Here is a 54,361-nt window from a genome sequence, read left to right as displayed (position 1 = left end):
GACCAATGGATTAAAAGTCCACTGCTCTACCAACTGAGCTAATGACCCGCTCTGCTGCTGCAACAAAATGCAACAAAACATTAATACGTAAATCCGCCGATAAAGACCATTCTATTATTAAATAATGAATGGTGGGTCATGATGGACTTGAACCATCGACCAATGGATTAAAAGTCCACTGCTCTACCAACTGAGCTAATGACCCGCTCTTTTTGTCGCAATTCGAGTGGTTGAACCATTCGTTTGCTGCGGGCGCTTATAATACTTATTTAAAAAATGAGTGCAACAGAAAATGTCTCTTTTTTTAAGTTTTTATGTCTAGTTGACCAATTTTAGACCGCTTATGACAAAAAGCAGTCTAATCAAACTGATTCTACATTTTTGAAAGGCGATCAGTGGCCAATTTTGCAGCAGTTGTACTTGGGTATTGGTTAAGTAAATCATTAAAGGTTTTTGACGCTTGTTCGGCTAAACCTTGCTCTTGTAATAAAGTACCAAGCTTTAACATGGCATCTGGACGCTTATTTGAATTTGGAAATTCATTTACAACAACTTTAAAATGTTCCGATGCCTTTACTGGATCATTTTTAATTGTTAATAATTGTCCTAACCAATAATGAGCGTTAGACGCATACACAGAATTTGGATATGTTGTTAAAAACGTTTGAAACTCTGGAATTGCCTGATCATAGCGCTTATCCTTCATGATTAATGCCACTGCACGCTCGTATGCCTCATTCTCAGACAGATCAGAACTTATAGCTTGCGATGCAACAGGCTCTGCGTGTTGCTCTGCACTAGGTTGCGAGTAAGCTTGGCTAACGCGATTTTCTATTTCTTGATACAGCTCACGTTGACGTTGCAGTACTTTTTCAAGCTTATAGGTCTGCTCTTCAGTGATCCCGCGAACCTGGCTCACTTCATCTTGCAGCCTATTTAACTGTTGCTGTAACTCAACTTGTAATAAATTTCTCGACTGCATCATACTTTCAAGGGCAGCAAGGCGTTTTTCTATACTCGATTGTGAACTCGCAGCTTCTGAAACAGGAGCGGGAGCAGCCCAAACATGGGTGCTCCCGCTCAATATCATGGCTGCCAAAATAATTTTCGGCTTCATAATGTCTCTAATTTAGTAAACTAGTACCGCACGGCGGTTTTTAGCGAAAGCAGATTCAGTACGTGATTTAACCATCGGCTTTTCTTCACCGTAGCTCACTACTGACATTTGGCTTGCAGAAACACCTAAACTTTGTAGGTATTTTTCAACTGCTTGGCCACGGTGCTCACCCAGTGCAATATTGTACTCAGGAGTGCCACGCTCATCAGCATGACCTTCAATTAATACTTTAACAGATGGGTTTTTAACTAAAAACTCAGCATGTGCACGAAGTAATTCGCCATACTGACCTTGAATAGTCGCAGTATCAAAACCAAAGTAAATCACTTGTTCTTGACGCAATTCGTCATACTTCTGACGAAGTTCTTCTTGAGCCTGCTGCTCTGGCGTTAATGTCGCAACTTCGACAGTGTCATTATCAGTTGTTTGCTCAACAGTCGCTTGATTTGATTGATTTGCTGCACCTTCATCGATATCCGAAGATGAGCTACAAGCTGCTAGTGTCATAACTGGCACAGCAATTAGCAGGCCTTTAAGTATTTTATTAAGTTGCATTGAGTAGATTCCTATATTGAGTAAACCAGCAAAAATTACTGTAAATAAGGCGACCACGCGGGTGCCTTTACTTGTCCATTTAGCACAGGTAACCGTGCTTTAAAGCGACCGTCCATTGATACTAGCGCTAGTACCTGCTTATTATTATGTAGCGTGCTATAGATGATCATCGAACCATTTGGTGCTACGCTCGGTGACTCATCTAGGCGCGTTCGTGTTAACACTTGAAATGCGCCTGTAGCCAGCTCTTTCTTAGCAAGATGGTACTGCCCGTTGGTACGGTTAACCATCACTAATTCTTTGCCGTCAGGGGTAATAGAACCAGCTAGATTCATATCACCATCAAAGGTCATTCGTTGTGACCTACCTGTTTGTAAATTTAACTTATAAATCTGAGCATTACCACCCCTTTCAGAAGTAAACACTATATCTTGACCATTCGGATGCCAAGACGGTTCAGTATCTATACTACGGTGGTTAGTCAATCGGGTTTCTTTACGCGTTGCTAAGTCTAGCATATACACTTCAGTAGCGCCGTTTCTGTCTTTTGATAGCACCAATAGTAGTTTTTTACCATCGGGTGAGAATTGTGGCGCACCATTAATACCTTGGTGACTTGTTATGAGTTCACGCTTACCAGTGTATAAATCTTGGATATAAATTTGGCTTTGACGATTTTCAAAGGTTACATACGCTAGTTTAGTGCCATCTGGTGACCATGCTGGTGACATAAGCGGCTCTTGCGAGCGTAATAAAACCTGCTCATTAAAACCATCATAATCTGCAACTACTAACTGGTAAGGCTTTGGTTCATCATCACGTACAATCACATAAGCAATTTTAGTTAAAAATGCGCCGCGCTCACCGGTGAGTTTTTCATAAATAACATCACTGATACGGTGTGCATAACGTCTAAAACCGGTATCACTGATCACACTTTCGCGTGCTTCTTGAATATGATCTTGGTTTTTAATGAGTTTTCCGTTACTCATCATTTGCGTTTCACCGCCAGTGATTTGGCCTCGGATAACATCAATAAGCTCATAGCGTACTAAGTAACGGCCATCAGTTTGTTGTTCAACTTCACCAACTAAAATCGCTTCAACGCCTTTATTTACCCAAGCGCCATAATCTACGTCTGCGTCTTTACTAGGTAACTGTGGCATGGCATTAACGTCAATGGGTTTAAATTTACCACTACGCATTAAATCCGCAGCAATCACATCACTGAGCTTTTGTGGAATTGGCCCCATACCTTTATATTTAAATGGCACGATCGCAATAGGTCGCGCGCCATCAATGCCTTCGGTTATGACTATTTCAAGTGCCGCATTTGCAACACTGGTAAAGCCTAAAACGAAAATTAAACAAACTGTTTTCAACTTGTTGAACATACCATTCCTTTAAAATTGTGGCTTAATTGTTAAGTTAATATTTTTTAATTGCTCAAACACATCTTTATCTTTAGAAACTGGCAGTGTATCAGCCATACGAACCGCTCTAAGCGCCGCTTCACATACTAACTTATCACCACCTAAAGATGTAACTTGTGTGACCAGACCATTAAAACCTAAGCGAATATTCACACGGCATTGTTGGTTTTTCATCTTTTCATCAATTAATAAATTTTGCTGAATACGTGCCATAATTAATGCTTTATATTTATCAACCTCAGTGCCTACCTGTTGCTGACGTATTTTATTACGTGCAGCTTGCTCTGTAGCCAGTTGCTCTTGCAGCATTTGCTCTTGTAACGCTTTTTGACGTGCCTCTTCAGCAGCTTCTGCACGTTTTTTAGCGGCTAACTCTTCGCGTTTACGGTCGTCTTCAGCTTTCTTTAAAGCCTCTTCTTCTGCTTTACGTTTTTCAGCAGCCGCTTTAGCAGCAAGTTCAGCTTGTTCTTTTTGCTTTTCAGCCTGCTGCGCTTTTTCACGTTCTTTTTGCTCTATTTCACGCGCTTTTTTAGCTTGAGCTTGGGCTTGTGCGGTTTCTTTCTCTTTCGCGCGACGCTCTTGCTCTAGCTTTTTGATCCGGCGGTCTTCAGATTCACGCTGTTTACGTGCATCAGATGCTCGACGTTCTAAATCACGAATGCGTTTATCTTCAGCACGTTTTTTATCATCTTCTTTGCGTTTCAACTCAGCAATTTTTTGTTCAACCATTTTCTGATCAACAGTCACCGCTGAAACAGCATTTTCAGCATCAGGCATAGCCTTGTTCAAGGTAACTTCCATTACTGTAGGCGGTGAAGTATGAAAACTCGCGGTTCCAATCAAAACGCCAACTATAGCGAGGTGCAATAACACTGATTTTAATACTGAAGGACCCATATTAGCTTTTATTCCCTTCAAACGATTCAGTCATTAATCCAACTGAAGGTACACCGGCATTTTTTAAGAAATCCATCAATAATAATACTTCTTGATACGATACTTTACCTGAGCCTTTGATCATCACTGGGGTTTCTGGGTTTTTCATCAGTTGCAACTTGATAACAGCGGCAACATCTAATGCTTCCATCGGTTCTTCTGGATCAGTACCGATACTGACATAGTACTTACCTTGTGCATCAATTGAAGCAATGATCGGGGGCGTATCTTTAGTATCAACTAAATCTGATTCTTCCATTTTTGGCAAATCAACTTTAACGCCATGAGTGATCAAAGGCGCAGTGGCCATAAAAATAATCAGTAGCACCAGCATTACATCAATGTAAGGAACTACGTTTATCTCTGCAACAGGACGACGCTTCTTACGCTGATACATTCGCTTTTGCCTCTATTTGGGTAGCTGCTTGACGGTGTAAAATATTTGCAAACTCTTCCATAAAGTTAATGTAGTTAGATTCTAGCTTTTCAACTCTATTAGCAAAACGGTTGTATGCAATAACCGCTGGAATAGCAGCGAATAAACCCATAGCTGTTGCAATAAGCGCTTCAGCTATACCTGGGGCAACCATTTGTAAGGTTGCTTGCTTAACTTCGCCTAACGCGATAAAAGCATTCATAATGCCCCATACAGTACCAAACAAACCAATGTAAGGACTGATAGACCCCACTGTTGCTAAAAACGATAAACTTGATTCTAATTTTTCGATTTCGCGAGATAACGCAACTCGCATTGAACGATGCGTCCCTTCCATTACAATGCTAGCACTTTGAAAAGAGTTTTTCTTATGACGAGCAAACTCTTTAAAGCCTGCTATAAATAATGCTTCAACGCCGGTTGAGCTACCGCTACGCGATGAGATCTCATTGTAGAGTTTACTTAAATCAATGCCTGACCAAAATTTTTGCTCAAATCGCTTAGTATTGGATAATGCATCCGAAATTGCTTTTTTACGCTGAAAAATAATTGCCCATGACATCACTGACATAGCTAATAATGCCAGCATAACTAATTGCACAAGAAAACTTGCTTCTAGAATTAAATCTAAAAAATTAAGCCCTGAACCCACATTAAACTCCTAATAAGATTTCTTGTATAAATAACATTTCATTATACGCTAGGTATATGACCGAAAAAATGGCCAAAAGTTGCAACTAGTGTATCTATTCAGCTCAGTACTGACAACGCTATTGCTGTGAATTAGCAACAAAAAACGTTGAAGAGCAGGCTGACTCCAGTTTTATAGCCTTGTTCGGCAATCTTGACGCAACAATTTAAGATTGTACTGCCGAGGTAAATACATGCTGGGGTGCTTATTTATAAACAAAAACTGTGTAAAACACCCTCTTTATTCACTCTTAATGAATAAACAAGCATAATTGACTATGAGCATAGTCATTGCAACAGTTTAACTAATCTATAAAAAAATCATTCAAACAAATAAAACATCACAAATTCAATAGATTAATATACGACCGTGAATTTTATGAACAAAAATAAAGCGCTCATAAAAATCTTGCTATTAGTTTTTTTTATCTGAAAATTAAATTTTTCTAGTTTGAACAAAAACCAACTATTGCGTATTATTCTCCCATACCGAGCTAGCGCAGCAATGAATACTTCATTCAGCCCAGTTCTTTGCAATATGATTCTGATTTTTCGTATTGCTACGCTTAAAGTCTTCTTGATAAAACTTGATGAATTTAAGCAGTGTTACTTAGATTACTTCCTTCAACTTGTTGTTTGCCCGCATTTTATGCGGGCTTTTTTTTGCCTGCAAATCACGCACAGCACTACCTCGCTATGGCGCATACAATATCGTTTACAAACTTAACAGTATGTGAATTGCATTAGCCCAAATAACTAAATAATCTAAACTTTAAGTAATATGCTAATCACGCGATTAACTTAAACACAGCAAAATAGACATTTGAATAGTGGCTAAAAGAACAGTATAGAAGATGTATGAGGTGGGTTTGCAGCCATACGCACGCATACAGCTACAATAAATGTACTTTATTCTTGTTTGGGTAATAAGCCAAAGTGATGATAGGCGTTATCAGACACAATACGCCCTCTTGGCGTACGTTGGATAAATCCTTGCTGGATGAGGTAAGGCTCGATCACATCTTCAATGGTTTCTTTTTCTTCACCGATGGCGGCGGCTAAGTTGTCTAACCCTACCGGCCCCCCCATAAACTTTTCAATGATCGCGAGTAAATATTTACGGTCCATATAATCAAAGCCGCTTTTATCGACATCAATCATATTAAGTGCCAGCTCTGCCACTTCGGCATTTACAGTACCGTCTGATTTAACTTGCGTGTAATCTCGTACCCGGCGTAATAATCGATTGGCGATACGTGGCGTACCACGAGAGCGTTTAGCAATTTCAATGGCGCCTTCATCACACATGGCTAAATTTAAATAATGAGCAGAGCGCCCCACTATAGTCGATAAATCTGCCACCGAATAAAACTCTAAACGCTGCACAATACCAAAACGGTCTCTAAGTGGTGAGGTTAACGAGCCTGCGCGAGTGGTAGCACCAATTAAGGTAAAAGCGGGTAAATCGAGCTTAATGGAACGAGCTGCGGGCCCTTCACCAATCATTAAATCGAGTTGATAATCTTCCATTGCAGGATAGAGTATTTCTTCAACTTGCGGGCTTAGCCTATGTATTTCATCAATAAAAAGTACATCGCCTTCTTCTAAATTGGTCAGTAGTGCGGCTAAATCACCGGCTTTTTCAAGCACTGGGCCCGAGGTTGTTTTAATACTGACATTCAGCTCATTGGCAACAATGTTTGCTAGTGTGGTTTTACCCAAACCCGGCGGACCAAATATTAATAAATGATCAAGCGCTTCACCCCGACTACGTGCAGCTTCTATAAATATTTCCATTTGCTGTTTAACATGGGGCTGACCAGTATAATCGGCTAATAGTTTTGGTCTAATCGCGCGATCGACTACATCTTCATTACTTTGTTCAGTCGCATCTATTAAACGATCCGCTTCAATCATGGTTTACTCACAACATTGATTTTAGAGATTCTTTGATCAGAACCTCTGTAGACATACCAGGCTTGGCCACTGATTTTACTGTTTTTTGTGCTTGCGCCAATTTATAACCTAATGACACTAACGCAGAGATTGCATCATCTGCCGCATTATTAGCAATAAGTGCGTCAGATGCGGGCTCTATAACTGCATTATCACTAAATGGCGTGAATAAGTCATTACCCCAATCTTTTAATCGGTCTTTCATTTCAAGTACCAGGCGCTCTGCGGTTTTTTTACCTACACCTGGCAGTTTCACTAAACTGGTGGCATCTTCGTTATTCACACAGCTAACAAATTGCTTAGCCGACATCCCTGAAAGTATTGCTAATCCGAGCTTTGGCCCAACGCCATTGGCTTTTAATAGCTCTCTAAATAATGCTCGCTCAATTTTATTATTAAAGCCAAATAATAACTGGGCGTCTTCTCTTACTACAAAATGAGTATACACAATGGCATTTTCGCCAATGTTTGGTAAATCATAAAAACACGTCATCGGCATGTTAACTTCGTAACCAACACCGCTTACTTCAAGCAAAATTTCTGGCGGTTGTTTTTCTACTAAGATGCCATTTAAGCGACCTATCATGTTATTTCCTTAATCGTCCTCTAACGGTTTTACTGGCACTGCCCGCTAGTTTTATTAAATTTTGATCGGAATGAGCATGGCATATCGCAATGGCTAATGCATCGGCTGCATCCGCTTGCGGTGTGCCTGGCAATTTTAAAATATTTTTAACCATATGCTGCACTTGCGATTTATCGGCACCACCGTGCCCTACCACCGCTTGTTTAATTTGCCGCGCCGAGTATTCAAACACCGGTAACTCAGCCATTGCCGCACCAACAATTGCAGCCCCTCTGGCTTGGCCTAATTTAAGAGCTGAATCAGGATTATGCGCCATAAATACTTTTTCAATGGCAAAATGATCGGGAGAGAATTGTTCGATTAGTTGACTGATCCCCTGATAAATCATTTTTAATCGAATAGGAAACTCGTGATCGGCCAGTTTTATACAACCGCTACCTAAATAAGTAAATTTAGCACCTTGATGGGCAATCACCCCATAACCGGTTAATCGTGAGCCAGGATCAATCCCTAAAATAATAGCCAATACTTGCCCAATCAGTGTAAATAGTTAAGTACGCTAATAATGCCAGAGCACTGTATAAATTACCAGTGCATTATTGGCATAAAAAAGCCCGTAAAAACGGGCTTGTTTAATTGCTAACCTTTTAGGCTAAAGAGCGTAGTAACCCTTGGGTATTTTTACGCATGGTTCTAGCTATCATAAAGTAGCCCAGTGATGCTACAAACACACCACCCACTAATGGCCCTATTAACCAAATGTGCGGGTGTAACTTACCTGCTAAGTCAAACATCTCACGTTGCACTATTAATAAAGCCACATCACTGACCAACGCAGCGACAAAACCAGCAGCGCTGCCCAGCAATAAAAACTCATATAAAGTGGCATTTTTTATTAGCCGCCCTTTGGCGCCTAAGGTACGCAATATGACAATTTCCTGCATCCGTTCACCAAGGCTTGCTTGCACTTGCGAAATTAAAACTAAGCCACCACACATCACCACTATCGCCAGTACAAATCCAATTGCTAATGACACTTGCGAAATAGTAGAACGTATTTGTTTGACAAAGCTGTCAACGTCGATGGCGTTGATTGTCGGGTAGGCACGTAGTAGCTCACTAAAGTCGCGTTTTTGATCGGCTTCGATACGCACCGATGAAATATACGTCGCAGGAAAATCAGCCAGTACATCAGGACTTAATATAATAAAGAAATTAGGCTTTAAAGTAGCCCAATTAACTTTACGAACACTGGTGATTTTGGCATCAAATGACTGGGCGCCAATCAAAAATGTTAGCGTATCACCCAGTTTCACATCTAAGCGTTCTAGCATAGATTCTTCGATCGATGCTTCAGCGGTGGCATTGTCGCCAAACCACTGCCCGTCTATGATCTCGTTTTGCACAGGGACTTGCTCTAACCATGTAAGGTTTAGCTCACGGCCAATACCTGCGCGTGCTTCTTCGTCTTTCTTCTCGTTATCTTGCAATGAGACTTCGCGAGCAACTAATTCACCGTTAACAGCGTTTACGCGACCACGAATAGTCGGATAGAACTCAGATACTTGAATATTTTTTTGCTCTAAAAAGCTTGTTACGTCTGGCAATTCAGTTTCGGTTATATTGACTAAAAAAGCATTCGGCGCGTCGCTTGGAAGTTGCGATTGCCAATCTGCGATCATATCGTTTTTCAGCACCACTAAAAATAACAATAGCTTTATTGCCAACGAAAAGCTGATCAACTGTACCGCATTAGCATTGGCACGTTTTTGCAACGAAGCAATCGCTAATGACCAACTATTCCCCGGGCGCAATCCTAGTTTACGTCCGCTGCCAAAAATTAACCGCGATAATAAAAACAGTATCGCAATCAAAATTAAAGTAGAGACAAACAAAATAGCGGTAATTTTAAGGTTATTACTAAACAACCACATTAATAAAAAGACTGTTAAGCCCGACATCGCTAAATGCACTTTACTTACTAATAGCTTATCGCCTAAGTTACGGCGTAATACCCTAAGCGGTGGAATATCAAATAAATCTAATAACGGCTTGATTGAAAACATCACGGCACAGATAACGCCAGTACTAATCGCCACAAACCACGGTTTTATACCCGCAGCAGGAAGAGTATTGTTCATTGATTTAGCTAAATAACCAGTAGCTATCTCTTGTAAACCATAGCCAATGGCTAAGCCAAGTATGACCGACAAAGCACACACCAGTGATAAATGCAGTAAGTAAATTTTGCGAATTGTCGATCGGCTACCACCTAAGGTTTTCATCATCGCAACTGGGTCATATTGGCGTTCGCAATAACGCTTTGCAGACACGGCAATCGCCACCGCCGCTAAAATAATGCCCAATAATCCCGCTAATAATAAAAAGCTTTCAGCGCGGTTTAAGCTATTTGCAATCGGCGACTGTCTGTCTTTAACACCATACCATTGCTGATTTTCTTTCATTTGTGGTTTTAGCCAGCTATAAAAGTCAGTAAGGTTACTCTCATACCCTGCATACAACTGGCGGTAAAAAACACGGCTGCCCGGCTGGATCACTTCAGTTTTGTCTACATCTTGGTTATTTAACAACACACGACGACTACTTGAAAAAATATTAAATGGCGCATCAGGCTCTTCCACCAATACTTTTTCAATATTAAATTGCGCAGCGCCAAGCTCAACCGTATCACCTACTTTTACATTTAGTGCATAAAATACCGATTCACTAAACCACACATTACCAACAGTTGGCCCTTGCGTGGCCACTTCAACCTCTCCGGTTAAGCTGCTTTTAACTTTTAGTTCGCCCTTAAGTGGGTAATGCTCCGACACCGCTTTTACTGAGCTTAATTGCATTTCGTCATTAGCAAACAGCATAGTATCAAAGTAAGTTAGCTGTGCGGTTTGTAAGTTGTATTCGCTTGCTGTTGTTAAATATTCACCCGGTAATTCATGGTTGCTTGCCAGCACGCGATCAGCGGCAATAAAGGCACTGCTTTTTTGTGCGATGCTTTGCCCTATGCGATCAGTCACCATAGAAAGCGTTAGTACTGTTAATACTGCCAACGCTATGGCCGCACAAATCACCGTGAGTTCACCACGGCGAAATTCACGGCTAAATAATTTTAATGCTAATTTAACCCACATTCGCCATAGCCTCATTGGTATTTTTAACTAATTGACCCGCTTCAATTTGTAACACATGCTGGCACTTTGCTGCTAACACCTCGTCATGTGTGACTAAAATCAACGTCGTGCCATGAAGCTGATTAAGCTCGAATAGCAGTGACTCAATTAACTTACCATTTTTGCTATCAAGATTTGCTGATGGCTCATCGGCGAATAAAATCTTTGGTGTGCCAATAAATGCGCGAGCAATCGCTACACGCTGCTGCTCACCACCAGACAATTGCGACGGATAATGCTCAATACGATGACTTAAACCTACTTTTTCCAGAAGCTCGAGTGCTTGTTGCTTGGCATTTTTTTCACCAGCGAGCTCTGCCGGTAACATCACATTCTCAAGTGCTGTTAAACTCTGTACCAACATAAATGATTGAAATACAAAACCGACTTTTGCAGCTCTTAATGCCGCACGCGCTTCTTCATCAAGTTCATGCAGTGGCTCACCATCTAAATAAATTGATCCCTGAGTCGATTGATCAAGCCCTGCGAGCAAACTTAATAAAGTTGATTTACCTGAACCTGAGGTACCAACTACAGCAACTGAGTCTCCAGACTTGACATTAAAGGTGATGTCACTGAGGATGGGCAAATCCCCTTCAAGGGTATTAACCGTTTTAGAAAGACCTTTAACCTGAATGATATTTAATTGAGATAGCGCTGACATATGATGTATTCAATCCTACGTTTTATTTTCGTTTTACTATTAGTAATCAAACCACTTAGTGCGGCAGCTGACAACACAATTTTAATTTTAGGTGATAGTTTAAGCGCCGCCTACGGCTTAAAACAAGAGCAAGGCTGGGTTAAACTGTTACAAGATAAGTACGACAACGAGCAAGCACCAATCCAACTTATCAATGCCAGTATCAGTGGCGAAACCACCGGTGGCGCACTGCGTCGTTTAGACGCCCTACTTAATGAGTTTCAACCGAGCCATGTACTTATAGAGCTTGGTGGTAACGACGGCCTGCGTGGCTTTCCAATTAAACGCCTAAAAGAAAACCTAGCCAGTTTAGTAAGCAAGAGCAAGCAAGCTGATGCCAAAGTAGCGATTATGGAAGTACACATCCCGCCTAACTATGGGCCACGTTATACCGGATTATTTACCGCTAGTTTTGCTGAGGTTGCGGGTGCCACAAACAGCCATTTAATGCCATTTTTTATCTTGAATGTCGCTGCTGATAATAGCCTGATGCAAAACGACAACATACACCCTAACAAAACTGCTCAACCTATACTACGAGATGTGATGTATAAATCGATCAATGACTGGATAAATAACTAAACATCCTCATAAAATGATTTATTTCACTCAGTACGTGCAATAAATGTTCAAACAAACAAAAGCTTATTGATTTTTGAAAAAATATACGTACTATTGCTTGCAACGTCGGTATGTAGCGCAGCTTGGTAGCGCACTGTCATGGGGTGGCAGGGGTCGAGAGTTCGAATCTCTCCATACCGACCATTTAATTCAACAACTTAACCTCATTTATATATAAGTTGTTTTCTTTAAAAGCCTTTCGTGTAGCCAATCTGTAGCCACTCTACTCATTTTATAGCTGGGAAATAAAGCTTACTTCATTTAGCTGTTCGTGCGTACTGGTTACGAAACTCCCGTTTTACGATGTCTGAAAATACCCTAAATAAACTTAGCTAGTTTCGTGTATTGATCTAAGCTATTGCGTAAGCCCCACACACCAGAAAGCCGTTTCTTTGTAGATACCTAAATAAGCTTTTCCGAGTCCAATTGTTCCCCCAGCTTGTCTTAATACCTTTATTATTAAGGTGATTTACTAAAGCATAACAACTAGGATTTTTGTATCGGCTAGATTGATTGAGCAATTCCACCAGCGCTTTAAAAATTAGTTTATCGTTTTCTATTCGATGTGAATTTTGCATAACTCCCCTTTATTAAGTCATATTATACCCTTTTATATGCTAATGTTTGGTTGGCAGAGTTAAAGCATGTTTGTATAGCTATCAACATATGCTTGAAGTTCAATTCTACAATCAAGCTACTTTTTACTATTAAAGTTTCTAAGGAGAGATATGTTTTTTTCTAAAAGTGATAAATCAACACCATCAAATACTAAGCCTGACTGGAGCTTAAAAGATAAAGAGCTAATAAATAATATAACTGGTAACACATATAATACATCAGACTTAGCATACGCATTAAAGAAAGACGGGCATAATGCTATTGCAGCCATTTGGTATAAAGGCCAATTTTTATGCAACTTAACAACGCTCTACAGTCAATCTGGTATTTATAAAAATCATGGTATGAAAGAATGCGATGCTTTCATAGAAGGCTTCGACGATACAAACCTAGCTGACCTAAACAGCAATGAAATAGAAATATCTTTGCCTTACCTTAAATTCATGAACAAAGAATTTGGATTAGCGGGAATCAGAACCCAGCAAAACCAAAACCATTACGATGTGCTCTATTATGGTAAATACTTAACACAAATTTCTGAGTCTGTAGCTAACACAATAGAGAAAGCTAAAGATATCCACCTAACCAGAAAATATGGTGTTAATGGCAGTAAAGCCAAACAAGACTATGATAAACAGAAAATAGAACACGCTATTGCAAGTAAACTAAACAAAGTTGAAGCAAAAGACGTACTACTGACAACCGAAACAGCGCCAAACTTAAATATTACAAAACGTATTGATGTTATTAGTGCCGAATGCGCTTATGGCATGAACATTTTTAAAGATATTTTTGCAAGTTTTAGTGATACTTTTGGAGGTCGCAGTAACAGCATACAAAACACGCTTAGAGATGCCCGTAAAACAGCACTAAATGAACTTAGAAAAGAAGCCTATTCTCTAGGTGCTAATGCCGTAATAGGTATAGATCTAGACTACAGTGAGATATCAGGCGGTGGTAAATCAGGTATGTTATTTATCGTTGCTTCGGGCACAGCTGTAATTATCGAGAATTAAACATAGCTATATTATATGTGCTCTATACTGCCCGAAAAGCCATATCAAAATTCTATTCAAAGAAGTTAAAATGCCTCTTTAATATATTGTTATTAAAACACTTTTCCTGTAGGTGCTTTCGCAAAGCCTATATATCTTGAATGCGAAATTATAAAGCTAGACAGCCACTCTAATTGAACAAACAATGCTGTTCCACCACATTTACTTTTTAGGTTAAGAGTTAATCTTTTACTACAAGGTTACTTTCATTTTTTCTATTTAATAAGTTATTAATCCGCTTAAACCTAAATTGCGCGCACGAAAATGACTGCACAATTGCAGTTTTAACTTTTTACTGAGGGCTTTTAACTTAACTTCTATATTTGCACAAGCTGACCTTTGTGCTGAACAAATTTTAACTAGATTAAATATTCTAAAGCATGTATTTTGTTTGCCAGGATAAAGTATAGGGACATTAAAATGAATAAAAAATTAATATTATTGGCTTTATTTCTTGGGGTAACACTAACCGCGTGCGGCGGTTCAGGTAGTTCAACTAAGCCACAAGTAGAAAATAATAATCTCAGTGATAGCGATAAAGATACATCTACCGATAGTTCAACCGGCTCAGGTGCCATTACTGCTAAAATCAATCCGATCCAATCGGTATACACCGGTTCAACGGTCAGATTAGTAGGAACAAGTAGCATTGTTCCTGCCATTTCAAGCGTGGATTGGTCAATTATTGAAAAGCCTGATAATAGCTCTGCAAAAATAGCAAATAATAGCAGCCTAATGAGCGAGTTTGTTGCCGATATAGCTGGTACATATCAAATTCAGCTAATCATTAAGTCAGGTTCAACAGAGTCTATTGCTACAGCGTCAGTGAGCATTTCAGATAAACCGATTGAGCCAAAAAATCATGCCCCAACAGCTGTTATTACTCCTTTTGAGGAAAAAGCGGGTAAAAATAAGCAAGTAACACTAAGTGGAAAAAATAGCTCAGATGCTGATGGCGATAATATTTATTATAAGTGGCAAGTTACCAGTGCTAACAATGCATTAGACTTCTTTCTCACCAACCCTGAAGGACAAAGTGCTAGTTTTGAAGGAAGAGACTATGGCATATTCACGATCAGCTTAACGGTACATGATGGTAAAGCCTATTCAGAAACGGTAACTAAACAGATAGAAGTATATGATGATAGACCAGAGCTCATAGCATCATTTGACGCACCTGAAACCGCTGAAGTGAACGAGTTTATTAACCTTGATGCAAAAGACAGCATGCAATACAATTTTGCGACTCCTATGTTTAGCTTCGACAGTGTTCCTGCTACCAGCAAGGTAACATTAGCCTATACTATGTCGTATCTCTCCTTCTTTATTCCAGATGTTGCCGGTGAATACAAGGTTCGTTTTACACTCAAAGATAGAAATAGTGACCGTACGGAATCAGTCGTAAAAACGATAACGGTCTCAGAGAAACAGAGCGATGCTGGTAAAACAGCAATTTCATTTAGTTCCGACCAAAATGCACCACCAGCACTTAACGTCTTGCCAAGCCCATTGCTTAATACCTTTACCCTATCAGAGCAATTATTCTACGCTGAAGTACAAGATCCTGAGGGCGCGCAAGTAGAGTTGAGCTGGAAGTGGCTAAATAGGCCAGCGAATAGCCAAGCAGATATTATTGCTGAAACAGGTAGCCGCGCTAGAGTTCGTTTTGATGTTGCTGGCTTTTACATTTTACAAGTCGCCGCCTCTGACGGAGAAAACACCACGAACAGGTTTGTCGCAATCAAAGTAGAAGATCCCGATAACTCCGCGCCGACCATTATCGATGTTGAGATGTTCGGGAATAAAATCAAAGGCAGTAATTTAACACTCAAAGCACAAGCCTATGACAAAGAAACAGATCCCATTACCTACACATGGCTCGTATTATTGCCAAATGGCAGGGCTGCATCTATTGGTAACGAAACAAGTGATACAGCAATATTGCCTTTAGTTTCCTCAGGTAACTATCAAGTGCTTGTTTATGCAAAAGATGATATAGCTCCTTATTCGAGTCATAAACGCATTACATTTATCGTTGAGTAACAACTGATGCGGCACGCTTAGCTCGTGCCGCTGACCCGCTCACTGTCTTTTTTAGCTCCATCATAAACTCCTTTACCCTGTGAATAAACGAGTCAACACTCACCATAAGCCGATTCCTCTAAAAGATATGCTTGAGTTATGCCCAACTCAGCTAGTTTTGTCTCCGCTTCTTGGCAACTAAACTCCTACTAAAATAGATAGCCATTTTAGAGCTTGGCAGTAGCCTGTGAGCTCGATGGATTTAAGCTCAAGTTACGTTTATTGATAACTAAAATTACGCAGTCCATTTTAAAGCTAACTAATAAGCCTATTTGACTAATTACTTAACCATTGCAACTTGGATCAATTGCAAATATATTAACAAAACTACTAAGTAGAAGGATTTACTGATGCCAGGTGCCTTTGCACACATTACTGCGGCTAACTTAGCTACTGAGAATAACGCCCTGATTGGAATGAATATTCCTACCAAAGCAAAGCTGATCTTAAGTCAAAATCAAAAATACCTTGAGTTAGGCTGTGTATCGCCTGACTACCCTTATTTAGCTGTGGGTAATTCAGAGCAAAATAAATGGGCTGATTTAATGCATTATCACAATACCGGTGATGTAATTAAAGAAGCAGTAAAGTATTGCAAAAATCTAGAGGGATCAGCGCAAGAAAAATGCTTTGCTTGGCTGTGTGGTTATATGTCGCATGTTGCAGCTGATATCACCATTCATCCCGTGGTCGAGCTTAAAGTGGGCCCGTATGAGCAAAACCAAACTGACCACCGCACTTGTGAAATGAATCAAGACGCTTATATTTGGCCAAGGTTAAACTTGGGTGAAATTGGCCTTGCTGATCGCTTTCGGCTTAATATCGGCTCATGTAGCAGCCAAAATAACTGCCTTGATGAAGATATTAAACAACTGTGGCAGCATGTTTTATCGCATATCCACCCAGATTACACACAATCAGCAGCTCCTGACTTTGATGCGTGGCATTCAGGCTTTCAACTGGTTGTTGATCATGCTGAAGAAGGATATCGACTCTTCCCATGGGCAAGGCATGTTGCGGCAAACAATGGGCTACTCTACCCTCGCCAAGATGAGATTGATTACACTTACATTGAGCAGCTTAATACTCCAAATGGCCCAATGCACTACGACGACATTTTTAATTTAGCGGTTGAAAATATACAGTATTTTATATCGATTATTGCTAATGCTATTTTTAATGATGGAGAGTGCTGGCAAATTTGTAATTGGAATTTAGACAACGGTAAAGACGAAAATGGCAACTTAACCGCGTGGAATATTTAAAATGAAATACTTAACTCTAATCTTAGTAATTGTTTTATCTGTGGGCTGCTCTAGCCTAGCTAATGCACATGATCCAGAAAAGATGGCTGATCTTGCATCACAACTAAAAGATATTTCAGCCGCGGTTGATGGCACATTAAAGTTCAGCACCAAAACCTATACTGATCCGCAAGCATTACTAATGGCTGCTATCAACAGCAATAAAAACAAACTCACCCCTTTTGAGGACTATCAGTTAAAAGTTTTCATTCAAGATAAAAATGCCATTTTATTACTGTGTGAGGATGACATTTTACTTATTGAAGATGCTGGCTGTACTGCGCCATCCGATATCCAGCATTGGCAATCAACTGACACTCAAGCCTGTAAAGTTACTATCAACGCCAGCAAAATTTGTAAGCGTTAAAAAATTGCGATTTATTCTTTTTTATAAAGTTTAATTAGGCCAACTTATTTTTTAAATACAATGTTTACCTTCATTAATAAAAGGAATTTCAATGAATAACAAAATAACCAAGGTACTTATATTTTGTATCGCCCCCCTAATATGTGTATTTAACCTACACGCAGAGCCTTTGCTTTCCCCCTATCCAAGTGCCAAGCTGGAGAATTCCGTTATTTTAGCGGGTGAGGAAACTCGCCTTGTTACAAAGTTTGTTGCTACAGCTGAAAAGTCTCAACAATTTGAGTATAAAAAATTCATTGGTGATACAGGCCATTACGCTTATACGATAAAAAATGTTGCTTCGTTAAAGGTAACAAAAAATTATGAAAGTGCGTTAAGTGATGCTGGTTTTAAAGTGGTTTATACATGCTCTTTAAGTGATTGTTATTCAGGAGATAAACGTGAACAAAGAAAATTATTAGCTGAAAAGTCTAGCTACTTTAACCCTAGTAATCAATTCCAACAACCTCACTATATTTTCGCCACAAAAGGGGATGAGTCCCTCGATGCTGCTATTTCGTTATTTGTTGGTCAGTATGAAAATACGACGCGAGTATTATTAACCACAGTGGATATAAAAGACATTGAATCAGGACTTGTCACTGCCAATTTTGACGCATTTACCAAACACAATAATAAACAGATAACCAAGGCACCGCGTAAAGATAAAGGGGGCTCAGCAGATCATCCATTAATAAGTCGCTATCCTAGTAGTTATATTGAAGATTACAAACAGGTTGATTATGAAGAATTCAGCATTCCTGTTGGTATTGTTGATACAAAAACAAACACACTGCCAATGCTAGACGTTACCGGAGACTTAACCCAAATTACTTATATCGTAAACAGGGTGTCAACGCTAAAAATTTATCATAATTATCTAAGTGCTTTAGTAAAAGCAGGGTTTGAAACGGTATTCTCTTGTCAAAAAGATACATGCAGTGGTAACACCAGAGATAGATTAATCCGTGAGGATTTACAAAAGTTAGGTGATAAGCTCGCTGTAAAACAAGCTTATAATTACTGGCGCCAACCTCGATACCAAGTTATGAAAAGTACTGTTGAGGGCCAAACTACCTATGTAGCTTTTTTCATCGGTAACTATGAAGGCGATTCTCGTATTCAGCTTGTAGTGATGCGGAGCGAGCCATTATTAACTGGGTTAATAGAGACAAATAGCGATAAAGTGTTAGAGCAACTTAAGCAAAAAGGTAAAGCCTCAATCTATGGGGTGTTATTTGACTACGATAAAGCGGTCATAAAGCCTGAATCTAAACAATCATTGGATGTCATTGCGCAAGTTTTAGAAAAAAATAAGGCATTGAGTTTGTATGTGGTTGGTCACACAGATGATAAAGGCTCTGCAGAATATAATTTAGACCTTTCTAAACGTCGGGCTGATGCGGTCGTTAAAGCTTTAATTGCTGACTATGGTATCGCTAAAACAAGGTTAATACCTCAAGGTGTTGGCCCCTATGCTCCCGCAGCCACTAACAAAAACGAATTAGGTCGAGAGCTAAATCGACGTGTTGAGTTAGTCGAAAGGTTATCTGATTCAAAATAATTACGTATCGCGAAAAATGCATATTAACGCCATTGCCTTAATATGCATTTTTATCACCAATTAGGTACGAAGTTCTATTGCAAAGTGGTCACTAGGCTCGCATTGTAAACTAAGCCTTTATCTATAGTGGCTTTAAAACTGCAAAACGCGCCATTCACTAAACATAAATTGGGTGCAACATGTCCGATATCAGCGTCGATGATAACTGGGAATAAACAATTACCTAACGCAAGCTCAAGGGCTTGGTAATAATCAATGTCTTGCTCTGGAGAGCTAAGCAAAGCACTACGCCCCAGAATAATACCGTTAATATCAGCAAACACACCATTTAACCGCAACGCCATTAAAGTACGGGCCACTGCTGTAGGTGAAAGCTCTGCATTTTCTAAATAAAGTAGTAAACCTTCTGGCGCATATGTTTGCTTAAAGTTATGCAGATCAAGATATGGAGAAGCCAGTAACACGTTAAGTGAGTCTAAACAGCCACCAAATAACCGCCCCGTCAGCTCTACTTGCCTTGAGTCTTGATAGTTTAGGCAGCGCCATTGACTCGGCTGAGTATAATCAAATAATGCATCTGGCTCTTTTGCGTAATCAATCACTTTAGTCTGATAATACTTGGCAGGCACCTGTTCGAAATAGCCATTTTTCTCAAGCGCCAGAACATCAAAAACTTGCAAGCAGTAATTGTCTTTCTCGTTAGGATGTAATTGCATTAGATTTGCAGCATGAAGTGTTACCCAACCACATCGCACTGTAAGCATACAGGCAAACGTGCTCACATCTGAAAAACCTACTAACCACTTTGGCTTGGCAGACTTAACCGCATTAAAATCAATATACTGAAGTACTTCCATGGCAAGCTCACCACCCCACGGCGGCATAATTGCGGCAATGCTGTCATCTAGTAAGAACGCCATTAGCTCATCAGCGCGTTGTTTTGCTGGGCTACTTTGTTGTCTTAAGCATTTACCCTCGACTACTAGGTAGCCACGGCGTGTTAAGCCAGAAAGTACGCGTTCCAGGCGTGGGTGAAAGATACTCTCAACACCGGATGAAAATGCGCAAATGGCAATTTTATCGCCGTTTTTTAATGCGTCAGGAAAAGTAATTGCTGTCATCAACATCTGCAAATTATCAATACGTTAGCTTAACGTACCCAATTTATTAAGAAATGTCGAGATTGTTTATGGCATAAAAAAACCGATGCAAGCATCGGTTTTTAAAAACGTGAAAATGAGTAAAGTAATTAAATGTACTCAACCTCAATGATTTCGTATTCCACGTCGCCTTTCGGGGTTTTAATGATCACAGCATCATCTGCTTGTTTACCAATTAAACCACGGGCAATCGGTGAATTAACCGAAATACGGTTATCTTTAATACTTGCTTCATCATCACCAACAATTTGGTATTTAACTTCAGCATCAGTCTCAACATTAACGATTGTTACTGTGGTACCAAAAATAACTTTACCCGTATTTGGTAGTTTAGTCACATCAATGATTTGTACATTTGAAAGCTTAGCTTCAATTTCTTGAATACGGCCTTCGCAAAAACCCTGTTGCTCACGCGCTGCATGATATTCAGCGTTTTCTTTTAAGTCACCATGTTCACGTGCAACTGCAATATCAGATACAATTTTTGGACGGGTAACTGTTTTTAATTCGTTAAGTTCTTTGCGCATTAAATCTGCGCCACGAACTGTCATCGGAATTGTTTGCATACTTTTCTCACTTAATCCCAAGGCCGATAAACGGCCTTGGCACATTTCCTTAGTTCAATCGCAGGTGTAGTTCTTGAACTGACGTCACTTTGCTGCGGTCGTCTGCTTGGTTAGCAGTACAGTTAGCAAATGCCGCATTCAAGGTCGTTGTATAGTTAGTTTTGTGTTGCAATGCACCACGACGTAACACCTTCGAATCTTCGATCGCTTGGCGACCTTCGGTAGTATTAACGATATAGCTATACTCGCCATTTTTGATTCTATCAAGAATGTGCGGGCGACCTTCAAATACTTTGTTTACACGACGTACTGCAATACCAGCATCTTCAAGTGCAGCGGCTGTGCCACCTGTTGCATCTAGTTCAAAACCTAGGTCTGTCATGGTTTTAGCTAGTTCAACAATACGTGGCTTATCGCTATTACGCACAGATAGTAACGCGCGGCCACCGCGTGGTAAAGTATTGCTTGCACCTAATTGTGCTTTTGCAAAGGCTTCGGCGAATGTATCACCGACACCCATTACTTCACCAGTAGAGCGCATTTCAGGGCCACGGATAGGATCCACACCTTGGAACTTAGCAAATGGCAATACTACTTCTTTTACGCTGTAGTAAGGTGGTATCACTTCTTTAGTAATGCCTTGGCTTGCTAAAGATTGACCCGCCATACAACGTGCCGCTACTTTTGCAAGTGCCACACCGGTCGCTTTTGATACGAACGGTACCGTACGCGCTGCACGTGGGTTTACTTCGATTAAGTACACTTTGCCATCTTTAACAGCAAACTGTGTATTCATCAAACCAACCACGCCAAGCTCCAGTGCCATGTCAGTTACTTGCTTGCGCATTACGTCTTGCACTTCTTGTGATAACGAATGGGCTGGTAATGAACAGGCTGAGTCACCTGAGTGAACACCCGCTTGTTCAATGTGTTCCATGATGCCGCCGATGATCACTTGCTCGCCGTCGCAAATTGCGTCAACGTCAACTTCAATCGCGTTATCTAAGAAACGGTCAAGTAGTACTGGTGCTTCGTTTGATGCAGATACGGCTTCGGTCATGTAACGACGTAAGTCTTGCTCGTCATACACAATTTCCATTGCACGACCACCTAGTACATACGAAGGACGTACAACCAGTGGAAAACCAATTTCAGCTGATTTTAAAATCGCTTCTTCAGTTGAAGTCACAGTGGCATTTTCAGGCTGAAGCAGGTTTAAACGCTCAACAAGTTGTTGGAAACGCTCACGGTCTTCTGCACGGTCAATCGCATCTGGTGAAGTACCAATTACTGGCACGCCGTTAGCTTCAAGTTCACGGGCAAGTTTAAGTGGTGTTTGACCACCGTATTGCACGATTACACCAACAGGCTTTTCTACACGTACGATTTCAAGTACGTCTTCAAGGGTAATTGGTTCAAAGTATAAACGGTCTGACGTATCGTAGTCGGTAGAAACCGTTTCAGGGTTACAGTTAACCATGATAGTTTCGTAACCGTCTTCACGTAGTGCAAGGGCTGCGTGAACACAACAGTAATCAAATTCAATACCTTGACCGATACGGTTAGGACCGCCACCAATAACCATGATTTTATCACGATCAGATGGGTTAGCTTCACACTCTTCATCGTACGTTGAGTACATGTATGCAGTATCAGAGCTAAATTCTGCAGCGCACGTATCAACGCGCTTGTATACTGGCACGATGTTTAATAAATGACGCTTTTTACGAATTTCAGCTTCAGACACACCGGCAATTTCAGCGATACGAGGATCAGCAAAACCTTTACGTTTTAACTTACGAAGGAAATCAGCGCTTAAGCCAGCCATGCCCACTTCGGCAATTTTAGCTTCGTCTTTTAAGATATCTTCAATCTGTACTAAGTACCAACGGTCAACTTTGGTTAACTGAAACACTTCTTCAACGCTCATGCCGTGACGCATTGCATCAGCAATATACCAAATACGCTCAGCGCCTGGCTCACGTAATTCACGGATGATTTTCTCTTTCGCTTTCGGATCGTCAAGTGCCACGATTGGGTTGAAACCCGTTGCGCCAACTTCCAGACCACGTAATGCTTTTTGTAACGACTCTTGTTGGTTACGACCAATCGCCATTACTTCGCCTACAGATTTCATTTGCGTGGTTAAACGGTCGTTTGCACCAGCAAATTTTTCAAAGTTAAAGCGAGGAATTTTTGTTACTACATAGTCGATTGATGGCTCGAACGACGCAGGTGTTTTACCACCGGTGATGTCGTTTTGTAGTTCATCAAGTGTGTAGCCTACCGCTAGCTTAGCCGCGATTTTAGCAATCGGGAAACCAGTTGCTTTTGAAGCAAGTGCTGATGAACGTGATACACGTGGGTTCATCTCGATAATAACCATACGGCCGTCATCAGGATTAACACCAAACTGTACGTTTGAGCCACCTGTTTCAACACCAATTTCACGCAGTACTGCCATAGAGGCATTACGCATTAATTGGTATTCTTTGTCAGTTAATGTTTGCGCAGGAGCAACGGTGATTGAATCGCCAGTATGAACACCCATTGGGTCAAAGTTTTCAATTGCACAAACGATAATGCAGTTGTCGTTTTTGTCACGCACAACTTCCATTTCGTACTCTTTCCAACCGATCAATGATTCATCAATCAATAGCTCGCTGGTTGGAGAAAGGTCTAAACCGCGTTCACAAATTTCTTCAAACTCTTCTAAGTTATACGCCACACCGCCGCCGGTGCCGCCCATAGTGAAAGAAGGTCGAATAATACACGGTAAACCAATGCGTTTGATGATGTCTTTTGCTTCATCCATTGAATGAGCAATTTCAGCACGCGGGCATTCTAAACCGATATTTCTCATTGCGATATCGAAACGTTCGCGGTTTTCTGCTTTATCGATTGCATCAGCTGTTGCGCCAATTAGCTCAACACCATGCTTTGCCAATACACCGTGCTTGTCTAGTTCTAGCGCACAGTTCAATGCGGTTTGACCACCCATTGTAGGTAGTACTGCATCTGGCTTTTCTTTTTCAATGATTTTTTCTACCACTTCCCAATGAATTGGCTCGATGTAGGTCGCATCAGCCATATCAGGATCGGTCATAATTGTTGCAGGGTTTGAGTTAACTAAAATAACTCGATAGCCTTCTTCTCTAAGTGCTTTACACGCTTGAGCACCAGAGTAGTCAAATTCACAGGCTTGGCCGATTACAATCGGGCCTGCGCCTAGGATAAGAATGCTTTTTATGTCGGTACGTTTTGGCATTGTTACTCCGGTTTAATTAGTTGTTACGCGCTTGCATCAAATCGATGAAGTGGTCAAATAATGGGGCTGCATCGTGTGGACCTGGGCTTGCTTCAGGGTGACCTTGGAAGCTAAAAGCAGGTTTGTCGGTGCGGTGAATACCTTGCAACGTTCCGTCAAATAACGATTTATGCGTAGCACGAAGGTTATCTGGTAACGTTGTTTCATCGGCAGCAAAACCATGGTTTTGCGCAGTGATCATTACTACGTTACGGTCTAAATCTTTCACTGGGTGGTTACCACCGTGATGACCAAACTTCATTTTCACTGTTTTTGCACCCGAGGCAAGGGCTAACAATTGGTGACCTAAACAGATACCAAAAATAGGAATTTCAGTTTCTAAAAAGGCTTTAATTGCTTCAATGGCGTAAGTACACGGTTCAGGATCGCCCGGGCCATTCGATAAAAAGATACCATCTGGGTTAAGTGCTAACACGTCAGCTGCCGAGGTTTGTGCAGGTACAACGGTTAATTTACAACCACGGTCTACAAGCATACGGAGAATATTACGCTTCACACCGAAATCATAAGCAACAACGTGAAACTTTTCATCGGCTGCGTTTAGAGTTTTGAACCCTGCGCCTAATGTCCAGCTTGATTCACGCCACTCGAAATTTTCCTTGGTTGATACTACTTTCGCTAAATCCATACCTTTTAAGCCTGGGAAGGCTTGCGCAGCTGCGAGCGCTTGGTTTTCATCTAATTCGTCACCTGCAATAATACAACCGTTTTGAGCGCCTTTATCGCGCAAAATACGGGTAAGCTTACGGGTGTCGATGTCTGCAATACCTAAGATATTACGTTCTTTTAAGTAATCATCTAACGATTGCTCGTTACGGAAATTACTTGCTAGCAGTGGCAAATCACGGATCACTAGGCCTTTAGCCCAAATGTGACTCGCTTCTTCGTCTTCGCTGTTAGTACCCGTATTACCTATGTGTGGGTACGTCAAAGTTACGATTTGTTCCGCGTATGAAGGGTCAGTCAGAATTTCCTGATAACCAGTCATTGATGTATTGAATACTACTTCACCGACAGACATGCCGTCAGCGCCGATTGCAGTACCGCGAAACACTGTGCCGTCTTCTAGAACTAACAGAGCGGATTTAGTCAAGTTAACCTCCTAACAGTAAAAAACGGGAGTAAAGTCATTTGCTTTACTACCCGTTTATAGCGATTGGAAACACGCAATTATGAATTTTTGGCAAATTAGCGCTATTTTATAGTAATTTGCCTTTTAGGTCTAACCCTATTTCAATAATCAGTAAAAATAAGCCCTATAAGCCAAAAAAGCCACCAAACACCCAAAAAAGTAACTAAACTACTTCAAGTCGAGGACATCTTGCATGTCATAAAGTCCTGCAGGCTTATTTTTCAACCAGCCCGCAGCTCTTACTGCGCCTAATGCAAAGGTCATTCGAGAACTTGCTTTATGAGTTAATTCAAGCCTTTCGCCAGAAGTTGCGAAATATGCGGTATGTTCACCAACTATATCTCCGCCTCGGAGCACCGAATAACCAATTTCATTTTGCGATTTTTCTGTTTCTACTCGGCTGCGATCAAATACCGCAACCTCATCATGCACCCACCCTTTTGCATCGGCAATTGCTTCACCAATGGCAAGTGCAGTGCCTGATGGCGCATCTATTTTATGGCGATGATGCGCTTCAAAAATTTCGATATCTAAATCATCACCGAATTTAGTGGCGGCGGTTTGCACTAAATTCAACAGTAAATTTACGCCTACGCTGTAATTTCGCGCAAACACAATTGGAATCTGCTTGGCAGCCGTTTGTAACGCCAGCATATCGTCGTCATTTAAACCGGTGGTGCCAATCACCATCGGGATATTTTGTGCAACGGCTGTTTTTAAATGCTCACGCATACCCGCTGGGAGCGTAAAATCAATCAGTACGTCGGTATTGTCAACGTTGCGTTCATCACTAAAATTAATTGTCGCAGGTGCTGCGCTATTTAATTGATTAACGGCAATATTTAATAAGGGAGAACTGCTGCGTACATAGGCTGCACTAAGCTCGGTATGATTATTTTTGTGAGCGGCTTCAATTAATGCCAACCCCATTCTTCCGTTTGCGCCAAATACGCCTATTCGATTCATATTAATAACCTATGCATTTTTTGAGTTGGCTAGATTTTATCTAAAACTCGTGTAATAGTCAGGTAAGCCTTTTAAAAAATAATAATAACAGATACCCATAGACTTTAGCCATCTATACATTTAAACTTCTTTCTTTGCGCCGATTTGGTCTTTGGCTTGCGGGCGCTGTTGAGGTACTTATCATTGTGGTAGGTATGACAACTAAATTCAGCTAAAAGAGGGATGTTTTGGCTGTGTTAGTTGTGCAAGAAGTTATCTAACGAGGAATATGATGCAGCCATCATTTAATAAAACAACAGCAAAACTATCTTTGCTCCCCCTATTAACCTTTGTGGCCTTATTTTTAGGTGCGGGTTTATACCTGCAATCACAAGGGGTCGATTACGCTTTTTATCAGCTCCCTGCCCCTGTTGCTATTTTACCGGCGATTATGCTGGCGTTTATGTTAAATAAAAACACCATTAACCACAGTGTAGAAACCTTTATAAAAGGTGCCGGTCACAACAACATCATTACCATGTGCTTAATTTATTTACTTGCTGGGGCATTTTCTGCCGTCGCAGGTGCAACAGGCGGCGTGGATGCGGTTGTTAACGCCGGTTTATCACTTATTCCACCAGCATTACTTTTACCGGGCTTATTTTTAATTGCAGCGGTAGTATCTACGGCCATGGGTACTTCAATGGGTACTATCGGGGCGATTGGCCCGATTGCGTATGCGGTCTCTATTAAAACCGGTATTGATCCAGCATTAATGGCCGGTACGATTGTGTCAGGTGCGATGTTTGGCGATAACTTATCAATTATTTCTGATACCACCATTGCTGCAACGCGTACCCAAGGCTGTGAGATGAAAGATAAATTCCGTGAGAATTTAAAAATCGCATTGCCAGCAGCTATCCTCACTATTGGTTTATTATTCTTTTTAACTCCTGCGGCTCAAGCAGTAGAAACTAAAGATTACGATATTCTATTAGTACTACCTTATGCATTTATTTTAGTACTAGCGGTGATGGGCTTTAATGTATTTGTGGTGCTGTTCAGCGGTATTATATTTGCGGCACTGATGGGCTTTACTGGCAGTTATGAAGGTGCCAGCTTTGTAAAAGACATTTATAAGGGCTTTACTGATATGCAAGAAATATTCTTGCTGTCGATGTTTATTGGTGGCTTATCAGAGTTTATTCGTATTAACGGTGGCCTTGATTATATCGCGCAAAAGATTCAAGCCATTACTAAAGTCATTGCAAAATGGCACCGAAAAGTGGCAGATCAACTTGGTATTGCCGCGTTAGTTATGACCAGCAACGTATGTATAGCGAATAATACCGTGTCGATTATTGTTGCCGGTCCTATCGCCAAAAAACTTGCCGATGATGGTGAGATCAGCGGAAAGCGTTCAGCAAGCTTGCTGGATATTTTCGCCTGTGTTACGCAAGGATCTCTCCCTTATGGTGCACAAGCATTACTACTTGGCGCAACATTTAAAATTAGCCCGTGGCAAGTATCAACCTCATCTTACTACTGCTTTATATTGGCATTTACTGCTATAGCAGTAATTTGCCTACGCCGAAATAAGGCATAAATACTTAACCAGATGCGCTCACGTTTGGGCGTATCTGCTATACTTTGCACTTTACTCCCCATTAAACATATAGTTATGAATATAAAATCAACATTATCTTTATTCGCCCTTTGTGCAGTTAGTACATCTAGCTTTGCTGCAAATTGGAGCACAACGCAACTACATTTAAACTACGGCGATTTTAAAAACCCATTTACTGAACAAGAAGCAGGTACATCAATCGCTTCACTGCAACATGCCTCTGGCTATGACTATGGTGATAACTTTTTCTTCATAGATTACATTAATGATAATGTTGATGATGGCTATCAAGACCGTGACTTTTATGGCGAATGGTATTCAACTTTTAGCCTTTCTAAAATAACCGGTAATGACTTTTCGTTTGGCGCTATTGCTGACGTTGGATTAACAGCGGGCTTTAACGCCGCAGGTGATGCTAAGGTATTGAAGTATTTACCCGGTGTTAAAGTAAATTGGCAAGCGAAAGGATTTAGTTTTTTATCAACCCTAGTTACGGCCTATATAGATGATAACGAGGGTGTTGCGCGTGGTGGCGCGCCTATTGAAACTAACAGCTGGATGCTAGATGTTGCATGGGGTTACCCGTTTTCGATTGGTTCACAAAAATTTAATATAACTGGCCATGTTGAATATATTGCTGAGCGCGAAAATGAATTTGGTGAAGATGTTAAGGCGTGGATCTTAGCGCAGCCTATTATTACTTGGGACTTGGGTAATGCCATCAGCATGAAAGAAAATACCTTACTACTTGGCCTTGAGTGGCAATATTGGCACAATAAGCTAGGGACCGATACCACTGAGTCGGTACCGCAATTTCATGTTGAGTGGACGTTTTAGCGAGTTAGCGAGTTAGCGAGTTAGCGATAATAATAAAGCGCGATATTAATTGTATTGCGCTTTTTTTACTTACCATGAACACAGATCACGTTAGCTTTATTTCATAAACACCCAAACGCTGCTGTTGCTGATTAGCAAGGAAGATTGATGTCTCTTTTTGATAATATTTAAATTGTGCGCCTGCGCGTTGCACAACCTTTATACTCGCTAAGTTTTCCTCTAAACAACAAAACTCAATCACTTTTGCATGACTATTATTTTTTATATAAGGCACTATTTTAGTAAGCACTTGATTCATGGCTCTTTGCCCGCGTGCAAAATCAGCTAACCAATAACCGCATTCAGCACCTTTACTATCAGGATCAATGTGTTTAATACCAAATACACCGCTTAAGCGATCCTCTATATATACCGCAAACCACTGAGAACCTGCTTTACCGCTGTGTAGTCGTTCATATATATAACGTTTAGTTGAATTAACATCTATTACGTAATCCACCCAAGGTAAAAATTGACTCAGATTTTCCCGACTATCGGCGATAACTTGGTAAAGTTCAACTGCGTGACTAATATCTAATGGCTTTAAAGTTATTGAATCTGAAATCACCAGTTCCATTTAGTCAGCCTCAACTACTTTTGCTAAACGCATATGTAGCAGCGGAAACGGCTTTCCTTGACCATCTAATTCAGAGCGCCCTATTTGCTCAAACCCTCTACTTAAATAAAAACCATGGGCTTTAGGGTTTTGCTCGTTAACATCAACATGAGTTGCTGCTAAATTATCAATCGCGTAATTAATTAAGAACGTGCCAACCCCCTTCGCAAAGAAAGTCGGCTCAACAAACAGCATTTCAATATTGCCGCCAGCAACGCCAATAAACCCAATTATTTTTCCACTGTTGTCTTTACAACAAAAAAGACTAACAGCATCAAAATAATGTGCCAAAATCAATGGTTTCAGTTCATCTATGTGTTGTTGGGTTAAAAAGTCATGGGTATGAGAAACGCAAGCTTCCCAGATCTCAATTAAAGAGGCGTAATCTTTTTGCTCGGCGGATTTAATAAGCATTGTTAGTTCCTTTGAATATTAAAATAACCATCATCAGTTTTGCAAAAATATTGTAGCGGAGTTGGGCAACAGCTCCGAGGCTAAATCAACAAAAAGCAGCGTAAACGCTGCTTTTATAGTACTTACATTTTAGTCTCTAACTTTGCGTTAAATAAAACGCTTAATAATAAAATCAACTTTGACACGCTTAGCTTGCCCCAGCAATTTTTTAACCGCTGGCGGGTAATCGTCCATGGTTTCTAAATCTTCGGCACCGTTTAAACGACGACAGTGTTGTAATATCTCGGCTCTTTCATTGTCGATTGCTGGCATGAGACTTTGCTCAGGATCTTCTAATAAAATGCCATTTTCGATATCTAATCCCCAGGCACGAGGATTTAAATTATGGCCACTCAATAAATGATATTTACGATCAGCACAAATACCTTTCAAATGAAATGAGTTACTTTCATGCTGCCACAAATACACATTTAAATTACCGTTAATAATATGGCGCTTTTGCGATTTTAAAAATTTATGCAAAATCGTTTCATACAAGTATGGCAAAGCCCCTATTTTACTAAATGGTTCACTTGGTGGCAGGTAAAAATCATTCGCCGTTTTATCGCCTACTACGATTGTTACTTGCTTGCCCTGTTTTAGTAAGCGGCGCAAGGAACGCATTAACGGTGCAGGAAAATTAAAGTATGGGGTATACAGCACTAACTCTTGCTCGGTGGCATCAAATAAGGATTTGATCACACGATTAAGCTCGTTATTACGTCGTCCCAGTCCTAAAAATAGTCGCACGCCAAGTGCTTGCTCATTTTGCTCCACACTGTGAGCGTAGTTAGCTTGCTTTAATGAACGCATCAATTGTTTTTGTGCGATTTTAATATCATTAAACTTTGTTAAAGGCCGCACATCAATACGTGGAACGGCTTCAGAACTCAACAATTCATGTTCAATAAAGTCAATCACAGAATCACATAGTGAGGCCTGCTCGACTAAAAAATAGCGATCTAACCGGTAGCGCTCTTGATACTGCAAATACACATTATTTAAACTCGCACCGCTGTAAAGCAGCGTATCATCAATTACAAAACCTTTTAAATGCAGCACCCCAAAAAGTTCTTTTGCTTTTACTGGTACGCCAAAAATTTGTACATTTGATTGATATTTTTCTTGATATTCACAATATAAACTGGCGTTACCATCTGACTTTGCCGCACCAATTAAACCGCGTTGGGCACGATGAAAGTCAACCAACACTTTTACATCTAATGCAGGGTTTGCTAATGAAGCCTGATGTAACGCTGCTAACACTTCACGCCCTGCTTCATCATCTTGCAGATAAAGTGTCGTAATATAAATACGTGTTTTTGCCTGCGCAATCAGTGCTAGTAAATGCGTGCGATATTCTTGTGCATTGGTTAAGACGTTAACGTCTTTTGAAGTCAACCCGTACGCGGGTTTTTCCTGCCAAAATAACATAATTGCCTATTCACTTAGGTCACCCTTAATCAGGGTCACAAATCAAAATTAGTTAAAACATATCAAAAAAACACAGCTTGGTCATGAATTAACGTCGCATGCTGAGTTAATACTGAATTAATAGCTCGGATATCATACAAATCGTACACTTATCATGATTCTAGTACACAATATTTGACAGCTTTGTGATTTAGAAAAAAAAATAATCGCCGCTTTTATTTACTTCCCTCTTGTTTCTCTTAAAATCGAGCGCATTAATACGCTATTAAACGTTTAGGATATAAAAACATGAGTGAAGTAAAACATTGTAAGTTGCTAATTTTAGGATCTGGACCTGCGGGTTACACTGCAGCAGTTTACGCAGCACGCGCAAATTTAAACCCGGTATTGATCACCGGTATGCAACAAGGCGGTCAACTTACAACAACGACTGAAGTTGAAAACTGGCCGGGCGATGCTCACGGTTTAACAGGTCCTGCATTAATGGATCGTATGAAAGAGCATGCCGAGCGTTTTGAAACTGAAATTGTCTTTGATCACATTCACACTGTTGATGTAACTAAGCGCCCTTTCACGCTAACTGGCGACCAAGGTACTTACACGTGTGATGCGCTGATCATTGCAACGGGTGCATCTGCTAAGTACTTGGGCCTAGAGTCTGAAACTAACTTCCAAGGCCGTGGTGTGTCTGCCTGTGCAACCTGTGATGGTTTTTTCTATAAAGGTCAAAAAGTTGCGGTTGTTGGCGGTGGTAATACCGCGGTTGAAGAAGCGCTTTATTTATCGAACATTGCTGATGAAGTACATGTAATTCACCGTCGTGATAGCTTCCGCAGTGAAAAAATCTTAGCCGATCGCCTCGCTGATAAAGCAGCAAACGGTAACGTAGTCATGCATTATAACCGTACGCTTGATGAAGTACTGGGCGACCAAATGGGTGTTACCGGTGTTCGTATCAAGGATGCAAACTCAGAAGCCACTGAAGAAATTGATTTAGCGGGCGTATTTATTGCAATTGGTCATAAACCAAATACTGATATGTTTGTTGGCCAACTTGAAATGAAAGATGGCTACTTAGTGGTTGAGTCAGGCCTAAACGGCAATGCAACACAAACAAGTGTACCAGGTGTTTTTGCTGCAGGTGATGTGTCTGATCATATCTACCGTCAAGCAATCACTTCTGCTGGTACTGGCTGTATGGCAGCACTTGATGCTGAGCGTTTCTTAGATAACCTATAAGTTTACACAACATATAGTAAGGGCTGAATTTTCAGCCCTTTTTTTTGGCCAAAAATTATAAAGGCTCATCCAACACCGAAAAGTACTCATTGCAGTCGCATCAACATTCACCACACTTATACTCGGAATCAATCATATTTATACAATTAATGGCTTAGGTGCGATAGGATCTAAGTTCGAGCAATGAATATCGTCAAAGTATAGTAAGTAAAACTAGCTATAATTATAGTTAGGCAGAAAAGCTTTATTCATTTAGGCATTACTAGAGACTGTAAAATCAGTTAAAATGCTTAACTTCATATCAAGTAAAATACCGAGAGTTTTCTATGAGTTTGTATACAAAATATATGGAAGAAATCCAAACCCGTAAAACGGAGCTTGGATTAAACCCACAACCAATCGATAGCGCTGAACTAGTATCAGAAATCATTAATCAAATTAAAGATACTAATAACGAGCACCGTAAAGATTCACTGCATTTCTTTATTTTTAATACATTACCAGGAACAACCAGTGCTGCGGGCGTTAAAGCACAGTTTCTAAAAGAAATTATTTTGGGTGAAGAGCAAGTTGCAGAGATCACTCCAGAATTCGCATTTGAACTGCTTTCACACATGAAAGGCGGCCCGTCAATTGAAATGCTAATTGATTTAGTATTTGCTGATGACGCAACAATCGCAGCACAAGCGGCTGAAGTACTTAAGACTCAAGTATTCTTATACGATGCAGATATGGCTCGCATAAAAGCGGCATACGAAGCAGGCAATGCTATTGCTAAAGAGTTACTAGAGAGTTTCGCACAAGCTGAATTCTTCACAAAATTACCTGACATCGAAGAAAAAATCGATGTAGTAACCTATATTGCCGGTGAAGGCGACATCTCAACTGATTTACTATCTCCAGGTAACCAAGCACATTCACGTGCTGACCGTGAATTACACGGTAAATGCATGATCACTGAAGAAGCACAGCAAGAAATTGTTGCACTTCAAAAGAAACACCCTAACGCTAAAGTAATGCTTATTGCTGAAAAAGGCACGATGGGCGTTGGTTCATCTCGTATGTCTGGTGTGAATAACGTAGCACTTTGGGCGGGTAAACAAGCAAGCCCATACGTTCCTTTCATCAACATTGCCCCTGTTGTTGCAGGTACTAATGGTATTGCGCCAATCTTCTTAACAACCGTTGATGTAACTGGCGGTATTGGTCTTGACCTTAAAAACTGGGTTAAAAAAGTAGACGCAAACGGCAATACAGTGACTGATGACAATGGTGATGCAGTGCTTGAAGAAGCGTACTCTGTTGCTACCGGTACTGTGTTAACAATTAATACTAAAGAGAAAAAGCTTTATAACGGTGATAAAGAACTTGTTGATATTTCGTCAGCATTCACACCTCAAAAAGTTGAATTCATGAGAGCCGGTGGTTCTTACGCTGTTGTATTCGGTAAAAAACTACAAACGTTTGCTGCTGAAACACTCGGCATTGAAACTCCACTTGTGTATGCACCTTCAAAAGAAATTTCACATGAAGGCCAAGGCTTAACAGCGGTTGAAAAAATCTTTAACCGTAATGCAGTAGGTGTACTATCAGATACGCCACTTCACGCAGGCTCAAATGTTCGCGTTAAAGTGAACATCGTTGGTTCGCAAGATACAACCGGCCCAATGACAGCACAAGAATTAGAAGCCATGGCTGCTTCAACGATTTCACCACTTGTTGATGGTGCATATCAGTCTGGTTGTCACACTGCATCAGTATGGGATAGCAAAGCGCAAGCGAATATTCCTAAACTAATGGCGTTTATGAATAAGTTTGGTTTGATCACAGCACGTGACCCGAAAGGCGTTTATCATGCAATGACTGACGTTATTCATAAAGTATTGAACGACATTACCATTGATGACCGCGCAATCATCATCGGTGGTGACTCGCATACACGTATGTCTAAAGGCGTTGCCTTTGGTGCCGATTCAGGCACGGTTGCTGTTGCACTTGCAACGGGTGAATCAGCTATGCCAATTCCTGATTCAGTTAAAGTTACGTTTAAAGGCAAAATGGCTAAGCACATGGATTTCCGCGACGTTGTACATGCAACGCAAGCGCAAATGCTTAAGCAATTTGGTGGCGAAAACGTGTTCCAAGGTCGCATCATTGAAGTTCACATTGGTACCCTAATGGCTGACCAAGCGTTTACCTTCACTGACTGGACTGCAGAGATGAAAGCGAAAGCATCAATCTGTATTTCAAATGATGAAACGTTAATCAAGTCAATTGAACTTGCTAAGTCACGTATCCAAATCATGATCAACAAAGGGATGGATAACGAGGCGCAAACGCTACAAGGTCTAATCGACTTAGCTGATAAGCGTATTGCAGGTATTCAATCTGGTGAAGAGCCAGCACTTTCTCCAGACGATAATGCTAAATATCACGCAGAAGTTGTGGTTGATTTAGACCAAATCGTTGAGCCAATGATTGCCGATCCAGACGTAAATAACGATGATGTTTCTAAGCGTTATACTCACGATGTGATCCGCCCTGTTTCTTTTTACAACGACAAGCCTGTTGATTTAGCTTTTGTTGGTTCGTGTATGGTTCATAAAGGCGATATGAAAATTATTGCTCACATGCTACGTAACCTTGAGAAGAAAAACGGTTCTATCTCATTCAAAGCGCCATTAGTCGTTGCGCCACCAACATATAACATTGTTGATGAGCTTAAAGCGGAAGGCGATTGGGATATCCTTGCTAAATACGCAGGGTTTGAATTTGACGATGCAAAACCAAAAACGGCCGCACGTACTAAGTATGAAAATATCTTATACCTAGAACGCCCTGGTTGTAACCTATGTATGGGTAACCAAGAAAAAGCTGAACCTGGTGACACTGTTATCGCAACGTCAACACGTCTGTTCCAAGGCCGTGTAGTAGCTGATACATCTGAGAAAAAAGGTGAGTCACTACTGGGTTCAACGCCAGTTGTAGTACTTTCTTCTGTTCTTGGTCGTTTCCCGACTATCGAAGAGTATAAGTCTGCAGTTGAAGGTATTGACCTTACATCGTTTGTACCTGTTGAAGAAGCGATGACAACTAAGTTCAACACAGGTCAAGCAGTACCCGTAAAAGTGGTTAGCTAATTCGATTAGTTAATGGTTCAATTAAGCGCGTTTTTTAACGCGCTTTTTTTATGCCTACAATTTGCCTATCATAAGTAAGCGCTGTACAACGCTATGGATAACACAATAATTTGTGGTTTGTGAATTTAAAGCAACAGGTTACACTTTATCTTGATCATTCAGTTATTCAATCGGTGTTATGACTAAACAACTTTATCAACTCGCTAAAAGCCACTTTGCTTTTCCTGATCCCACCCATGCATTAGATGATCCAGATGGTTTACTTGCCATTGGTGGATGCTTATCTGTAACGCGATTAAAAAATGCCTATCGCTACGGTATTTTTCCATGGTTTAGTGAATACGAGCCAATTATGTGGTGGTCGCCAAGTATGCGCGGCATCATTGAACTCGATGAATTTCATATTAGCCGAAGCTTACGCAAGCATCTGAAAAAAAATCCGGTTAAAGTGACTATTAATACCGAATTTACTCAGGTGATTGAAGCCTGTCGCCAACAACGCTTAGAAACAGATGGCACCTGGATCACAAAAAAAATGCTCAACGCTTATAAAGATGCACATAAAGCAGGCTTAGCGCATAGTTTAGAAATCTGGTCAGACGACAAACTTGTTGGTGGCTTGTACGGTATTATGCAGCATGGCGTATTTTGCGGCGAATCAATGTTCCATCATCAAGCTAATTGTTCAAAATTAGCCATGTGGGCATTGGTCAATTGGTTGAAACGTCACCATGCGCATTTTATTGACTGTCAGCTTGAGAATCCTTATTTAGTCACTTTAGGTGAAAAAGTGCTACCGCGCTCAGAATTTTTAACTAAACTAAAACAAGCAGAAGAGTTTATTATTCCAACAACAATGTGGCAACCTCAGGAGCTTATCGCTATTTATGACTGAACACTTACCTGCTCGTTTAGGTTTAAGCCAACAATTTGATTGTAGCTACCTAGCCGATCGCCAAGAGCAATTATTAGTCATTTTGGATCCAAGTTGTTATACCCCGGGCAAATTTGAGCAATTACTGGCCCTCGGTTTTCGCCGTAGTGGTGACCAAATTTACCGACCACACTGCCCTGTTTGCAGCGCATGTAAGTCTGTGCGTGTATTAGCTAAGGCATTTTTACCGACAAAATCACAAAAACGTAAACTTAATAAAGCAAAAAATGCCTTTAGTGTGAAATATTCAGACCAACAACGCCCTGAATACTTTCCGTTATACAGTAAATACATTACCGAGCGTCACCAAGACGGTTCTATGTACCCACCAGAACAAAGTCAGTTCAACAGCTTTATATTTTGTCACTGGTTACCAATTACTTTTATTGAATTATGGGACCAAGAGAAACTGGTTGCAGTGGCGGTAACTGATTGTATGCACAACGCTGTTTCTGCTATTTACACTTTTTTTGATCCTGATTATGAGCACTTCAGTGTGGGCACAATTATGATTTTAGAGCAGCTCAAATTCGCCAAACAATACGATAAAGAATTTGTCTATTTAGGTTATCAAATTGATGAATGTGCAAAAATGCGTTACAAAACCCAATTTTTACCTGCCCAAAATAGGGTTGCAGACCAGTGGCTGGCTATTTAATTTACAAAAATGCCTACTGCGGCTTTACTTATTGGTGTATTTTCGGCAGAATCTGCATCGTTTAACTATTAAAGAGGTGTTACGCTAAACATGGCGAAAGAAGACGTAATCGAAATGCAAGGGACGGTCCTTGATACTTTACCAAATACAATGTTCCGAGTTGAGCTTGAAAATGGTCACGTAGTTGTGGCTCACATTTCAGGTAAAATGCGTAAAAACTATATCCGCATTTTAACCGGCGATAAAGTTACCGTAGAAATGACCCCATACGATTTATCAAAAGGTCGCATCGTATTCCGTGCTCGCTAAGTTAGTGCGTTAACGAAATATCAAGTTTTTAGCTAAGTTGTCTGAGTAACTTAGTTACTTTCTACATTAGCTTGAAGCGTTTATTAAATGTAATTGATAGCTAAACTAACAATTACATTTAATAAACAAAAAGCCCAGCAATTGCTGGGCTTTTTGTTTTCTATTTAACGCTGTAATTATGCAGGTGTTAAATTCGTTTCATAATCAAAACGCAATTTTTTATCTTTGATAGACACTTTCACTGTGCCACCGTCGATAAGTTGCCCAAATAAGATCTCGTTTGCCAGCGGCTTTTTCAATTGCTCTTGGATCACGCGGCCCATTGGACGTGCGCCCATAGCTTTATCGTAGCCTTTATCTGCCAACCATTCCCGCGCTTTATTAGTAAGCTCAAGATTAACTGACTTTTTATCCAGCTGCGCTTGTAACTCAACAATAAATTTATCAACAACCAGTAAAGTTACATCACGATCAAGGTGGTTAAACCAAATGATGTTATCTAGGCGGTTTCTAAATTCTGGCGAAAATACTTTATTGATTTCGCTCATCGCATCATGAGAATGATCTTGATCAGTAAAGCCTATTGATTTACGTACTGTTTCTTGTACGCCCGCATTGGTAGTCATCACCACCACAACGTTTCTAAAGTCAGCTTTACGGCCGTTATTATCGGTCAGCGTGCCATGATCCATCACTTGCAGTAAGATATTGTAAATATCTGAGTGAGCTTTCTCAATCTCATCCAGTAAGACAACCGAATGTGGATTTTTAATCACAGCCTCAGTTAACAAACCACCTTGTTCAAAACCAACGTAGCCTGGAGGCGCACCAATTAAACGGCTTACCGCGTGGCGCTCAACATACTCAGACATATCAAAACGGATAAACTCAACACCCATACATTTTGCAAGCTGTTTAGTTACCTCCGTTTTACCTACACCCGTTGGTCCTGCAAACAAGAACGAACCGACTGGTTTATCTTCATTTGATAAGCCTGAACGTGATAAGCGAATGGCCGAGGTTAGTGCATCGATTGATTGATCTTGGCCAAATACCAACATCTTCAAGTTACGATCAAGATTTTTAAGAGTCTCTTTATCGCTTGATGACACACTTTGCTGCGGAATACGCGCCATTTTTGCCACGATCAATTCGATATCTGCCACACCAATGGTTTTTTTGCGTTTAGAGATCGGTTGTAATCGTTGGCTAGCACCCGCTTCATCAATAACATCAATGGCTTTATCAGGTAAGTGACGCTCATTAATGTACTTAGCACTGAGCTCTGCCGCCGCTTTTAACGCTTTTTGCGTATAGCGAATGCCATGATGCTCTTCGTAACGTTCTTTTAAACCATTAAGTATTTTAGTGGTATCAGCGACACTTGGTTCAAGTACATCAATTTTCTGAAAACGACGCACTAACGCACGGTCTTTTTCAAAGATATTTTTATACTCATTATAGGTAGTTGAGCCCATACAACGTAACTTACCGCTCGAAAGCAGTGGTTTAAGCAGGTTAGATGCGTCCATAACGCCACCAGAGGCTGCGCCGGCACCAATTATGGTATGGATCTCATCAATAAACAAAATAGCGCCTGGTTTCGCCTGAAGCTCTTTTAGTAATGCTTTAAAGCGCTTTTCAAAATCACCGCGGTATTTAGTACCTGCAAGTAATGCCCCCATATCTAACGAGTACACCACAGCATCGGCAATCACTTCGGGTACTTGTTCATGCACTATGCGATACGCTAGACCTTCAGCAATAGCGGTTTTACCTACCCCAGCTTCGCCAACTAATAACGGATTATTCTTTTTACGACGACACAGTACTTGCACCGTGCGTTCTACTTCACTATCACGGCCCACCAATGGGTCGATATTCCCTTCACGGGCGAGTACATTCAAATTAGACGTGAAGTTTTCTAATTTACTTGGCTCTTCGCCTTGAACGGCTTGTACTTCTTCATGGATGTCATCAGCATCTTCACCGCCCATGTCATCGTCTGCTTTAGAGATACCATGAGATATAAAGTTCACAATATCTAGTCGCGAAATATCAGCTTTTTTCAGCAAGTAAACCGCTTGGCTTTCTTGTTCTGAAAAAATGGCAACCAGCACATTGACGCCTGTTACTTCGTTTTTACCCGATGATTGCACATGAAATACTGCGCGTTGCAATACCCGCTGAAAACCAAGTGTTGGTTGAGTTTCACGTTCTTCTTCTAAGTCAGGAATGACTGGAGTGGTCTCATTAATAAACTCTGATAGCTCAGCTTTTAATGCTGCCATATCAATCCCGCAGGCGTGTAGCGCTTCTCCAGCCGATGGATTATCAAGTAGGGCAAGTAATAGGTGCTCTACAGTCATAAATTCATGGCGACGTGTACGCGCTTCGCGAAACGCCGCGTTTAAAGTTAGTTCTAAATCTTTGTTTAGCATTAGCAACCCCTTACTGAGATAATATTTTTATACCGTTGTGATGGGTATTTTGATCACCCTACCTTGGTATTATTCCTGCTCACAACTACATAGCAGTGGATGCTCGTTATCTCGTGCATAACGGTTAACTTGTTCAACTTTGGTATACGCTACATCTGCGGTATAAACACCGCAAATTGCGCGACCATTTTGATGAACTTGCAGCATCACATCTGTTGCTCTATCGCTATCCATATTAAAAAACGTCGTTAGTACTTCTATCACAAAGTCCATTGGCGTGTAATCATCATTATTTAAAATGACTTTGTATTTTCGCGGTGGTTGCAGTTTTTGCTTCTCACTATCGCGAACCGTATCTAAAACACCTGAATCTTTCATGCCACTCATAATTAAATATAGTCTTGTCTTTGGAACTCAAGCAAACTTGAATAAAAAATAAATTAAATGTTAAAAAAATAGTTTAAAACACTTGACTGATCGGCGAAATAAACTACAGTCAGTTGTAGATTGATTAAACCTTAGTCAGTCTATCAAACTATACGGTTTAGAATAACTAAATTAGTCAACTTATAGAAGGATGTAGAAGTATGGCTTGTGGTAAAGTCAAATGGTTCAATAATGCCAAAGGTTTTGGTTTCATCGTAGAAGACGGCTGCGAGAATGATATATTCGCCCATTACTCAACGATTGTAATGGACGGTTATAAAACACTTAAAGCTGGTCAAGATGTAACATTCGAATTGCAGCAAGGCCCTAAAGGCATGCATGCGACTAATATAGCGCCTAACGAAGAGTTAGTGTAGTTGTTTAGACGTTCGACTAAAGCGAGCGACCTGTAAAGATCCTCGCTTAATTCCTCTAAATTTATTTAATCCCAACTAAATTGTACATTCAGATTCAAAGCTGGCATTTTTAATCTATTAGAAATTAAACGTACAGAATGAACAAAAACTGTCCTTCCTCTTGAAATTCTTTTTTAATACCCCCATGTTATACCCAAACCACCTCAAGATGCAGAATCCAGCGTTTCACAGGGGCTTAATATCAAGGCGTTACTTTGCAACAATGGCAGTCCCTTTTAAGAAGTAACAACGATGAGAGTAAGTGCCTGTGAAACGCCCAACGGGTTGGTTTAAAAGCGATTTATACTGCGTTATTGATTTTAACAATAGAACCACTATTATTTGCAATCAATGTCTTGCCTAAATCGCTTTTAATTCCAACTGAAACTCGCATCTTGAGATGGTTTGGGTATATATTTGTTATTAGCCCTTTGTTGCCAAGCTTGTTACACTCTTAGGTGCTTAAAAGCAGCCTCAAAAGGCCCTTTAAACACTAATAATTAGGCTAATGGCTAATTTACTTAGTTTATAAATAACATAAAATTAAATACAGTTCGTCAGGTGTGATTATTTAATCAACAGTATTAACACCTAACTGACTGATCATTGTCACGTCGTGCACGCATGATGGCGATGATATTTCTTTGCATTGTTGAATATGGCTCTTACGCCTACTATCTAGGAATGATGATGACATCAAAAATTATCTACACTAAAACAGACGAAGCTCCGGCACTAGCAACATACTCTTTGCTGCCGATCATCCAAGCATACACTAATGCCGCAGGCGTTGAAGTTGAAACACGTGACATCTCTTTAGCAGGTCGTGTTATTGCTAACTTTTCTGAGTATTTAACTGAAGAACAACGTATTGGTGATGCGCTTGCTGAATTAGGCGAGCTGGCTAAAAAACCTGAAGCAAACATCATTAAATTACCAAATATCAGTGCATCAGTTCCACAATTACGTGCTGTTATCAAAGAATTACAAGCAAAAGGTTACGCACTGCCAGACTACCCTGCTGAACCTAAAACAGATGAAGAAAAAGCAATTCAAGCAACTTACGACAAAATCAAAGGTAGTGCTGTAAACCCAGTATTACGTGAAGGTAACTCTGATCGTCGTGCTCCTGGCTCTGTAAAAGAATATGCACGTAACAACCCACATTCAATGGGTGCATGGAGCAAAGATTCTGCTTCAAATGTTGCGAGCATGAGCGAAGGCGATTTCTTTGGCTCTGAGCAATCAGTAACGCTTGATACTGCTACTGATGTACGTATTGAGCACGTTGCTGAAAATGGCGACGTATCTGTTCTTAAAGCAAGCACGCCATTACTTGCTGGTGAAGTGATTGACGCATCTTCAATCAGTATTACGAAACTACAAGCTTTCTTAGCGGCTGAAATCGATGCTGCAAAAGAAAAAGGCATTCTGTTTTCATTACATATGAAAGCAACCATGATGAAAGTATCTGATCCAATCATCTTTGGTCATGCGGTAAAAGTATTCTATAAAGACGTTTTTGCTAAGCACGGCGCTTTATTTGCTGAGCTAGGTGTTGATGTTAATAATGGTCTTGGTGATGTTTACGCTAAAATCCAAACATTAGACGATGCTAAACGCGCTGAAATCGAAGCTGATATTGACGCTGTATACGCTACACGCCCTGCAATTGCGATGGTTGATTCTGATCGTGGTATCACTAACTTACACGTACCAAGTGATGTGATTATCGATGCGTCTATGCCTGCTGCAATTCGTTCAAGCGGTCAAATGTGGAACAGTGAAGGTAAATTACAAGATACTAGCTTTGTCATTCCTGATCGTTGTTACTCTGGTGTTTATCAAGCAACAATTGATTTCTGTAAAGAACACGGTGCATTTGATCCAACCACTATGGGTAGCGTTCCTAACGTTGGCCTAATGGCACAAAAAGCTGAAGAATATGGTTCACACGACAAAACATTTGAAGCACCAGCAAATGGTGTGATCCGTGTTGTTGATAGTGCTGACAACGTATTGCTACAACACACTGTTGAGCAAGGCGATGTATGGCGCATGTGCCAAGTTAAAGATGCACCAATTCAAGATTGGGTAAAATTAGCTGTAAACCGTGCACGCGCTACCGGTAACCCTGCTATTTTCTGGCTTGACGAAAACCGTGCACACGATGCACAGTTAATCAAAAAAGTTAACGCATACTTGCCAGACCACGATACATCTGGCCTTGATATTCAAATACTTGCACCACTTGAAGCAACCTTATTCTCTCTTGCACGCATTAAAGATGGCCTAGATACTATTTCAGTAACAGGTAACGTATTACGTGATTACCTAACTGATTTATTCCCAATTCTTGAGCTTGGTACGAGTGCAAAAATGCTTTCAATCGTACCACTTATGAATGGCGGCGGTTTATTTGAAACTGGCGCGGGTGGTTCAGCACCGAAGCACGTTCAACAATTCGAAAAAGAAAACCACTTACGTTGGGATTCGTTAGGTGAGTTTTTAGCACTTGCGGCATCACTTGAGCACCTAGCTGTCAATACTGGTAACAACAAAGCACAAGTGCTAGCTGATACCCTTGATAAAGCAACAGGTACTTTCCTTGCTGAAAACAAATCACCGTCTCGTAAAGTGAAAGAAATTGATAACCGTGGTTCTCACTTCTTCCTATCTTTATTCTGGGCGCAAGAGCTTGCCAAGCAAAACGATGACAGTGAACTTAAAGCACAGTTCACACAAATCGCCAGTGATTTAGAAACCAACAAAGAACAAATCGTTAACGAACTTAACGATGCACAAGGCCCAGCTGTAAACATCGGTGGTTATTTCCAACCTAATGATGATGCAGCATTTAAAGCAATGCGCCCTAGCACAACATTTAACGATATATTAGCTAAACTAGTATAAGTATCGATTTAAATTTAAAAGGCGCTCACTGTTAAAGTGAGCGCCTTTTTTGTGGTTTTTAAATAATGTTTTATTTTTCACTGATACAAAAAGCAAAAAGGCCGCAAATGCAGCCTTTAAATTGTTCAAGTTACTAAGCTGAACGTAGTTACTTAGTATATGCGCGAGGCATATCTGAGTCAGTAGTATAACGCTTACGGAGTTTATCTTGGCGTGCTTCAGTTGAAACTTCTTCGCCGTTAATAAACATTTTAGTTACGTGACTAGTAAAATCAAATGGGTCATCGTTCCACATCACTAAGTCAGCAGCTTTACCTACCGCCACACTACCGGCATTAATTCCAAATACATCAGCAATATTCGCTGTTATCGCTTTTAATGCACCCGCTTGTGTCATGCCATAAGAAACCGCATTACCCGCGTCAAAACGCAATTGATAAACATTGTGACTGGCATCGCCTGCGATCGACAACAACACCTTTACGCCTGCTTTTTCGAGTTTGCCTGCATTATCTAAACTCGCATGTAGCGAATCAAAACTGCCTGGCAAGCTCTCCATAGAACTTACAATGACTGGAACATTTGCTTGCGCTAATTGCTCTTTTACAACCACGGCATCTTGTGCGCCTGCAATCACTAAATTAAGTGAAAACTGTTGTTTTACTTTGATTAGCTCAATAATATCTGCGGCGCGAGAAGCCGTTACTAATAGTGGCATTTCACCCGCTAATACTTTATCGAGCACTTTATCTTCAGTGCTTGGTACAGCATCGTCTTTTTTATCTTTTTTGCTGGCTTTTTGTTGATGTGCTGCTAACTTATCAATCAAGTTTTTCAGCGACATTGCGCGCGAGCCTTTGCTTTTCTCACCTAAATTAACTACCAGCGCGACTTGCGTTTGCTTAACACTGTCAAACTCACCGCTTAAATCAACTACGCTGGCAAGGCCTGCAAAAATACTTTCTCCGCCATGAGGGGTGATCACATCACGGGTGATGCCACCTTTACGTGCATACGGGATCAAGCTTGAGTGAGCATTAAATGCTAGGCTTGGATCAAAATCGATCCCCGCTTTATCATCGCCAGCATCGCGAGAGCCAGCAACAGCGCCCACTTCAACTAGACCTAACTGATTCATGCTGCCAATAAAGCCAGCTGTAACAATTTGCCCTTTGGCATCAATAATCGTATCAGCTTCGACTGTTGCAGGATTAATAGCAATAATTTTGCCTTCATCCATGATGATGCTAGCGCCTTGTAAAATACCTTGCTCAGTTGAGGTATGAACAGTGGCGTTGATGATCGCGACTGATTGGGCATTCACCGCAGTACTTGCTAACAAACCAGCAGCAACTAGCGAGAGTGAAAATGAATGTGTTAATTTTGTCATCCTAGTTACTCCTTATTTTTGACCTAACATAAAATCGCTTTGTGCTTGGAATGTATCATCGTAGCGATCATACACTTTCGCACCATCAACAAATACTTGCTCAGCTTTAGCATAAACACTAAACGGACTTTGATTCCAAATTACCACATCAGCCTGTTTGCCAGCTTCGAGTGAACCGGTTTTATCAGCTATACCCAGCGATTTTGCAGCATTTGAAGTGATCCATTTGATTGCATGCTGTTCAGAGATATTAAAACCATTGTCGTTGGCGCGGTACATTACTTTGCCGGCTTCTTGGTTTAAGCGCTGGATTGTGGTGTCAGAATCTGAATGAACAACAGCACAAGAATTTTTAACCGCATCAACAATCGCTACGTTCTCTTGTACCATGTCGTAAGCTTCCATTTTAAAGCCCCACCAATCAGGCCAAAGCGCAGCACATGAGCCGTTATCTGCAAGTAAATCAGCAATTTTGTATGCTTCAATACCGTGATGGAAAGTACCCGCGTGATAACCAAACTCTTTTGAAAGGTCAATCATCATTGCCATTTCTTCTGCTTTGTAACAATGATTGTGGATCATTACTTCGCCTTCTAATACACCACGCAATGTATCGTATTTAATATCACGATGCGGCACCTCTGGATTTTTACCTGCTGCATAATCAGCATCGTATTTATCCCACGCGCGTTTATATTCAGCGGCGCCTATCCAAGCCTCACGATAACCGGCCATATTGCCCATTCGTGTTGATGGTAATACCCCTTTACGCCCGTAAACACGCTTAGGGTTTTCACCACAGGCCATTTTTAAACCATACGGTGCGTCAGGGAACTTCATACCCTGCATCGTGTGCGATGGAACATTTTTTAAAGTAACCCCACGACCACCAAATAAATTAGCTGAGCCGGGTAAAATTTGTAATGCGGTAATACCGCCTTCACGCGCGCGGTTAAAGCCAGGGTCTTGCGGCCAAATTGAATGCTCAACCCACACTTCGGCAGTATTTGGGCTGGTCATTTCATTGCCGTCCTGATGAGATTCAACAGAAGGGCTTGGGTATGCTCCTAAATGTGAATGTACATCAATAAGCCCAGGTGTAACCCATTTACCTTGTGCATCAATAGTCAAATCAGCTTGTGCAGTTAGATCTTTACCGACTTGTTGCACTTTTCCGTCAACAAGTAATACATCGGCTTCTTCTAAACGCTCACCTGTACCTGTTAGTACTGTTGCATTGGTGATAAGCGTCGTGGTTGATTTAAGTACCTTATAGGTACTTGGATATGGATTTTTATTGATTGTTACTTTGTCGTCTTGTGGGCCGTTGTCTTGGCAGCCGGCAATCGCCACACCAAGTGCAACAACCAACAATGAAGGAGCAAATTTTTGCATCATATTAGTCTCTGTTGTTGTTTTTTTGTTACTTTATATAAACACACAACATAAAGCTAAAAAATCAGCTAGAGCTGCATTTATATAAGATGAATGTTATTTCTTAATATAATTGTTATACAGTTGCTCAAGTGCAGCTTCTGTTGTCAAACTTGGATCTTTACTAATAAAGTGCTTAACAGTTCGAGTTACGAAGTCTGAATTTTGTTTATGCAATTTTGAAAAATCCTTAATTAGGCAATCGCCATCTTTAGCGGCAGTCACTTTATCGTGACGATGACGATACTGACTCAAGGCTTTATTAAAATCACCTTGGTAGTCTTCTACTAAAATTTTATAAAAATCACTTTTTTGTACTTTTAATTCGCTAATACAATAATTTAAAGCTTCTTTAAAATCAGTAAAAATGGCGCCTTCGACATCAAACTCAGCCGTTTTTTCTCGCACTGTGACCTTGGCTTCTTCGGTTGCATAACTAAAACCACTAAACGCCAAGCGCTCTGCGGCTTCTTTTCCTAACGCCATACCCGCTTTAATGCTATGTGCAAACTCATCACTCATATCGCTAAGTTCATTCTCATGCCACATATTATAAACCCGCAGTGGTTTAGCATATTTGGCACCGAGTTTGTTTTTTAACTTAGTAAAGCGTTCATCAATCGTCATTAAGCGCTCGTTATGCAATATTGCATAGCATTCATAGCACGCTGGAATACTAATAAACTCAGCTTCTTCACCTAAATCAATAATGCTTTGTAGCATATGCAATGGCGGGCAATGATCGCGCTCAGTCGCTTCACAGCCACAATAAAAGCAACGGTTAAAATTATGCTGTTCACAGGCGTATGCTTGCTGATAATAACTCGCCAATGTTTTACTCACAGAGTCTCCTAATAGACAGGTATTTGATAATCAAGACGATCATAACAGGGTTGAAAAATATGTCAGTAATGCTGCACAACAAAGTGCAATGACTCTAAAGTAAATAGCATGTAAAACCTATGAAAGCAGATTGAAAAACAACCAAAAGCAATAAAAAAAGTGAAAAATAATTTGTTTGAAACATGTCAAAAAACACACATTAAATCATTTACTATCAGATAGTTAGTTATTATAAAACACATCCACACACGGTGTTACATCTTGTCGATTTTCATTTACAGCTTTATTTAAAAATAAAGCTAATATTTAACTCGTCAACAAGCAGACATACCAAACCACTGGAGAATGATGATGAATACTTTAACAACTACACTTTGTACAACGTTACTTTTAAGCTCAGCAGCACTTACTACAACCAATACTGAAGCAGCACAATTTGTTGCAGCTGATAATAGCCCTGGCACTCAAATTTGTATGGCTGTGAGCTCCAATAAACGTTTGCAACTTAATGCAACAATGAAAGACTTACGTATTAGCAAAACAACCGTAACCAATAAACTACGTTGTAACAACTTGAGTATCGCAAAATTTGCGGGAACTTACGGTTTTAATAAAACGGCAAAGTATCTAAACCTTGAAACGACAACGGGTACCTCAATTCAAGATTTAGCAAAACTAGACCAACAAACAATTATGGTTGTTGCCGGTTCTAAGTAGTATGGCTAAGCAATATCAAATTTAAGCAGGCGAGTCGTTGGCCTGCTTAAAATTAATTTATATAATTGCAGCAATCAGGCCAAACAAACCACCGAATACCCCGCCCCATACAACTAACCAGCCTAAATGCTCACGGATCATAGTTTGTATAATATCTTTGACCATTTTTGGTGTCAGCTCGTCTAAACGCTCATCAACTAAGCCAGAAACCGTGTTAAACAACGAATCACTTGCGAGTCCTGATTGCGTTAATTTTTCATTCACCAAGCTTTTAAACTCATCGGTTTCGCTCATATTAAGTAATGAACCACGCATTTTGTCAATAAATGCTTCGCGCATCGGCTCAACCGCGGCACTACCACCAAACATCGCTAACATGCTACCAAATTGGGAGTGCTCAATAACGTCAAGTAAGCTATCAAAAGCAGGATTTAAATCGACTTCATTGATCACTGGCTGTAGATCAACATTGATATTTTTGTTGCCTAACAATTGAGATATTTTTTGCTCTGAAAAGAACTCGGTTAAAATAAGATTTTTAATCGCCACTTTAAACCCTGCAAACTTCAGCTGGATCACGCCCGACCCATATAACAAAGGTACTTTTTCAAATAACATATGCACTGCGAGTAAATTAGTCACTGCGCCTGAGAGTGCAAATAAGCCGATTGACAGTACAATTGCTTGGTCAAATAGAAAACCCGCCACCACTAAAATCCCGGCAATTACATTGGTAATAAGGCTTTTATTCATCATTCTCTCCACTTGGTTGTTGCATAAATCTAAGCGCGCGCTTACAAAATATTAATTTTACTCTCAAGAGTTTGTTTATTTAACTACTTTTTGCCATAGTTTAACTATCTGTATAAAAGGTGAACAATGCTATGTGGAATACGGTTAACGAACAGATAAGCCAAGCTATGCATTTTGACTTTAAACACACTATAAAACGCCAACTGCAAAGCCCTAATAACGATAAATTATTTCAACTCAGTGATGGTATACACCAGTATTTTGTAAAAGTAGCCCATCGTAGTGACTTAGAGCGATTTGAAAACGAAGCCCACAATTTACAACTGCTCACTAAAGAGAGCTTATTTATGGTGCCAGATTGTATCACTACAGGTGCTAATATTGAGTTTTCATTTATCGTTTTAGAATGGCTTGAACTTGACCAACAACCTCATACCAACTGGCATATTATGGGTAGCCACCTTGCAAGCCTGCATCTGAAACATCGCCAAGCCATGTTTGGTTTTGATCAGGATAATTTTATTGGCCCAACAACTCAGCCCAATCGCTGGCATAAAAAATGGAATATATTTTTTGCCGAAGAGCGCATTGGCTGGCAGCTCCAATTACTGCATGAAAAAGGCATTGATCTCGTTGACAAAGATTACTTTGTCGCCCTGATAAAAGACATGCTACATGGTCATACCGTAAAACCATCATTGTTGCATGGCGATTTTTGGCGTGGCAACATGGGATTTATTCAATCAGTACCGAGTGTATTTGATCCGAGCTGCTATTATGGTGATCGGGAAGTTGATATTGCCATGAGCGAGCTGTTTGCTCCTTTACCTGACGCTTTTTACATCGCCTATAACAAGCATTACCCACTAACACAGGGCTATGAGCAACGTAAGTTAATTTACCAGCTTTACCCTATTTTAAATCATGCAAATATCTTTGCCGGCCACTATCTTACTGAAGCTAAACAAAAAATAGAACTACTACTGAAATAAGGTCGTTTTTATTGTCAAATAGATGTCATAAATGAATAAAGCAGACTATATTTAGGTATCGCTTAATGTTGAACAACCCCAGCAATGACAGGCGCTAGCGTTCAATTGTGGGGGGCATAACCATTTATCAGCAGCGATAAATAATTACCTTTTATTGCTCTGCTTTGTAAGGTTGAATCATTTATGAAAAACCAACTCTCACAACGGATCTGCTGCCCACATTGTGGCCATCATATTCATATTACCCTTGATGCTAGTGATGGCGATCAAGATTACTTCGAAGATTGCGCAGCATGCTGTAACCCTATCCATTTTAATATGCATATTGACTATGCTAACAGCAAGGTAGAGTTACATATAGACAGCGATGACGAACAAATATTTTAGCCTAGCATTTATATTTGACTACGAAGCCTGCTGCCGTAAGTAGTTTTCGACCGTATTGATGATGGTATAAGTTTGTTGATCAACTTCGATATTTAGCGCATCACCAATTACAGCCTTACCAATATTGGTAATAGCTAATGTCTCTGGGATCAAATGCAGCCAAAAGCCCTGCTCATCGGTTTCACCGACCGTGAGACTAGCGCCATTGACTGATACAAAACCTTTATACATCACATACTTTTGCCATTTACTTGGTAAGCACAACTGTATTTTACAATTATCTTGTGTATGAATAATATTTTCAATCTGGGCGGTGCAGTGAATGTGACCAGATACAATATGCCCACCTAACTCAGTACCAAAAGTCATAGAGCGCTCATAGTTAACGGTACTGCCAGCAATAAGCTTTCCTAAGTTAGTTAACTGTAATGTTTCGTCAATTACATCATAGTGAACCTGAGCAAGCGGTTGATCAGAGATATTTTCTACTTTAACAACCGTTAAACAGCAACCATTAATGGCAACGCTGGCACCTAACTCAAGTTTTGTAACATATTGCTTTGCTACAGCGAGCACTAAACGCATCACACCTTGCTGCTGGTTAGTCGAAATCACCGTCGCTTGTGTTTGCACAATTCCTGTAAACATAAATCAATTCACCTTTTATTACCTAAAGTAGATACTATTCATATTATTTAACGCTTTAGTTTACCCGATCCACGTTATTATTACTGTAATCAATAACATTGACTCATCGCTATAATTTTTGATTCTGTGCTTTATCGATTACACTATCTGCCTCTTCAGTTTACGTAGTAAGTGATATGACTTTTTGTAGTTGGGAAGCCAAACGGTTAGTTTCTCTGGCAATCCCCGTTTTTTTAGCACAAGTAACCTTAGTTTTAATGTCAGTGGTCGACACCATCATGGCAGGACAAGTGAGTCCTACCGATTTAGCAGCATTGTCAATTGCAACCGGCGTATGGAACCCCGCCATGTTGGCTCTGCAAGGCATATTATTAGCCCTGACTGGCATAATTGCGCAATTTTCCGGCGCTAACGATAAAACCGGCATCAGCCATTACTTTCAACAAGGCTTGTACCTAGCTGGTGTATTGAGTGTTATCGGTTTATCTATTGCCTATTTTGCCGATATTATTATTCTCAAACTCGATACCAGCCCTGCTATCGCCAATATGGCCTATGACTATATTCATTTTGTAAAATGGGGCATTATTGGATTTTTAGTGTTCAGTGTTTATCGTAATATTACCGAAGGCATGGGGATGACAAAGCCGGCTTTTTATATCAGCTTAATTGGTTTAGCCATCAATATCCCAGCCAACTATGTGTTTATTCACGGTATGTTTGGTATGCCCGCACTCGGTGGTGCAGGCTGTGGGATTGCCACTGCATTGGTATTTACTGCCATGGCCATCGCACAAGTTATTTATTGCCAGTTAAGTAAAAAAGTAGATGCCAAAACATTATTAGCAAACTTTCAAGCACCGCAATTACCAACCATGTGGGCAATTACTAAGGTGGGCATACCAATCTCACTTGCTACATTTTTTGAAGTCACTTTATTTGCCTGTATTCCTTTATTCATTGCGCACTTAGGTGCGGTTGCGGTAGCCGGCCATCAGATTGCTGCAAGTGTCACAACCTTGCTGTTTATGATGCCGCTGAGTTTATCTATTGCGATCAGTATTCGGATTGGCAATTTATACGGCCAACATCATTTTGAGCAGCTTAAAAAGGCTATTTCAACAAGCTATATTCTAGCCATGATCATTGCCGTTATACTTGCTGCCATAACCTTCTTTGGCCGTGACGTGATCAGTCAACTTTATACAGATGATGCACGTGTTATTGCCTTAGCAACGTCAATCATGATTCTAGCGTGTATTTATCAACTACCTGATTCCTTACAAGTAGCTGCCAACGGTATATTAAGGGGTTTAAAACACACAGCACCGATTTCGTATATAACCTTTATATCTTACTGGTTGATTGGTTTTTCACTGGGTTTTGTTTTAGCACGCACCGATTTAATAGTGCCAGCAATGGGCCCGCATGGTTTTTGGGTAGGTATCATCGTCGGCTTAAGTGTAGCCGCAGTGCTATTAATGCTCACTGTCGCGAATAGATTCAAACATGAACCACTTAAAAGCGCTTAAAAAATCGCACCAACAAGGTAACCAAACGTCGCAGTTTGGTTACCTTTGTAGTTTACTGTGCTGTTTACTGCTACTTTGTGCATGCACAGATAAACCCGCTGATGTGTATTTAGAATATCAGCAGCGCCTCGCGAATGCGTTAGATAAGCCAACTCCTGATACAGCAAAACTTACCAATGTTGCGCTATCAGCTGTTAGCAACAACAAACCAACAAATGCACAACAGTTGAGCATATTGCAACTGGCACAACTTTCACACTGTAAACTCAATACCCTTATTGCTGAACATAATAGTCAACTAGGAAAACTCGCCTCTCCTGCTAGCCAGTTAATATACCAGCTTCAATTTATTCAATTTGCACCACAGTGCTTAGATAGTCTAGAACCTGATTCAAAAAGTTATCAAGCCATAAGTAACGAATTACATAATAAAAAACAACAGTTATTAGATCAGTTCAAGCAGCTACTTTATAAAGACCCAGAACTAAAACGCACATGGCAGCTAACCGGCTATACACTTGATACAAACTTAGCCGGCCTTGTAGAAACCGAACTTGCGCTGCAAAGCCTAGTGAATTTAAAACAGCAAATAATACAGCAGCAATATGCACAAATAGACTCTCAAGCGCTCTACCCGCTACTGGCGCAATTACGCCAGTTTAACTTCAATCAAGCTTTAATAAGCGCAGTACGCCAACAAACACAGCTAAATAATAGTACTAGTAACTTTTTAGCGAATATTGAGCTAAGCACACTATGCAACCCGCTAAAAAATAAACGCCAAGCACAGATCCTCAGCAACGTATTCAAGAAGTATTACTTGCAGCAGTTACAACCCTATCAGGCTCAACTATCAGGTGCTTTAGAGCGCCTAATGCCGTTGTATCAAGCATTATGGCAAGACTCCAGCCCAATACAACCGCAACTAACGGCATTACTAAGCCCAGCACAGCCAAGTAATATACTCACAGCATTTAAAGAATCCACCAAAACACACGTTATTTGGTGGCAAAAATTTTATAAAACGTGTGAAATCAGCCCAATATGAATAAAAAAACGGCAAACGAACTAAAAAAAGCGTTTCTCGCTTGATTCACTTCAGCGCACGCTATATATTAGCGACCGTTGTTAAGCAATTAGCACAACTTAAATTTATGATACGACCGTAGCTCAGTTGGTTAGAGCACTACCTTGACATGGTAGGGGTCGGTGGTTCGAATCCACTCGGTCGTACCAAATTTAAGGAAATTTTAAATAAAAGTACTATCGTAAGAAAAAGCACTACCCACTCTTGATCACCCGGTCCGGAGGCCAGTAGTTCGAATCCACTCGGTCGTACCAAATTTAAGTAAAAGTCCCATTCAAATATATTGTACGACTGTAGCTCAGTTGGTTAGAGCACTACCTTGACATGGTAGGGGTCGGTGGTTCGAATCCACTCAGTCGTACCAATTCATAAATAGAAATTATATCAAGAAAAAGCACTACCTACTCTTAATCACCCGGTCCACAGGTCGCTGGTTCGAATCCACTCAGTCGTACCAATCTTAATCACTAACATCCTCAATTCGTAAACCTTAGCTCAGTTGATTAGCGCACTACCTACTCTTGATCACCCGGTCCAAAGGTCAGCGGTTCGAACCCACTCAGTCGTACCAATTCACGTAAAAAATCATCCTAATACCAATCTGCCAAATTATGTGATCTAATTAGCACACTGATACTTATCTACTTTTACTAAATTGAACTTAGAAAAATCCAAGCAACTTTTAGCTTTATCACGTAAAGAGCCTAATGCGAGA

Annotated in this window: 46 protein-coding genes and 4 tRNA genes; 23 read left to right on the top strand and 27 right to left on the bottom strand. The window is 40.4% G+C overall.

Features of this window, described 5'->3' with window-relative positions:
- Positions 1-129: 129 nt before the first annotated feature.
- The 12 genes from H5187_RS14555 to H5187_RS14500 form a co-directional block, all read right to left on the bottom strand.
- Positions 130-205: transfer RNA gene (locus tag H5187_RS14555), tRNA-Lys, on the bottom strand.
- Positions 206-373: 168 nt separating this feature from the next.
- The gene (gene ybgF, locus H5187_RS14550) at positions 374-1,117 is read right to left on the bottom strand and encodes a tol-pal system protein YbgF (RefSeq protein ID WP_149982323.1); all 744 of its coding nucleotides are present in this window, start codon (positions 1,115-1,117) and stop codon (positions 374-376) included.
- Positions 1,118-1,129: 12 nt separating this feature from the next.
- Positions 1,130-1,672 (bottom strand): peptidoglycan-associated lipoprotein Pal, encoded by a 543-nt coding sequence (gene pal / locus H5187_RS14545; protein ID WP_149982324.1) that lies wholly within the window; start codon positions 1,670-1,672, stop codon positions 1,130-1,132.
- 35 nt (positions 1,673-1,707) lie between these two features.
- A complete protein-coding gene (tolB, locus tag H5187_RS14540) occupies positions 1,708-3,066 on the bottom strand; it encodes a Tol-Pal system beta propeller repeat protein TolB (RefSeq protein WP_182793963.1) in 1,359 nt (452 codons plus the stop codon).
- 9 nt (positions 3,067-3,075) lie between these two features.
- On the bottom strand, positions 3,076-4,002 hold the full coding sequence (gene tolA, locus H5187_RS14535) for a cell envelope integrity protein TolA (RefSeq protein WP_149982326.1): 927 nt from the start codon (positions 4,000-4,002) through the stop codon (positions 3,076-3,078).
- 1 nt (position 4,003) lies between these two features.
- On the bottom strand, positions 4,004-4,438 hold the full coding sequence (tolR, locus tag H5187_RS14530) for a protein TolR (RefSeq protein WP_149982327.1): 435 nt from the start codon (positions 4,436-4,438) through the stop codon (positions 4,004-4,006).
- Positions 4,425-5,129: a protein TolQ gene (gene tolQ / locus H5187_RS14525; protein ID WP_149982328.1), complete on the bottom strand. Its 705-nt coding sequence runs from the start codon at positions 5,127-5,129 to the stop codon at positions 4,425-4,427. The genes tolR and tolQ overlap by 14 nt, the downstream gene beginning before the upstream one ends.
- Positions 5,130-6,076: 947 nt before the next feature.
- A complete protein-coding gene (gene ruvB, locus H5187_RS14520; RefSeq protein WP_145233092.1) occupies positions 6,077-7,084 on the bottom strand; it encodes a Holliday junction branch migration DNA helicase RuvB in 1,008 nt (335 codons plus the stop codon).
- Positions 7,085-7,091: 7 nt separating this feature from the next.
- Positions 7,092-7,709, bottom strand: coding sequence for a Holliday junction branch migration protein RuvA (ruvA, locus tag H5187_RS14515; protein WP_145233091.1), 618 nt, complete (start codon positions 7,707-7,709; stop codon positions 7,092-7,094).
- 1 nt (position 7,710) lies between these two features.
- Positions 7,711-8,235 (bottom strand): crossover junction endodeoxyribonuclease RuvC, encoded by a 525-nt coding sequence (gene ruvC, locus H5187_RS14510; protein WP_145233090.1) that lies wholly within the window; start codon positions 8,233-8,235, stop codon positions 7,711-7,713.
- 121 nt (positions 8,236-8,356) lie between these two features.
- A complete protein-coding gene (locus H5187_RS14505; RefSeq protein ID WP_182797980.1) occupies positions 8,357-10,858 on the bottom strand; it encodes an ABC transporter permease in 2,502 nt (833 codons plus the stop codon).
- On the bottom strand, positions 10,848-11,561 hold the full coding sequence (locus H5187_RS14500; RefSeq protein WP_182797979.1) for an ABC transporter ATP-binding protein: 714 nt from the start codon (positions 11,559-11,561) through the stop codon (positions 10,848-10,850). The genes H5187_RS14505 and H5187_RS14500 overlap by 11 nt, the downstream gene beginning before the upstream one ends.
- Between H5187_RS14500 and H5187_RS14495 the strand changes: the two genes are divergently transcribed.
- The 7 genes from H5187_RS14495 (at position 11,562) to H5187_RS14465 (ending at position 19,250) form a co-directional block, all read left to right on the top strand.
- The gene (locus tag H5187_RS14495) at positions 11,562-12,182 is read left to right on the top strand and encodes an arylesterase (protein ID WP_145233087.1); all 621 of its coding nucleotides are present in this window, start codon (positions 11,562-11,564) and stop codon (positions 12,180-12,182) included. It begins immediately after the preceding gene.
- 106 nt (positions 12,183-12,288) lie between these two features.
- Positions 12,289-12,365 (top strand) — tRNA-Pro (locus H5187_RS14490).
- 584 nt (positions 12,366-12,949) lie between these two features.
- A complete protein-coding gene (locus H5187_RS24645; RefSeq protein ID WP_259401729.1) occupies positions 12,950-13,855 on the top strand; it encodes a YbjQ family protein in 906 nt (301 codons plus the stop codon).
- 459 nt (positions 13,856-14,314) lie between these two features.
- Positions 14,315-15,937: a PKD domain-containing protein gene (locus H5187_RS14480; protein WP_182797978.1), complete on the top strand. Its 1,623-nt coding sequence runs from the start codon at positions 14,315-14,317 to the stop codon at positions 15,935-15,937.
- Positions 15,938-16,326: 389 nt separating this feature from the next.
- Positions 16,327-17,241 carry a zinc dependent phospholipase C family protein gene (locus H5187_RS14475; protein WP_182717368.1) on the top strand — a complete coding sequence of 305 codons (915 nt, stop codon included), beginning with the start codon at positions 16,327-16,329 and terminating at the stop codon, positions 17,239-17,241.
- A gap of 1 nt (position 17,242) precedes the next feature.
- Complete coding sequence (locus H5187_RS14470; RefSeq protein WP_149982333.1) at positions 17,243-17,647, top strand: hypothetical protein; 405 nt, start codon at positions 17,243-17,245, stop codon at positions 17,645-17,647.
- A gap of 91 nt (positions 17,648-17,738) precedes the next feature.
- Positions 17,739-19,250 (top strand): OmpA family protein, encoded by a 1,512-nt coding sequence (locus H5187_RS14465; RefSeq protein ID WP_182797977.1) that lies wholly within the window; start codon positions 17,739-17,741, stop codon positions 19,248-19,250.
- Positions 19,251-19,324: 74 nt separating this feature from the next.
- Here H5187_RS14465 and H5187_RS14460 read toward each other — a convergent pair whose 3' ends face one another.
- The 5 genes from H5187_RS14460 to dapB all read right to left on the bottom strand — a co-directional run bounded on the left by H5187_RS14460 (position 19,325) and on the right by dapB (position 26,402).
- Entirely contained in the window at positions 19,325-20,371 is a 1,047-nt protein-coding gene (locus tag H5187_RS14460; protein ID WP_182717366.1) for a S66 peptidase family protein, read from the bottom strand.
- 128 nt (positions 20,372-20,499) lie between these two features.
- A complete protein-coding gene (greA, locus tag H5187_RS14455) occupies positions 20,500-20,976 on the bottom strand; it encodes a transcription elongation factor GreA (RefSeq protein WP_145233085.1) in 477 nt (158 codons plus the stop codon).
- A 49-nt stretch (positions 20,977-21,025) separates the two neighbouring features.
- Positions 21,026-24,244, bottom strand: coding sequence for a carbamoyl-phosphate synthase large subunit (carB, locus tag H5187_RS14450; RefSeq protein ID WP_149982336.1), 3,219 nt, complete (start codon positions 24,242-24,244; stop codon positions 21,026-21,028).
- Between the two features lie 16 nt (positions 24,245-24,260).
- The gene (carA, locus tag H5187_RS14445; protein ID WP_145233083.1) at positions 24,261-25,397 is read right to left on the bottom strand and encodes a glutamine-hydrolyzing carbamoyl-phosphate synthase small subunit; all 1,137 of its coding nucleotides are present in this window, start codon (positions 25,395-25,397) and stop codon (positions 24,261-24,263) included.
- Positions 25,398-25,604: 207 nt separating this feature from the next.
- The gene (gene dapB / locus H5187_RS14440) at positions 25,605-26,402 is read right to left on the bottom strand and encodes a 4-hydroxy-tetrahydrodipicolinate reductase (RefSeq protein ID WP_145233082.1); all 798 of its coding nucleotides are present in this window, start codon (positions 26,400-26,402) and stop codon (positions 25,605-25,607) included.
- Positions 26,403-26,673: 271 nt separating this feature from the next.
- On the opposite strand from dapB, the gene H5187_RS14435 reads away from it, so the two are divergent.
- Together H5187_RS14435 and H5187_RS14430 are read left to right on the top strand one after the other, a co-directional pair.
- Positions 26,674-27,987, top strand: coding sequence for a Na+/H+ antiporter NhaC family protein (locus H5187_RS14435; RefSeq protein WP_145233394.1), 1,314 nt, complete (start codon positions 26,674-26,676; stop codon positions 27,985-27,987).
- Between the two features lie 75 nt (positions 27,988-28,062).
- Positions 28,063-28,845 carry a nucleoside-binding protein gene (locus H5187_RS14430; RefSeq protein WP_182717364.1) on the top strand — a complete coding sequence of 261 codons (783 nt, stop codon included), beginning with the start codon at positions 28,063-28,065 and terminating at the stop codon, positions 28,843-28,845.
- Positions 28,846-28,930: 85 nt separating this feature from the next.
- Here H5187_RS14430 and H5187_RS14425 read toward each other — a convergent pair whose 3' ends face one another.
- From H5187_RS14425 to pssA, 3 genes are all read right to left on the bottom strand, one after another.
- Positions 28,931-29,461, bottom strand: coding sequence for a GNAT family N-acetyltransferase (locus H5187_RS14425; RefSeq protein ID WP_182734301.1), 531 nt, complete (start codon positions 29,459-29,461; stop codon positions 28,931-28,933).
- Entirely contained in the window at positions 29,462-29,914 is a 453-nt protein-coding gene (locus H5187_RS14420) for a GNAT family N-acetyltransferase (RefSeq protein ID WP_149982340.1), read from the bottom strand.
- A gap of 147 nt (positions 29,915-30,061) precedes the next feature.
- Positions 30,062-31,387 carry a CDP-diacylglycerol--serine O-phosphatidyltransferase gene (pssA, locus tag H5187_RS14415; protein WP_149982341.1) on the bottom strand — a complete coding sequence of 442 codons (1,326 nt, stop codon included), beginning with the start codon at positions 31,385-31,387 and terminating at the stop codon, positions 30,062-30,064.
- 288 nt (positions 31,388-31,675) lie between these two features.
- Here pssA and trxB point away from each other — a divergent pair, with 288 nt between their 5' ends.
- The 5 genes from trxB to infA all read left to right on the top strand — a co-directional run bounded on the left by trxB (position 31,676) and on the right by infA (position 37,667).
- The gene (gene trxB / locus H5187_RS14410; RefSeq protein WP_182767553.1) at positions 31,676-32,626 is read left to right on the top strand and encodes a thioredoxin-disulfide reductase; all 951 of its coding nucleotides are present in this window, start codon (positions 31,676-31,678) and stop codon (positions 32,624-32,626) included.
- A 326-nt stretch (positions 32,627-32,952) separates the two neighbouring features.
- Positions 32,953-35,766, top strand: coding sequence for a bifunctional aconitate hydratase 2/2-methylisocitrate dehydratase (locus H5187_RS14405; protein ID WP_182797976.1), 2,814 nt, complete (start codon positions 32,953-32,955; stop codon positions 35,764-35,766).
- A 178-nt stretch (positions 35,767-35,944) separates the two neighbouring features.
- On the top strand, positions 35,945-36,661 hold the full coding sequence (aat, locus tag H5187_RS14400) for a leucyl/phenylalanyl-tRNA--protein transferase (protein ID WP_145233076.1): 717 nt from the start codon (positions 35,945-35,947) through the stop codon (positions 36,659-36,661).
- The gene (locus H5187_RS14395; protein ID WP_145233075.1) at positions 36,654-37,358 is read left to right on the top strand and encodes an arginyltransferase; all 705 of its coding nucleotides are present in this window, start codon (positions 36,654-36,656) and stop codon (positions 37,356-37,358) included. Before aat ends, H5187_RS14395 begins: the two co-directional genes overlap by 8 nt.
- 90 nt (positions 37,359-37,448) lie before the next feature.
- Complete coding sequence (gene infA / locus H5187_RS14390) at positions 37,449-37,667, top strand: translation initiation factor IF-1 (protein ID WP_002962494.1); 219 nt, start codon at positions 37,449-37,451, stop codon at positions 37,665-37,667.
- Positions 37,668-37,843: 176 nt separating this feature from the next.
- Here infA and clpA read toward each other — a convergent pair whose 3' ends face one another.
- The gene (gene clpA / locus H5187_RS14385; RefSeq protein ID WP_145233074.1) at positions 37,844-40,108 is read right to left on the bottom strand and encodes an ATP-dependent Clp protease ATP-binding subunit ClpA; all 2,265 of its coding nucleotides are present in this window, start codon (positions 40,106-40,108) and stop codon (positions 37,844-37,846) included.
- Between the two features lie 69 nt (positions 40,109-40,177).
- A complete protein-coding gene (clpS, locus tag H5187_RS14380) occupies positions 40,178-40,486 on the bottom strand; it encodes an ATP-dependent Clp protease adapter ClpS (RefSeq protein ID WP_179959204.1) in 309 nt (102 codons plus the stop codon).
- 209 nt (positions 40,487-40,695) lie between these two features.
- On the opposite strand from clpS, the gene cspD reads away from it, so the two are divergent.
- Both cspD and H5187_RS14370 read left to right on the top strand, forming a co-directional pair.
- Positions 40,696-40,911, top strand: coding sequence for a cold shock domain-containing protein CspD (gene cspD / locus H5187_RS14375; protein ID WP_054204685.1), 216 nt, complete (start codon positions 40,696-40,698; stop codon positions 40,909-40,911).
- Positions 40,912-41,640: 729 nt separating this feature from the next.
- Complete coding sequence (locus H5187_RS14370; RefSeq protein ID WP_145233392.1) at positions 41,641-43,863, top strand: NADP-dependent isocitrate dehydrogenase; 2,223 nt, start codon at positions 41,641-41,643, stop codon at positions 43,861-43,863.
- Between the two features lie 148 nt (positions 43,864-44,011).
- Here the strand turns inward: H5187_RS14370 and H5187_RS14365 are convergent, their stop codons facing one another.
- The 3 genes from H5187_RS14365 to H5187_RS14355 form a co-directional block, all read right to left on the bottom strand.
- The gene (locus H5187_RS14365; RefSeq protein ID WP_182767554.1) at positions 44,012-45,253 is read right to left on the bottom strand and encodes an amidohydrolase family protein; all 1,242 of its coding nucleotides are present in this window, start codon (positions 45,251-45,253) and stop codon (positions 44,012-44,014) included.
- 12 nt (positions 45,254-45,265) lie between these two features.
- Positions 45,266-46,648 (bottom strand): amidohydrolase, encoded by a 1,383-nt coding sequence (locus H5187_RS14360; protein WP_182797983.1) that lies wholly within the window; start codon positions 46,646-46,648, stop codon positions 45,266-45,268.
- A gap of 96 nt (positions 46,649-46,744) precedes the next feature.
- Positions 46,745-47,530, bottom strand: coding sequence for a hypothetical protein (locus H5187_RS14355; RefSeq protein WP_145233071.1), 786 nt, complete (start codon positions 47,528-47,530; stop codon positions 46,745-46,747).
- A 351-nt stretch (positions 47,531-47,881) separates the two neighbouring features.
- On the opposite strand from H5187_RS14355, the gene H5187_RS14350 reads away from it, so the two are divergent.
- The gene (locus H5187_RS14350) at positions 47,882-48,247 is read left to right on the top strand and encodes a DUF3718 domain-containing protein (protein ID WP_182739766.1); all 366 of its coding nucleotides are present in this window, start codon (positions 47,882-47,884) and stop codon (positions 48,245-48,247) included.
- 57 nt (positions 48,248-48,304) lie between these two features.
- On the opposite strand, the gene H5187_RS14345 is transcribed toward H5187_RS14350, so the two are convergent.
- Complete coding sequence (locus tag H5187_RS14345; RefSeq protein WP_182717355.1) at positions 48,305-49,000, bottom strand: DUF445 domain-containing protein; 696 nt, start codon at positions 48,998-49,000, stop codon at positions 48,305-48,307.
- 131 nt (positions 49,001-49,131) lie between these two features.
- Between H5187_RS14345 and H5187_RS14340 the strand changes: the two genes are divergently transcribed.
- Positions 49,132-49,992, top strand: a complete 861-nt coding sequence (locus tag H5187_RS14340; protein WP_182739765.1) for a fructosamine kinase family protein — start codon at positions 49,132-49,134, stop codon at positions 49,990-49,992.
- Between the two features lie 183 nt (positions 49,993-50,175).
- Positions 50,176-50,379, top strand: a complete 204-nt coding sequence (locus tag H5187_RS14335; protein WP_145233067.1) for a CPXCG motif-containing cysteine-rich protein — start codon at positions 50,176-50,178, stop codon at positions 50,377-50,379.
- A gap of 18 nt (positions 50,380-50,397) precedes the next feature.
- On the opposite strand, the gene H5187_RS14330 is transcribed toward H5187_RS14335, so the two are convergent.
- Positions 50,398-51,027, bottom strand: a complete 630-nt coding sequence (locus tag H5187_RS14330) for a riboflavin synthase subunit alpha (RefSeq protein ID WP_182739764.1) — start codon at positions 51,025-51,027, stop codon at positions 50,398-50,400.
- A 176-nt stretch (positions 51,028-51,203) separates the two neighbouring features.
- Between H5187_RS14330 and H5187_RS14325 the strand changes: the two genes are divergently transcribed.
- From H5187_RS14325 to H5187_RS14310, 4 genes are all read left to right on the top strand, one after another.
- Entirely contained in the window at positions 51,204-52,559 is a 1,356-nt protein-coding gene (locus tag H5187_RS14325) for an MATE family efflux transporter (protein WP_149982349.1), read from the top strand.
- Positions 52,537-53,607, top strand: a complete 1,071-nt coding sequence (locus tag H5187_RS14320; RefSeq protein WP_182717353.1) for a DUF3080 family protein — start codon at positions 52,537-52,539, stop codon at positions 53,605-53,607. Before H5187_RS14325 ends, H5187_RS14320 begins: the two co-directional genes overlap by 23 nt.
- Positions 53,608-53,718: 111 nt before the next feature.
- A tRNA-Val gene (locus tag H5187_RS14315) sits at positions 53,719-53,795 on the top strand.
- 138 nt (positions 53,796-53,933) lie between these two features.
- Positions 53,934-54,010, top strand: a tRNA-Val gene (locus tag H5187_RS14310).
- Positions 54,011-54,361 lie beyond the last annotated feature (351 nt).

It is taken from the genome of Pseudoalteromonas sp. SG44-1 (assembly GCF_014164315.1).
In the GTDB taxonomy this organism is placed as follows: domain Bacteria; phylum Pseudomonadota; class Gammaproteobacteria; order Enterobacterales; family Alteromonadaceae; genus Pseudoalteromonas; species Pseudoalteromonas rhizosphaerae.
Note: the sequence above shows the minus strand (reverse complement) of the source record. Positions and strands in the feature narration are given on the sequence as shown.

What these genes read in the sequence shown, in the direction of transcription:
- H5187_RS14350 (WP_182739766.1), top strand. Translation starts at nt 47,882, where the DNA reads ATGAATACTTTAACAACTACACTTTGTACAACGTTACTTTTAAGCTCA.
- H5187_RS14495 (WP_145233087.1), top strand. Translation starts at nt 11,562, where the DNA reads ATGATGTATTCAATCCTACGTTTTATTTTCGTTTTACTATTAGTAATC.
- H5187_RS14430 (WP_182717364.1), top strand. Translation starts at nt 28,063, where the DNA reads ATGAATATAAAATCAACATTATCTTTATTCGCCCTTTGTGCAGTTAGT.
- clpS (WP_179959204.1), bottom strand. Translation starts at nt 40,486, where the DNA reads ATGAAAGATTCAGGTGTTTTAGATACGGTTCGCGATAGTGAGAAGCAA.
- H5187_RS14320 (WP_182717353.1), top strand. Translation starts at nt 52,537, where the DNA reads ATGAACCACTTAAAAGCGCTTAAAAAATCGCACCAACAAGGTAACCAA.
- H5187_RS14505 (WP_182797980.1), bottom strand. Translation starts at nt 10,858, where the DNA reads ATGTGGGTTAAATTAGCATTAAAATTATTTAGCCGTGAATTTCGCCGT.
- H5187_RS14370 (WP_145233392.1), top strand. Translation starts at nt 41,641, where the DNA reads ATGACATCAAAAATTATCTACACTAAAACAGACGAAGCTCCGGCACTA.
- H5187_RS14470 (WP_149982333.1), top strand. Translation starts at nt 17,243, where the DNA reads ATGAAATACTTAACTCTAATCTTAGTAATTGTTTTATCTGTGGGCTGC.
- ruvA (WP_145233091.1), bottom strand. Translation starts at nt 7,709, where the DNA reads ATGATAGGTCGCTTAAATGGCATCTTAGTAGAAAAACAACCGCCAGAA.
- carB (WP_149982336.1), bottom strand. Translation starts at nt 24,244, where the DNA reads ATGCCAAAACGTACCGACATAAAAAGCATTCTTATCCTAGGCGCAGGC.
- H5187_RS14405 (WP_182797976.1), top strand. Translation starts at nt 32,953, where the DNA reads ATGAGTTTGTATACAAAATATATGGAAGAAATCCAAACCCGTAAAACG.
- H5187_RS14420 (WP_149982340.1), bottom strand. Translation starts at nt 29,914, where the DNA reads ATGCTTATTAAATCCGCCGAGCAAAAAGATTACGCCTCTTTAATTGAG.
- infA (WP_002962494.1), top strand. Translation starts at nt 37,449, where the DNA reads ATGGCGAAAGAAGACGTAATCGAAATGCAAGGGACGGTCCTTGATACT.
- pssA (WP_149982341.1), bottom strand. Translation starts at nt 31,387, where the DNA reads ATGTTATTTTGGCAGGAAAAACCCGCGTACGGGTTGACTTCAAAAGAC.
- H5187_RS14460 (WP_182717366.1), bottom strand. Translation starts at nt 20,371, where the DNA reads ATGACAGCAATTACTTTTCCTGACGCATTAAAAAACGGCGATAAAATT.
- H5187_RS14335 (WP_145233067.1), top strand. Translation starts at nt 50,176, where the DNA reads ATGAAAAACCAACTCTCACAACGGATCTGCTGCCCACATTGTGGCCAT.
- pal (WP_149982324.1), bottom strand. Translation starts at nt 1,672, where the DNA reads ATGCAACTTAATAAAATACTTAAAGGCCTGCTAATTGCTGTGCCAGTT.
- tolR (WP_149982327.1), bottom strand. Translation starts at nt 4,438, where the DNA reads ATGTATCAGCGTAAGAAGCGTCGTCCTGTTGCAGAGATAAACGTAGTT.
- H5187_RS14395 (WP_145233075.1), top strand. Translation starts at nt 36,654, where the DNA reads ATGACTGAACACTTACCTGCTCGTTTAGGTTTAAGCCAACAATTTGAT.
- H5187_RS14360 (WP_182797983.1), bottom strand. Translation starts at nt 46,648, where the DNA reads ATGCAAAAATTTGCTCCTTCATTGTTGGTTGTTGCACTTGGTGTGGCG.
- H5187_RS24645 (WP_259401729.1), top strand. Translation starts at nt 12,950, where the DNA reads ATGTTTTTTTCTAAAAGTGATAAATCAACACCATCAAATACTAAGCCT.
- ruvB (WP_145233092.1), bottom strand. Translation starts at nt 7,084, where the DNA reads ATGATTGAAGCGGATCGTTTAATAGATGCGACTGAACAAAGTAATGAA.
- greA (WP_145233085.1), bottom strand. Translation starts at nt 20,976, where the DNA reads ATGCAAACAATTCCGATGACAGTTCGTGGCGCAGATTTAATGCGCAAA.
- H5187_RS14365 (WP_182767554.1), bottom strand. Translation starts at nt 45,253, where the DNA reads ATGACAAAATTAACACATTCATTTTCACTCTCGCTAGTTGCTGCTGGT.
- tolA (WP_149982326.1), bottom strand. Translation starts at nt 4,002, where the DNA reads ATGGGTCCTTCAGTATTAAAATCAGTGTTATTGCACCTCGCTATAGTT.
- H5187_RS14340 (WP_182739765.1), top strand. Translation starts at nt 49,132, where the DNA reads ATGTGGAATACGGTTAACGAACAGATAAGCCAAGCTATGCATTTTGAC.
- H5187_RS14330 (WP_182739764.1), bottom strand. Translation starts at nt 51,027, where the DNA reads ATGTTTACAGGAATTGTGCAAACACAAGCGACGGTGATTTCGACTAAC.
- H5187_RS14325 (WP_149982349.1), top strand. Translation starts at nt 51,204, where the DNA reads ATGACTTTTTGTAGTTGGGAAGCCAAACGGTTAGTTTCTCTGGCAATC.
- H5187_RS14465 (WP_182797977.1), top strand. Translation starts at nt 17,739, where the DNA reads ATGAATAACAAAATAACCAAGGTACTTATATTTTGTATCGCCCCCCTA.
- cspD (WP_054204685.1), top strand. Translation starts at nt 40,696, where the DNA reads ATGGCTTGTGGTAAAGTCAAATGGTTCAATAATGCCAAAGGTTTTGGT.
- H5187_RS14345 (WP_182717355.1), bottom strand. Translation starts at nt 49,000, where the DNA reads ATGAATAAAAGCCTTATTACCAATGTAATTGCCGGGATTTTAGTGGTG.
- tolB (WP_182793963.1), bottom strand. Translation starts at nt 3,066, where the DNA reads ATGTTCAACAAGTTGAAAACAGTTTGTTTAATTTTCGTTTTAGGCTTT.
- clpA (WP_145233074.1), bottom strand. Translation starts at nt 40,108, where the DNA reads ATGCTAAACAAAGATTTAGAACTAACTTTAAACGCGGCGTTTCGCGAA.
- H5187_RS14480 (WP_182797978.1), top strand. Translation starts at nt 14,315, where the DNA reads ATGAATAAAAAATTAATATTATTGGCTTTATTTCTTGGGGTAACACTA.
- H5187_RS14475 (WP_182717368.1), top strand. Translation starts at nt 16,327, where the DNA reads ATGCCAGGTGCCTTTGCACACATTACTGCGGCTAACTTAGCTACTGAG.
- aat (WP_145233076.1), top strand. Translation starts at nt 35,945, where the DNA reads ATGACTAAACAACTTTATCAACTCGCTAAAAGCCACTTTGCTTTTCCT.
- trxB (WP_182767553.1), top strand. Translation starts at nt 31,676, where the DNA reads ATGAGTGAAGTAAAACATTGTAAGTTGCTAATTTTAGGATCTGGACCT.
- H5187_RS14435 (WP_145233394.1), top strand. Translation starts at nt 26,674, where the DNA reads ATGCAGCCATCATTTAATAAAACAACAGCAAAACTATCTTTGCTCCCC.
- dapB (WP_145233082.1), bottom strand. Translation starts at nt 26,402, where the DNA reads ATGAATCGAATAGGCGTATTTGGCGCAAACGGAAGAATGGGGTTGGCA.
- ybgF (WP_149982323.1), bottom strand. Translation starts at nt 1,117, where the DNA reads ATGAAGCCGAAAATTATTTTGGCAGCCATGATATTGAGCGGGAGCACC.
- H5187_RS14425 (WP_182734301.1), bottom strand. Translation starts at nt 29,461, where the DNA reads ATGGAACTGGTGATTTCAGATTCAATAACTTTAAAGCCATTAGATATT.
- H5187_RS14500 (WP_182797979.1), bottom strand. Translation starts at nt 11,561, where the DNA reads ATGTCAGCGCTATCTCAATTAAATATCATTCAGGTTAAAGGTCTTTCT.